The organism is Candidatus Methylopumilus planktonicus, assembly GCF_000981505.1.
In the GTDB taxonomy this organism is placed as follows: Bacteria; Pseudomonadota; Gammaproteobacteria; order Burkholderiales; family Methylophilaceae; genus Methylopumilus; species Methylopumilus planktonicus.
Map to the genome: position 1 here is coordinate 57,672 of NZ_LN827929.1, position 55,106 is coordinate 112,777.

The window sequence follows — 55,106 nt, forward strand, 5'->3', positions numbered from 1 at the left end:
TCCAACACATACGCTGATTCTTAAAGCAAAAGGCTATTGTTACGTTGGCACTTCTGCAGCCTGCGGAGATACCGGTAATATAAGAAAAGCACTAGAGCCAAGTTCAGGTTTAGCAAGCGCAACTGTTCTTTTTAATTCTTGGAAACCACTCGTCAACGTTCTCACTGACAATATCACTATGTTGTTTCCAAGTGCGACATATAATCCGTTAACTTTTAATATCAATGCACTCTCAATTCCTCGCGGAGTAAATGATGGCTCAAGAAGTACGACCGAATCAAGTACGATTGCTAATAAAGCGACAGTTAATTATCAGGCTTCATTAAGACCAAGAGCAGGGCCTGAAGATGTGAGAAGTCTAGCAGCTGTAGGCAGAACGACTGCAATTGCTAGAGGCATGGGGGGTATCGCTGTAAGAGGCGTTCTAGGAAATGAAGTACGTAACTCAGGCCCTTCGAAAGACTTTGCAGTGTTTACCCCTGTTAAAATTAACTTGAATGGCAACGTGGTAATTGGTAATGTACAATCAAGCTTTTCAGACAATGGCCCCGCTATTTCATCTTCACCAAAAATTGAGTCGAACGTGAATGCAAGGCCCGGAACTTCAGCCAATCCGAAACCAGTGGATCAGGCTAAATCAAATAGCTCAAAAGAATCTCAACAAATAAAAAATAACTCCGCAGCGTGTGCGCAAGAAAATAAAACAGGTTGCCAATAAACTTTTAGTTGCTTATGAAAACTATTAAAATCTTTTTAAATGAATTTGATCTGTCACGTGCAATTTTTTTGTCACTATTAATACACCTCATGCTTTTGGTGAATGTGAATGGATTATTTAAAAAACCTCTAACACCACCACCCGAATTACAAATTACTTTTCAAAAATTAGATAATCAACTGAGCGAGCCTACGCCTAAGCCGGCAGAAGTGCCAAAGCCTATTAAGGAAGTTCCAAAGCCCGTGATCAAAAAAATTACACCGTTACCTGAAAAAGTTACTGAAATCCCAATACCGCAACTGCAAAAACCAATCCCTGAGGCTTCAAGTCAACCTGAGGAAAAGACAGAGCAGTCTCCAATTACAAAACCTAATGCTGACTTTAAAAATGCGGGGGAAGTCGCACTTAATGACTTTAGTAATCTCCTTGCAAGACACATTGCTAAATTTAAAATGTATCCAAAAATTGCGCAAATGCGAGGATGGCAAGGAGAAGTTGTTCTAGAGCTTCAGCTATCGCAAGATGGACAACTTACCTCTTCAAAAGTTATTAAGAGTAGTGGATTTGACGTGCTTGATAATGAGTCGCTCGAAATGGTGAAGCGCGCCTCACCCTTTCCTGTCCCTCCCGAAATTTTAAAAAATCGATCGTTTAATATCCTAGTTCCCATTCGATTCAAGTTAGACTAATCTCAACTTTAAATTTTTCGAGTTAACTTTTCATGTTTGCGATAAAACAATTCATTCGCTTAATGCGTCTTGATAAGCCGATTGGAATTTTTTTATTACTGTGGCCAACCTTATGGGCGCTTTTTATAGCAAGTCATGGCTTGCCAACCATGCAACATCTCACCATTTTTATTTTAGGTACAGTACTCATGCGCTCAGCTGGTTGTGTGGCGAATGATATGCTTGATCGCAAATTTGATTCTTTTGTTACACGCACAAAGTTACGCCCACTGGCGAATCAATCTATCTCAGTGAAGAATGCATTTTTTTTATTAATCACTTTGTTATTGGGTGCGTTCATATGTGTTCTATTTTTAAATGAAAATGCATTTTACTTTTCATTAGTCGCTCTATTTTTGGCGCTCACTTATCCATTAACAAAAAGATTCTTTGTCATGCCGCAGGCTTATTTAGGTTTAAGTTTTGGTATGGGCATTCCTATGGCTTTTGTTGCAAATAATATTTCCCTATCCATGACAACATGGTTGCTATTTTTAGCGAATATATTTTGGGTGATTGCTTACGATACACTTTATGCAGTGACGGATAAAAATGACGATTTAAAAATTGGCATTCGTTCTTCAGCCATTTGGTTTGGGGCTTATGTCAAAGAAGCCATCATGATCTGTTATACCTGTATGATGGGATGCTTGATTTGGGTAGGACAGTTAGAAAATTTTGGCTGGCCTTTTTATGGGTTTATAGGGTTAAGCCTCATTTTTATTGGGTTTCTTTACCGTCAAATTCGGACACTTAACCCAAAAGCCTGTTTTGCTGCTTTTTTAAGCAACAATTACTTAGGCGGACTTGTCTTTTTAGGAGTGTTTTTTCACTATCTTCATGTGAACTAAATCATTAATAAAATTGACAAAACAGGGAGTTTTGGCATAGAATTCACCTCTTTTTTTAAATTTATAGCGCAAAAGTTGGTATTGAAATGAAAACATTTTCAGCAAAATCCCATGAAGTAAAACACGATTGGTTCGTTGTAGACGGAACTGACGCAGTATTGGGTAGGTTAGCAAGTGCGATTGCACATCGATTACGTGGCAAACATAAGGCCATTTTTACACCGCACGTAGATACGGGTGATTACATTGTTGTGATCAACGCGGAAAAGATTAAAGTAACGGGTAACAAAGGCGACGGAAAACTTTACCATAGCCACTCAGGCTATCCAGGCGGTATTTCAACAACGAACTTCTCTAAGATGCAAGACCGTTTTCCAGGCCGTGCTTTAGAAAAGGCAGTGAAGGGAATGTTACCAAAAGGACCTTTGGGTTATGCCATGATTAAAAAGATGAAAGTTTATACAGGCCCAACACATGATCATGCGGCACAACAACCACAACCATTAAGCATATAGTTAAGGAAACAATATGATAGGTAAATACAATTACGGAACAGGTCGCAGAAAGAGCTCAGTAGCTCGTGTGTTCATGAAGCCAGGTAAAGGCGTAATCACTGTGAACGACAAACCTGCGGATGAATATTTTTCACGTTATACCTCCCGTATGATTTTTCGCCAACCACTCGACTTAACCAACACGTTAAGCACATTTGATATCAATGTGAACGTTATCGGTGGCGGTGAATCTGGTCAAGCAGGTGCTGTGCGTCATGGCATTACACGTGCATTGATTGACTATGATACAAATTTAAAAAGCACGCTTTCACAAGCTGGTTTTGTAACACGTGATGCACGCGAAGTTGAGCGTAAAAAAGTGGGTCTTCGAAAAGCTCGTAGACGTAAACAATTCTCGAAACGTTAATTGTTTCAAGTTCCAAAGAGCAAAAAGGCCGCTTTCAAGCGGCTTTTTTGTTATATAGAGTTAAATAAATTTTGTTAGTATGGTTTTTAAGGATCAAAACTTCTTTTAAATTAAAGGTGCCAAGTGATGAGTAATATGTCCAAGATTAAAGTAGGCGTGGTCGGTGCGACTGGTTATACCGGCGTTGAGCTATTAAGAATCCTAGTCAAGCATCCTCATGTGACGATCCAGGCTGTAACGTCCAGAGCAGAGGCTGGCTTATCGATTGCGAGCTTATTTCCAAGCTTAAGAGGCCTCATTGAGCTTAAATTTGAAGACCCTAAGACAGCTAATTTAACCAATTGTGACCTCGTGTTTTTTGCAACGCCCAATGGTATTGCCATGCAAGAAGTACCAGCACTTCTTAAAGCTGGGGTAAAAGTGATTGATTTGGCAGCTGATTTTAGGCTAAAAGACGCTAACGTCTGGGAAAAGTGGTACAACATGCCGCATTCATGTAGCGATCTACTAAAAGATGCTATTTATGGCCTACCGGAGATGAATAGAGAAAAGATTAAAAAGGCATCACTTGTGGCTAATCCGGGCTGTTATCCCACAGCTATTCAATTGGGATTTATTCCATTGATCGAATCAGGCGTGATTGATCTTGATGATTTAATCGCAGATGCGAAATCAGGTGTATCTGGAGCCGGCAGGAAAGCTGAAGTAAATGCATTGATGGCGGAAGCTTCCGATAACTTTAAAGCATACGGAGTCGAAGGGCATAGACATTTACCCGAAATCACGCAAGGGCTTAGTAGTCTTGCGAATCAGGCAGTGCATTTAACTTTTGTGCCTCATTTAACGCCTATGATTAGAGGCATACACGCAACACTTTATGCAACGCTTACTAAAAAAACAGATATACAAGCACTTTTTGAATCAAGATATAGAGATGAGTCTTTTGTAGACGTCATGCCAAAAGGGTCTCATCCAGAAACAAGATCTGTAAGAGGCTCAAATCAATGTCGCATCAGTATCCATCAGCCGCAAGGAAGCCATAAGGTTGTGATTTTATCTGTCATTGATAATCTCGTGAAAGGTGCGGCAGGACAGGCTGTTCAGAATATGAATCTTATGTTTGATTTTCCAGAGATTTCTGGGCTTGATCTTGTGCCCTTGATGCCATAAAGTGTTGTTTCTATGAGAAAAGTTAAGCGAACCTATAGAAAATATTTTGGCGTCACCCGCCGAAGAATGCGTATTAAAACAGGCGCTTCTTGGCACACCTATTTGATGATTGCAGTCTTCTCATTTATAGGCGGCGCAGGCTTGACTTATTGGGAATTAAACGGTGGCTCAGTGATTGGCTTTATTTCAAAAATTGAAGCATTAGAATCGGAGAATCAATCCATACAAGGCCAGTTATTACAACAAAAAATTGAGATCCAGCTCAAATCGATTTCAGGTGATAAAGTTTCAGGCGATATTTCTAAGCTTCAAGAAGAAAATAATAAGCTAAAAGAAGACATTCTTTTTTACGAAAAAATTGTAGGCAAGAAACGATAAAGGATATTTCATGTTTTTTAATAAAAAAAATAAAGCGCGTACGATCGATACGCTGATTGATAAAGACATTTCGGTGCGTGGCAATGTGACTTATTCAGGGGGGATTCGTGTGGATGGTTCAATTCAAGGCAACCTCACTGAACTTCCAGGCACAGCAGGCACTCTTATTATGGGTAATAAGAGTCGTATTAAGGGAAATATTTCCGCACATACGGCTATTATTGGCGGAGATGTGAATGGTAATATCATATGTGCTGAATATTTAGAGCTTCATGCAAATGCCAAAATCATGGGCGATATCGAATATAAGGTGATAGAAATTCATGCAGGTGCTAAAGTGTATGGACGGCTTAAAGAAGTAGCTAAAGATTATCAGATACAAAAAAAGAAAGAATGAGGAGTAAATATTATGAATCAAATCGTTGAATCAAAAGAAATGGAAATGCCAACCCCGCTTATTTTTACAGATAATGCTGTAAAAAAGGTCAAGGCATTGATTGAAGAAGAAGGTCAGCCAGAGTTAAAACTTCGTGTATTTGTAAGTGGTGGCGGATGTTCAGGATTTCAATATGGATTTACATTTGAAGAAACTACGAATGAAGATGATACGCAAGTCACAAAAGATTCAGTGACTTTGCTCATTGACCCTATGAGTTTGCAGTATTTAATGGGCGCTGAAATTGATTACCAAGACAGTGTTCAAGGCTCGCAATTTGTTATTAAGAATCCAAACGCACAAACAACATGCGGTTGTGGTTCTTCCTTCTCAGCTTAACGCTAATTATTTTTAGGAACGTCGCGTCGAGGTTTACCTGTGTAAACTTGGCGTGGCCTGCCAATTTTATTGCCAGGCTGACCTACCATTTCATTCCATTGAGCGACCCAGCCAGCTGTTCTTGCAAGTGCAAATACGGCAGTAAACATTGAATTAGGAATCCCCATAGCTCGCATCACAATGCCAGAATAGAAATCCACATTGGGATAAAGTTTTTTCTCAATGAAGTATTCATCCTCGAGTGCAATTTGTTCTAACTTCATCGCAAGTTTAAAAATAGGATCATCTTTTAAACCAAGTTCATTGAGAACTTCATGGCAGGTCTTGCGCATAATTTCTGCACGTGGATCTTTGTTGCGATAAATACGATGACCAAAGCCCATCATACGGAATGAATCATCTTTATCTTTTGCGCGTTTGATAAATGCACCAATACGACTTTCATCTTCAATTTCTTCGAGCATTTTCAAAGTAGCTTCGTTTGCACCGCCGTGCGCTGGACCCCAAAGAGATGCAATGCCTGCAGCGATACATGCAAAAGGGTTTGCCCCTGAAGAGCCCGCGAGTCTTACTGTAGAAGTTGATGCATTTTGTTCATGGTCTGCATGAAGAATTAAAATACGCTCAAAAGCTTTAGCGAGTACAGGGTTAATTTTGTATTCTTCACATGGCGTTGCAAACATCATATGCATAAAATTCTCAGCATAATTTAAATGATTTTGTGGGTAGGTAAATGGTTGCCCTGATCGATATTTGAAACTCCAAGCTGCTATCGTAGGAACCTTTGCTAATAATTGGTGTGCTGCGATTAAACGATGTTGGGCGTCTGAGACATCCATACTATCGTTATAGAACGCAGACATAGAGCCTACGACACCTACCATAACAGCCATAGGGTGAGCATCACGTCTAAACCCACGAAAAATATTATTGAGCTGATCGTGGAGCATTGTATGGCGAGTAATGGTAGTCGAAAATGTTTCTTTTTCTTGTGGTTTTGGTAATTCACCATGCATCAAGAGATAGGCCACATCTAAGAAGTCATAATGTTCTGCAAGCTGTTCAATAGGGTAGCCACGATAAAGTAAAAGACCTTTGTCGCCATCAATAAAAGTGATTTCAGAGCTACACGAAGCCGTCGACATAAAACCAGGGTCATAACTAAAGATTTGATGAGTCCCTAATTGGCGAATATCAATCGCATCATTACCCATGGTACTTTTTACCAAAGGCAATTCTATGGATGTTGATTCTTGATCGAAGTTTAATGTGACTTTAGTTGATTTCATTTTTGAAAAATAAAATTAATTATTAAATGAATTATAACTTCTCATAACACTTTTGCTAGCGCTATCTTTAGGCGGGATATATTGCACCTAAAATACGCAAGCCTTTAGCGCCAGTGACTTGAGGTAAGTTACCCGCTTTTAAAAATAGTGTTTGTTTTGCAAGCCATGCAAATGCAGCAGCTTCCACATGTTGTGTCGGCATGCCAAGGGCATCGGTGAGCTGGATTTTTATTTGAGGCATTAATGATTTTAATCGCTCAACTAAAAAACTATTTAAAGCGCCACCACCACACAAATAAATTTCTATGATATTTGCGTTATGAGTACCTATCGCTTTTGAAATACTTAATGCGGTGAGTTCCAATAGCGTTCTTTGGATATCATGAGTGGGGTAAGATTTTTGTAAGTGTTTGTTGAGCCAAGCTTCATTAAAGTGATCGCGACCTGTGCTTTTGGGCGCAGTTTTTTCAAAATAAGAATCTTTAAAAAATGCATCAAGAAGCGTTTGAATAAGCTCGCCTTCCTTAGCCCAAGAACCATCCTCATCGAATGCTTTACGAAGGTGCTTTTGACTCCAGTGATCTAATAAAAGATTGCCAGGCCCACTATCAAAGCCTGATACTGAAGTTTCGGGATTTAATAGGGTGATGTTGGCAATCCCACCAATATTTACAATCGCACGATGCGTTGTTGGGTGTGAAAAAATTTCTTTATGAAATGCAGGCACTAAGGGAGCGCCTTGTCCGCCAGCTGCAACATCACGACTGCGAAAATCAGCAATCACATTGATATAAGAAAGCTCAGCTAAGAGCGCAGGATTTCCAATTTGCAAGGTGAAGCCTTTTTGTGGCTGATGTCGAATGGTTTGTCCATGAAACCCAATCGCTTTGACGTCTTTGGGTGTAGTGCCTGTTTTTTTAAGTAAAGCTTCAATAGCTTGATAGGCTTTTTGGCTCAATATATTACCTGCGATGAGGCTATCTTCGAGCTCATTGGTATACGGTAAATGAAGTCCTAAAAGACTTTTTTTCAATGTATCTTCGTAGGGGACATAACTATGACCCATAATTTTGATGTCTTGAGGCGAATCACCAAAATTAACAAGCACAGCATCCATCCCATCAAGGCTGGTGCCAGACATAAGACCTATAAATAATTCATTCATGTGTAGGATTGTAAATGGTTTATTTCCGCTATTTTCCATATTGGTAAAATAATTTAGGCTAAAATGATTGCAATTATTAAACTTCAATAAAACCATCGGAAATATTTGTGGCTACTGAAATCAATCAAGCGTTAGCACTCATCAAACGAGGCGCCGAAGAAATTCTTCTAGAAGAAGAGCTTCTCGAAAAACTTAAAAAAGGTAAGCCTTTAAGAGTTAAGGCCGGCTTTGATCCTACAGCACCTGATCTTCATTTAGGCCATACTGTTTTATTAAATAAACTAAGACAGTTTCAGGACTTAGGCCATCATGTTTTATTTTTAATTGGCGACTTTACGGGCATGATTGGCGACCCCACTGGCAAAAGTGCAACACGCCCCCCTTTATCTCAAGATGAAGTGAAAAAAAATGCTGAGAGCTATGCCGATCAAGTTTTTAAAATATTAAAGCGCGACCAAACCGAGGTTGTTTTTAATTCAAAATGGCTGACTGATTTAGGTGCGGCAGGCATGCTTAAATTAGCTGCAAGCCATACAGTAGCTCGTATGTTAGAGCGCGATGATTTTAGTAAAAGATATAAAGCCAATCAGCCCATCGCTATTCATGAATTTCTATATCCCCTTCTTCAGGGTTATGACTCGGTGGCATTGAAAGCAGACGTGGAATTAGGTGGTACTGATCAAAAATTTAATTTATTAATGGGTCGCGAGTTACAAAAGCAATCAGGTCAATCTCCCCAGTGTGTCATTACCATGCCGCTTCTCGAAGGTTTGGATGGGGTACAAAAAATGTCTAAATCCTTGGGCAATTACATAGGGATTAATGAAGCACCTGAAATCATATTTGCAAAAATTATGTCAGTTTCAGATGAATTAATGTGGCGATATATTGAGCTACTTTCTTTTGCATCCATGGATGAGATTGCAGGCTGGAAAGCGCAGGTCAAAGCAGGTCAAAATCCTCGCGACATTAAAGTCATTTTTGCCCAAGAAATTGTGGCGCGCTTTCATTCAAAAGAGGCTGCTATTGAGGCGTTAGAAAATTTTGAGACGCGCTCTAAAGGAGGTATTCCAGACAATATCCCTGAAGTAAATATCACGATTCAAGCTGATACAATTGGCATTTTGCAGCTTCTTAAAGAAGCCTCGCTTGTGGCGAGCACATCTGAAGCCATGCGCCTCATCGAGGGCGGCGGCATAAAAATTGATGGAGAGCGTCTTGAAGATGGTAAAAAAATGATTTCTAAAAATAGTGAATTTGTGGCCCAGGTGGGCAAGCGAAAATTCGCAAAGATTAAAGTTCTTTAATGTGAAGGATCATATTGATTTTGAATGAACTTTTGATTTCAATTATCTGAATTTATTGGTATAATTCGGCGTGAAAATATTGATGGGCTTTAAGCCCATTTTTTGTTTCTGCAACTTGGGGAATTTTAGGAAATCAGCCTTGTAAGATGGAAAAGCTTGAAACATTAATTGAAAAAACCGTACAGCAACTCGGCTATGAGTTGGCAGATTTGGAGATTTCAAATCGAGGAAAGCTTTTGCGTGTTTATATTGATAAGCCTGATTCAGTGACGATTGATGATTGCACTTTAGTGAGCAACCATTTAGGCCACGTTCTTACCGTAGAGCAGGATTTAGATTACGACCGACTAGAGGTTTCATCCCCTGGTATGGATCGCGTGTTAAAGAAATTAGCTGATTTTGAACGCTTTAAAGGTGAGCGGGCTTCTGTGAAGTTAAGAATGCCTTTAGATGCGCGTAAAAATTTTTTAGGCACGATTGATGGGACAGAAAAAGATACTGTCCTTTTGTTGTGCGAGGGTGAGCTCTATCGCTTCGCTTTATCAAATATTGATAAAGCTCGATTGAGCCCAGAATTTAAACGTTAGAAAATGAGTTGCGGAGATTGAGATGAGTCGCGAGATTTTATTGTTAGTAGATGCTTTAGCCCATGAAAAAAATGTGAACAAAGATGTGGTCTTTGAGGCTCTTGAGTCAGCCTTGGCTTCAGCTACAAAGAAAAAAAATACAGAAGATATTGATGTGCGCGTTGAAATTGATCGTGACACAGGTGAATATAAATCTTTTAGACGTTGGACTTTTTTAAATGATGAGCTCATTGAGAATGAACACGCTCAAATTTCTCTTCTAGATCCTCGCGCTGAAGGCAAGGTTGAAAACGATACGATTGAAGTGCCTTTGGAGTCGATTGAATTTGGACGTATCGGCGCACAAGCTGCAAAACAAGTCATCTTACAAAAAGTACGCGAAGCTGAAAGAGAACAAATTTTAGAAGATTTCTTGGGCCGCAATGAAAAATTAGTCACCGGTGTAATCAAACGCATGGATCGCGGCAATGGGATCATTGAAGTGGGTCGTATTGAAGCGGTCCTTCCCCGCGATCAAATGATTCCTAAAGAAAATTTACGTATTGGCGATCGTGTAAGAGCCTATCTGACAAACGTTGAAAGAAGTCATCGCGGACCACAGCTTATTTTATCTAGAACAGCACCTGAATTTCTTGTGCGTTTATTTGAACTTGAAGTACCAGAAATTGAAGAAGGCCTGCTAGAAATTAAATCGGCATCACGTGACCCAGGGTTGCGTTCAAAAATTGCTGTGAAAGCAAACGATCAAAGAATTGATCCAGTAGGCACATGTGTAGGTATGCGAGGATCAAGGGTTCAAGCAGTGACAGGTGAACTTGCAGGAGAGCGTGTCGATATTGTTTTATGGTCCATGGAGCCAGCACAGTTTGTGATCAATGCGATGGCACCGGCTGAAGTTTCAAGCATTGTGGTCGATGAAGAAAAACACAGTATGGATGTTGTAGTGAATGAAGAAAATTTAGCGCAAGCAATTGGGCGAAATGGACAAAACGTTCGCCTTGCCTCCGAGCTCACAGGTTGGAATATTAATATTCTGACAGAAGAAGAGTCCTCTAAGAAAAATGAAGAAGAATATGCAAGTACGAGCCAATTATTCATGGCGAAACTTGATGTGGACGAAGATGTGGCCGACATTCTTGTGCAAGAAGGATTTAGCACGCTAGAAGAAATTGCTTATGTGCCATTGCAAGAGATGTTAGAGATCGAAGCGTTCGATGAAGACACGGTGAATGAACTTCGTTCGCGCGCACGTGCAGCTCTTCTCACTGAAGCGATTGCAAAAGAAGAAAAAGTTGAAGAAGCGGCAGAAGACCTTCTCACAATGGAAGGCATGGATGACGCTACGGCTAACCTTCTTGCTTCAAAAGGTATTTCGAAAATGGATGATCTTGCAGATCTTGCTGTAGATGAATTGGTTGAAATGACTTCAATGGATGAAGAGCGTGCGAAACAGTTAATCATGACTGCTAGAGCGCCTTGGTTTGTTTAAAGGTACATTCACCCTACGATGAATATTATGAGGTACTAAATGGGACAATCAACCGTCACTAAATTTGCTGAAGAATTAGGATTGCCTGTTGATTTATTAATCGAACAGCTTAAAAGCGCTGGCGTGAATAAATCAGTAGCAGAAGATTCTTTAAGCGAAATAGATAAATCAGCACTTCTCGAATATCTTCGTAAAGAGCATGGCCAAACTCAAGTACCAAAAAACAAAATCACTTTAACGCACAAACAAAATAAAGAGATTAAAAAAACGGATAGCACAGGACGTGCTCGCACCATTCAAGTTGAGGTGCGCAAAAAACGTGTACTCGTAAGACGAGAAGATGGACAACCGGTCGATACCCCTATTGTGGAATCTAAACCTGTTGAAACAGTTGCTAAAACTCAATCAAAAACACACGTGCTTGGCGAAGATCAATTATCAATTAGAGAAGACGAAGCTAAGCGACATGCAGCACTTGCAGCAGTTCAAGCCGAAGATGTTAGAAAAAAACAAGAAGTAGTTGCGAAAGTAAATGAAGCGCCGGCAGCTAAATTAAGTGAAGGCACACTTCATCGTCCTGCTTCTAAAGCAGGTGTTAAAGTTGAAACTAAAGAAAAGCAAGTAGATAAGAGTGAAAAAGATTGGTCCGATCGTGAATTTAAAAAACGTACACTCAAAGGACGTGGCGACTCCAGTGCTTCTTCAGGATGGCGCTCACCTAAATCAAGATCAAAATCTCGCGAAGAGAATGAAGAGTCAACTTTTGTAGCACCTACTGAACTGATTATTCGAGACATTCATGTGCCTGAAACAATTTCGGTTGCTGACTTAGCACATAAGATGTCAGTGAAGGCCACTGAGGTCATTAAAGTGCTTATGAATATGGGCATGATGGTCACCATTAATCAAATTTTAGATCAAGACACTGGAATGATTGTAGTAGGTGAAATGGGACATACGCCCGTTGCGGCTTTAGATGATGATCCTGACGCGCTAATCGAGCAAGATTCAAGCATAGAAGCTATATTAGAAACACGACCGCCAGTGGTCACTGTAATGGGTCACGTGGATCACGGTAAAACTTCATTGCTTGATTATATTAGAACCACACGCGTGGCCTCTGGTGAAGCAGGCGGCATTACACAACATATTGGTGCATACCATGTAGAAACACCGCGCGGCATGGTGACTTTTTTAGATACTCCAGGCCATGAGGCTTTCACTGCAATGCGAGCTCGCGGCGCTAAGGCTACTGATATTGTGATTTTAGTAGTGGCAGCAGATGACGGTGTGATGCCACAAACGATTGAAGCAATTCATCATGCAAAAGCAGCCAATGTGCCTCTTGTGGTTGCGATTAATAAAATTGATAAACCTGACGCCTCTCCTGAGCGCGTAAAAATGGAGCTTGTAGCGCAAGAAGTGGTGCCTGAAGATTTTGGTGGTGACACCATGTTTGTGGAAGTTTCAGCAAAATCAGGACAAGGTATCGATAAACTCCTTGAATCAGTGCTGCTTCAAGCCGAAGTGCTTGAATTAAAAGCGCCTAAAAATACGCCTGCCAAGGGTATTGTTATTGAAGGCCGTCTAGATAAAGGCCGAGGTCCTGTAGCCACTGTTCTTATTCAGTCAGGTACTTTAAAACGCGGCGATACATTATTAGCGGGATCAGCTTTTGGTCGCATTCGTGCGATGCTTGATGAAACCGGCAAAGAAATTAAAGAAGCAGGACCTTCTATGCCTGTTGAAGTATTAGGTTTAGCAGATGTGCCGAACGCAGGCGAAGAAGTCGTTGTATTAAATGACGAACGTAAAGCCCGTGAAATTGCTCTATTCCGTCAAGGTAAATTTAGAGATGTGAAATTAGCAAAACAACAAGCTGCAAAACTTGCAAATATATTTGATCAAATGGCTGAGGGTAACGTAAAAGTTTTACCACTCATAATTAAATCTGATGTTCAAGGTTCTTGTGAAGCGTTATCTACATCATTACAAAAATTATCTACCGACGAAGTTAAAGTGAATGTCATTCATATAGGCGTTGGTGCTGTGACTGAATCTGATGTGAACTTAGCGAGCGCCTCGAAAGCCATTCTCATTGCATTTAATGTAAGAGCGGAAGCAGGTGCGCGTAAATTGATAGATTCACTTGAAGTCGATGTGCACTATTACAGTATTATTTACGAAGCTGTTGATCAAGTGAAAGCAGCCCTTGGTGGATTGTTATCACCTGAGCAAAAAGAAAGCATCATCGGCATGGTTGAAATTCGTGAAGTATTTAAAATTTCTAAAATAGGCTCCATTGCGGGTTGTTATGTTCAAGACGGTGTGATTAGAAGAAGTTCAATGGTGCGAATCTTAAGAGACAATGTCGTCATTCATTCAGGCGAACTTGATTCATTAAAACGCTTCAAAGATGATGTGAAAGAAGTTAAAAATAATTTCGAGTGCGGACTCTCTATTAAAAACTTCAATGAAATTGAAGTGGGCGACATGCTCGAAGTGTTTGAAGTCGTTGAGATCGCGCGTAAGCTTTAACCATGGTGAATCGCTCTTATGCGAGAAGTGATCGCATTTCAGAACAAATAAAGCGAGAACTCGCAGAGCTTATTCAATCAGAACTCAAAGATCCTGCTGTGGGAATGTTAACGATCACTGAAGTTCAAGTCACCCCTGACTTACTCCACGCTAAAATATATTTTACTTCTCCTACAAATGACCCTTTAATCATGCAAGGCCTAGATCGCTCGACAGGATATTTACGTGCGCAATTATCAAAACGTATGGCGACACGCGGCATCCCACAACTTCATTTTGTGTATGATACGTCGATTGATGAGGGGATGAAGATTTCACAACTCATTAAAGACGCACTACCTCCTCAGTAATTTATTTTCATGCAAAAGAAGTCTACGAAGCGCGAGATTGATGGCGTTTTTTTACTCAATAAGCCACTTGGATTTTCATCCAATCAAGCCTTAAAAAAAATCCAATGGTTATTTAATGCAAAAAAAGCAGGACACACAGGCACGCTTGACCCTATGGCCTCAGGGCTTCTTCCTATTTGCTTAGGTGAGGCTACAAAATTTTCACACCGTCTTCTTAATGCTAACAAAACTTATATCGCAACAATTCAATTCGGCGTGACCACTACGACAGGCGATCAAGAAGGTGAGGTGATTTCAGAAAAAGAGGTTGTTTTCAATGAAGTCCAATTAAAAGAAACGCTGCAAAAATTTATAGGCGATATTACACAAATACCCCCGATGTATTCCGCATTGAAATTTGAAGGCAAGCCCCTCTATGAATATGCAAGAAAAGGGATTGAAATTGAACGCAAATCTAGACAAATTACCATCTATGACATCAAGCTTATAAAAGTTGAAGGCAGTGTCACGACAATTGAAGTTTTCTGCAGCAAGGGGACTTATATTCGTACTTTGGCAGAAGATATTGGGGAAGCACTAGGGTGTGGCGCTTACTTAAAGGGCTTAGAAAGAACCCAAACGGGCAATTTTCAGTTGTCAGATGCCCTCTCAATCGAAGCTCTCGAAGCTATAGCCGTCGCATCTCGAGAAAAAATACTTTTGCCTATCGATGCATTATTAGAAGGGCTATCCTCGATTGAGCTGACTTCGACTGAAACAGAAGCGATTAAAAAAGGGCAAAGCATTGATTTTATTAGTAAAAATGAAGAAGAATTACGCTTATATAGCGCTTCAGGTAAGTTTTTAGGGGTGGGCCAGCCCGACCTTCAAGGACACCTGCTTCCTAAGCGCTTAATAGCAAATATATTATAAAAAACATATTGTTAAATCAAAAGAATACAATTAAAATACGCGGACTGAATGAGGAGAGAAGATTAAATGGCATCAACAGCAGCTGAAAGAGCCAAAGTTGTAAGTGAATATCAACAGGCAAAGAACGATACAGGATCCCCAGAAGTGCAAGTTGCACTTATCACAAGTCGTATTGGTTATTTAACAGATCATTTCAAAACCAATGCAAAAGACCATCACTCACGTCGTGGACTTTTAGCACTTGTAAGTCAACGCAGAAAATTATTGGATTACCTTAAAGGTAAGAGTTTAGGTCGCTATCAATCATTGATTGAGCGTCTAGGTTTACGTAAATAATTTTTTTAACTATTTAAATTAATTAGTTTAAGAAATTTTTGATTCGTAAGTTTTGAAGCCGATTGCAACCCTTCTTAAAAAGGAAGATGCCTCGGCTTTTTTATTGGATGTTAAATGTTAGTTAATGTATTCGTTATTAAGAAGTGAATAACGGATGAAAAAAGAAAAGGGTAAATTATGTTTAAAGCAATTAAGAAGAGTATTCAATTTGGTGCACACACCTTAACACTGGAAACAGGCGAGATAGCAAGACAAGCAGATGGTGCAGTATTGGTAAGTTATGGTGATACAGCGGTATTAGTAACAGTCGTAGGCAGACATGATGTTAAAGCAGGACAAGATTTTTTCCCCCTCACAGTTGATTATCAGGAAAAAACATATGCTGCAGGTAAAATTCCTGGCGGTTTTTTCAAACGAGAAGCACGTCCAAGCGAAAAAGAGACACTGACTTCACGTTTAATTGATCGTCCATTACGTCCTTTATTCCCAGAAAGTTTTTACAACGAAATTCAAATCGTGGCAATGGTCGTGTCATCTGATAGTGAAATTGATTCTGATATTCCAGCAATCATTGGCGCTTCAGCAGCATTAGCTATTTCAGGTATCCCTTTCTATGGACCAATTGGTGCTGCGCGCGTGGGATATATTAACGAAGAGTATGTGACTAATCCAACAGCATCACAATTAAAAGAAAGTGAACTTGATCTTGTTGTTGCGGCAACAGACTCGGCTGTATTAATGGTTGAATCAGAAGCAAAGGAATTACCTGAAAGCGTTATGTTAGGCGCTGTGCTTCATGGCCATAAAGAAATGCAAGCTGTGATCAAAATGATTAATGAATTAGCTAAAGAAGTTGGCAAAGAGCCATGGGATTGGGTTGCCCCTGAACCTGATAAAGCACTCATTAAAAAGATTCATGATTTAGCAGCAAAAGATGTTCACGCTGCATTTCAAATTAAATCAAAAGGCGAGCGCTCAGCTAAGCTAGATGAAATTAAAAATAAAGTATTCGCAGAGCTTATTACTGAAGATACAGATACTACCGAAACTAATAAAATTAAAAATGAATTTTTTAATTTAGAAGCAAAAACAGTGCGTACACAAATTTTAGATGGAGAGCCACGTATCGACGGACGAGATACTCGCACAGTCAGACCGATTGCGATTAGATCAAGTGTTCTTCCTAGAACTCACGGTTCAGCACTTTTCACACGTGGTGAAACGCAAGCACTTGTAGTTGCTACATTAGGCACAGGTCGCGATGAGCAAACGATTGATGCACTTCAAGGTGAGTATTCAGACCGCTTCATGCTTCATTACAATATGCCTCCTTATGCAACAGGTGAAACAGGACGTGTGGGCACACCTAAGCGTCGTGAAATTGGTCATGGTCGATTAGCAAAGCGTGCATTGCTTGCTGTCCTACCTTCTAAAGAAGATTTTAGCTATACGATGCGTTTAGTTTCTGAAATTACAGAATCAAATGGTTCAAGCTCTATGGCATCTGTATGTGGCGGTTGTTTAGCATTGATGGACGCTGGTGTCCCAATCAAAGCTCACGTGGCAGGTATTGCGATGGGTCTTATTAAAGAAGGCAATCGTGTTGCTGTTTTGACAGATATCTTAGGTGATGAAGATCATTTAGGTGATATGGATTTTAAAGTGGCAGGTACTGAAGATGGTATTACAGCGCTTCAAATGGATATTAAAATTACAGGTATCACCACTGAAATTATGCAAGTGGCATTGAGCCAAGCTAAAGAGGGACGTGAACATATTTTAGCAATCATGAAAAAAGAAATGAAAGGTAGCCGTCAAGAGCTATCTACATTTGCACCAAGAATTATTACTGTGAAAATTCACCCAGATAAAATTCGCGAGGTGATCGGTAAAGGTGGATCGGTGATAAAAGCCTTAACTGAAGAAACCGGTGCTACGATTGATATCGAAGATGACGGTACTATTAAGATTGCTTGTGTGGATGGTCTTCAAGGTGAAGAAGCGAAGCGTCGTATTTTAGAAATCACAGCAGAAATTGAAGTAGGTCAAATCTACGAAGGTACTGTGATTAAGATGTTAGATTTTGGCGCAATTGTATCTCTTCTTCCTGGTAAAGATGGCTTACTTCATATTTCACAAATTGCTCATCAACGTGTGAATGCGGTGACTGACTTCTTGTCTGAAGGACAAAAAGTTAAAGTACAAGTAATTGAAGTGGATGACAAGGGTCGTGTTCGTGTAAGTGCAAAAGCACTGATTGAGCCTCCGGCTGCTGAAGAAAAAGTAGAAAGCAAGAAAGCAGACTAATTGTTTTAGATTAATTTAAGACAACAAAAAACCCGGGAGATCCCGGGTTTTTTTATTTAAAAAAATCAATTAACCTGCCATTTGTTTTTCGCGGATCTCATCAAGTGTTTTGCAATCAATACATAGTGTTGCAGTGGGACGAGCCTCTAAACGTTTTAGACCAATTTCTTCGCCACAGCCTGTGCAGTATCCATAATCTTGGCTTTCGATATTTCTTAAAGTCTCATCTATTTTTTTGATAAGTTTGCGTTCACGGTCACGATTTCTAAGTTCAAGCGCCATATCCGATTCCTGGCTTGCACGATCGTTAGGATCTGCATGTGAGGTCAGCTCATCTTGCATGGTATGTACTGTGCGATCCATATCATGACTTAATTCTGTTTTCCATTCATTAAGAATGCTGCGGAAATGATTAAGCTGGCTTTTACTCATGTAGCCCTCACCTTTTTTAGCTTCATAAGATCTAAATTGTTTTAGACCCTTTTGAGATGAGCTTTTAACTTTAAGAGGGACAATTTTTGCAGGGACAGGTTTCTTAGATGCAACTTTTTTAACTACAACCATTTTAGGCGCTGGTTTTTTCTTAGCTACAACTTTTTTAACCGGAGCTTTTTTCTTTGCCACGACTTTTTTAGCGACAACCTTTTTAGGAGTCGGCTTTTTCTTTGCCACAACTTTTTTAGGCGCTGGTTTTTTCTTAGCTACAACTTTTTTAACTGGAGCTTTTTTCTTTGCCACGACTTTTTTAGGCGCTGGTTTTTTCTTAGCTACAACTTTTTTAACTGGAGCTTTTTTCTTTGCCACGACTTTTTTAGCTACTTTTTTAACTGCCATTTTTTAATCCTAAAGTAAAAACAAATGCAAATAATCGCGAAAGTTTACACTGATCGACTATGAAAGCAAGATGTAATTGACGTAATTTACGACTATTTATTGGGTGGATAGCTTTTGTGCGAGAAGCGTATTTTCCATTAATGTTGCAACCGTCATAGGTCCCACGCCCCCTGGCACAGGAGTAATAAAACCAGCCCTTGTTTTTGCGATATCAAATTCAATATCACCTATTATTTTTCCGCTCTCAAGCCTGTTGATACCAATATCAATTGCAATGGCTCCAGGTTTAATCCAGCTTCCTTTAATCATATCTGGTATGCCAGCCGCTGCCACAACAATGTCCGCCAATTCAATTTTTTGTTGGAGTTTTTGGGTATAGCGATTACATATAGTGACAGTGCAGCCCCCTAAAAGAAGCTCTAAGGCCATAGGGCGGCCAACATGATTTGATGAACCAACCACGATTGCATCAAGCCCTTGGATTGCAAGCTGGGTGGCTTTAATAAGCTTCATGACACCATAGGGAGTGCAAGACCTTAATTGGGGCTGCTTTATTGCTAAAAGGCCAATATTTTTAGGATGAAATCCATCGACATCTTTAAGTGGTGAAATATTTTCAAAAATGACGTCATTATTAATGTGTGAAGGTAAAGGCGACTGAACTAAGATGCCATCAATACTTGTATCATTATTTAATGTTTCAATAAGTGTTAAAAGTTCTTTTTCAGAAGTTTCATTAGGTAAGTCATAAGCAATCGACTTGACGCCAATTTTTTCACAGGCCAAACGTTTATTTTTGACATAGATGGACGACGCAGGATTAGAGCCTGTAAGAACGACCGCTAAACTGGGATTGCGAATACCTTTTTTTGATCTCACATCAATTTCTTTTTTGAGATCTTGAAGAAGATTTTCAGCAATCGCTTTACCATCAATTATCTTGGCTGACATGAATTGATCCATCAATAAAAAATTATCTTAACATATTGAATTTTAAATTTGTTCCATACTTGGTGAATCTTTTGTAAGAAGAAGCATCAAAGAGTATGATTAATATAAATTATTTTTTTAAGAGGAGCTTTAAGATCATGAAGAAAAGTGTTTGGGTAATAATTTCACTAGGATTAATTTTTGGTTTAAATCCACCTATTTTTGCAGACCATCATGATAAGGGTGAGCATTGTAAAATGCATACAAAAAAATCATTTGAAGAAGCCGATAAAGATCGTGATGGAACCCTTGATCGTGAAGAAGCAAAGGTTGTTTGCAAAGAGGATTTTGATCTTATGGATAAAGACCGTGATGGTACATTGTCTAAAGAAGAGCTTAATGCATGTAAGGGTAAAAAAGGTAAATTAGGCCATAAAAAAGCCGCTAAACCAGCGTAAATAGAAGAAATGCCGAGGTCTAAGATGGCGGCTTCATTTGACCTCAGCCCTTAATTAGGCTATATTCTCGCCCTCGGGGTGTAGCGTAGTCTGGTAGCGCGCCTGCTTTGGGAGCAGGATGTCGGGAGTTCGAATCTCTCCACCCCGACCAGATTTAGCATCTTACTTATTATAGAAAAAAAGGATTTTCTGTAACACGCTTTGTGTTGTTAAGCTGCCCGTAGCTCAACTGGATAGAGCACCAACCTTCTAAGTTGGGGGTTACAGGTTCAATTCCTGTCGGGCAGGCCAATTTCTAGTTCATTGGTGGCTGTAGCTCAGTTGGTAGAGTCCAGGATTGTGATTCCTGTTGTCGTGGGTTCGAGCCCCATCAGCCACCCCAGTTTTAAATGCATTGAATCAAGAGTTAATTGACGATATAGTCATTTCAACTTTAATTAATGTTTAATGCATTCATGGACGATCAGCAACTTCTTCGATATAGCCGTCATATCTTATTGCCTGATATTGAATATCAGGGACAAGAAAAACTTCTTAATAGTCATATTCTCATTGTAGGTGCAGGTGGTTTAGGCTCACCCATTGCAATCTATTGTGCAGCTGCGGGTGTTGGAAAAATGACGATATGTGATTTTGATGATGTAGATTTAAGTAATCTACAAAGACAAATCATTCATGACACACAATCAGTTAGCATTAATAAAGCCTCTTCTGCAAAACAGTTTATTCAATTACTTAATCCAGATGTAGAAGTGATTGCTGTGACAGAAAAACAAACTGAAGCAAGCATGAAAGTCATTGCAAAAGATGTAGATGTCATTATTGATGGCTCAGATAATTTTACGACGCGCTATGCGCTTAATCGAATCGCAGTGTCATTAAAGAAGCCACTAGTTTCAGGTGCTGCCGTGGGTTATGAAGGTCAGATTAGTGTTTTTGATATGAGACATGATAAGAGTCCTTGTTATCACTGTCTATTTCCAGATACAGGCGACCGCAGTGAAACGCGCTGTGCTGATAATGGTGTTTTTTCACCCACAGTCGGCATGATAGGCACTGCTCAAGCTGCCGAAGTCATGAAGATTATTTTAGGCATAGGCGAGTCTTTAGAGGGGCGCTTATTATTGCTTGATGTGAAATCGATGCAATGGAAAAATATTCAACTTAAAAAAGATCCATCTTGCGCTGTTTGTTCTAAGTGATTTTTTATGGCAGACATCTGCCCTGAGGCCTGATATCACTTATCCCTATGTTAAAATGAATCTTTAACAAATCCTCTATGTGCTTTATTCATGGAAAATAATCTCTCTAAACCTTTTAGCCCAAAAGATATTGAAAGTCATTGGTATGATTTTTGGGAATCAAAAGGCTTTTACCAAGCAGGCTTAGACACTAAGCAAAAAAACTCATTTTGTATTTTATTGCCGCCACCCAACGTCACAGGAACCTTGCATATGGGGCATGGATTCAATCAAACACTTATGGATGCATTAACACGCTATCACCGTATGAAGGGCGACAACACGTTATGGCAGCCCGGTACCGATCATGCAGGCATTGCAACACAAATCGTTGTTGAAAGACAGCTGGATAAAGAAGGTATTTCAAGACATAACCTTGGACGAGAAAAGTTTTTAGAAAAAGTATGGGAGTGGAAAGCCTTCTCAGGCGGCACGATCACAGAGCAGATGCGCAGACTTGGCACTTCACCTGATTGGTCTCGCGAACGTTTCACGATGGATGAAGGTTTATCAAAAACGGTGACAGAAACATTTGTCAGTTTATTTAAAGAAGGACTGATTTATCGCGGTAAACGTTTAGTAAATTGGGACATTCAATTACAGACAGCTGTATCTGATTTAGAAGTAGTGCAAGAAGAAGAGGATGGATTCTTGTGGCATATTCAATACCCACTCGCATCTGGTGATGACCATTTAACTGTTGCTACCACTCGACCTGAAACAATGCTGGGTGACGTTGCGATTATGGTTCATCCTGAAGATGCACGATATTTAAAACTTGTTGGCCAAATGGTAAAACTTCCTTTATGTGATCGTGAAATTCCAATCATCGCAGATGATTATGTTGATCAAACATTTGGGACAGGTGTTGTAAAAGTAACGCCCGCACATGACTTCAATGACTATGCTGTAGGGTTGCGACATAAGCTACCTATGATAAGTGTGTTGACGCTCGATGGACATATTAACGAGGCAGCACCTAAGGCCTATCAAGGGCTAGATCGATTTGCTGCACGTAAAAAAATTTTAGAAGATTTAGAGCTCCAAGGATTTCTTGTAAAAACTGAAAAACACAAACTTAAAATTCCACGAGGGGATCGAACAGATGTGGTGATAGAACCAATGCTCACTGATCAGTGGTTTGTGGCCATGACTAAAAAAGGCCATGATGGAAAAAGTATTACAGAAAAAGCCCTTGATGTTGTGAAGACGGGTGAAATTAAATTCTTTCCAGATAACTGGGTGAATACTTATAACCAGTGGCTGAACAACATTCAAGATTGGTGTATTTCAAGGCAGCTTTGGTGGGGCCATCAAATCCCAGCTTGGTATGGTGATGAAGGTCAGGTCTGGGTTGCGCACAGTGAGGAAGAAGTAAAAGCCTTAGCCTTAAAAGATGGCTATCAGGGAAGTTTAAAGCGTGATCCAGATGTTCTAGATACTTGGTACTCATCAGCGCTATGGCCTTTCTCAACCCTTGATTGGACCCCTGATTATCCAAAGGTGTCTAACCCAGCTCTCGATCTCTATTTACCCTCGACGGTATTAGTGACAGGTTTTGATATTATCTTTTTCTGGGTCGCTCGAATGGTCATGATGACTAAACACATTACTGGAAAGATTCCATTTAAGCATGTTTATGTGCATGGACTCATTCGTGATGCAGAAGGCCAGAAGATGAGTAAGTCAAAAGGAAATGTCTTAGATCCTATCGATTTGATCGAAGGCATTTCTCTTGAAGCGCTTATTGAAAAAAGAACAACCGGACTTATGAATCCAAAACAAGCCGAATCAATCACTAAAAAAACACGCAAAGAATTTCCAGAAGGTATCGCCGCTTTTGGCACAGACGCCTTACGCTTTACTTATTCAAGCTTAGCGAGTCCTGGACGTGACATCAAATTTGATCTTCAACGTTGCGAAGGCTATCGAAATTTCTGCAATAAATTATGGAATGCGACACGTTTTGTTCTTATGAACTGCGAAGGTAAAGAAAATGGTTTTGGAGAATGCGTAGAAGGTTATCTTGAATTTTCAAAAGCTGATCGTTGGATTGTGAGCGAATTGCAAGAGAGAGAAGTGGCTATTGAAAAAGCATTTTTAGATTACCGATTTGATTTATTGTCACAAGAACTTTACCAATTTGTTTGGGATGAATTTTGTGATTGGTATCTTGAAGTTGCTAAAGTTCAATTGCAAATGGGAAGTGAAGGAGAGCAAAGGGCGACACGGCGAACACTTTTACGCGTTCTCGAGATTATTTTGCGATTAATACATCCAGTGATGCCTTTTATTACCGAAGAAATTTGGCAAACGATCGGCCCTATGAATGGAAAAAAAGGCCCTTCGATTATGCTAGAGCCCTATCCTCAAAGTGACAGCAAAAAAATTGACCGAGAAAGTATTCAATGGATGTCTACTTTGAAAGAGATGGTAGATGTGTGCCGAAAACTTCGCGGCGAAATGAATATTTCCTCAGCACAAAAAATTCCACTTGTGATCGCAGGAAACAAAAAGTCACTTGAGCTCTATGCCCCCTATCTTAAAGCACTTGCTAAATTAACTGATGTTGAAATTGTGGAAGAACTTCCAGCAATCGATGCGCCAGTGATGTTAGTGAAAGACTTTAAATTAATGCTTAAGGTTGAAGTAGATGCTGCAGAAGAAAAAGAAAGAATTACAAAAGAACTTAATCGCATTCAAATTGAAATCCAAAAAGCTAAAGGTAAGCTAGAAAATGCCAGCTTTATAGATAGAGCCCCTGAGGCAGTGGTAGCACTAGAAAAAAAACGCTTAGAAGAGTTCTTAGAGAGCTTTGAAAAGCTTTATGAACAACTAAAAAAGTTAGCTTAAACGGCGTTTCTTGATAAAGAAAGTAATGACGCCATTTTCGTCTTGAAGAGATAAAAGTTCATGTCCTGTCTGGCGACAAAATGCATCAAAATCTTTTTTGCTTCCAGGGTCTGTGGCAATAATTTTTAAGACCTCATCAGATTTAATTTCATTCAAACCTTTTTTACATCGCAAGATCGGAAGTGGACATTTAAGTCCTGTTGCGTCAACTTCATAATCATAATGCATATTATTTAAGTGCTGAGAAAGTGAAGCCGGCATTTGCCCAAGCAATAATACCGCCCGCTAAGTTATACACGTCATGATAATCATGTTCAGCTAAATAAGATGCTGCGTGGGCTGAGCGAATGCCGCTATGGCAATAAAAAACAATACTAGATTTTTTGGAAAGTTTACCGAAAGCTTGAGGAAGGCTTGAAAGCGGGATATGTTGCGCACCTTGAATAACGCCTCTTGCAACTTCATCATCATTTCTTACATCAATTAAAACTAAATCATCTTGCTTGAACATGCTGTGTAAGGTTGCGGCATCAATGGTCATAAAAGCACTCATGAGGATAACAGCTGAAATATTAAAGAATTTTTTGAATGATCAGCGCAATTACATTTGTTGCAGCTAGCGCTTGAAGTCCCCAGAGCGTGAATTTCATCCCTTTCACTCTAAGTTCCATATTAGGCGTTGCTTCCAGAAAAGCTTTTGCATAGTAAAGTCGGCCCGCAGTAAATAAACCACCTAAAAGTAAAACAATCGTCCAATGAATATGGTTGGCTTCAAGGCATCCTAAGAGAATAAGACCTAAAGGAACATATTCCGCAAAGTTTCCGTGCGAACGAATCGCTTGTTGCAAGTCTTCTCGACCACCATCACCTAAAGACACTTCATTTTGGCGTCTTAGGTTAATGACGTTTAATGCTAATTTAACGTATACAAAGGTAAGAATAGCGGCGTAAATAGCAGTGAGTTTTAACATGATGTTTAAATTGAATAATCTAAGATGCACTCATTATAACATCGAGATGAGAGCGATATAAAAGGGTGCTTAGTTTATTTTGAGTGCAATAGCTTCTTGAAGTTTTAGCGACAGGTCTTTTCTTGATTGTGAAGGCTTGACCGGATGCCCAATATGTAAAATGACCTCAATCTGATTGGATTTAGCCACTCGCTTAAAGGATTGAAGTAAAGTCGTTGAACCATGAAAGCTCGTGCGGTTTGTAAGAACTTTATTTTCCTTATATTTGATTGAGAGAGGTAAAAGTAATTTGTCAGACTCAAAGGCTGATTGAAATAAGCTGCTCTTAAAAGGAAGCACTTGGTATCCGTTTGACGTAATACCTTCAGGGAAAATACATATTGACTGTTTTTCATTTAAAAAGTGATGGTTCATCGCTTGGATGACATCAGGTAAATTTGATTTACGATTACGGTCAACAAAAATGGCACCTGAAATTTTAGCCAGCATCCCAATAATAGGCCATGTTTTGACATCCGATGCTGATACGAATGTGACAGGCTTTAATGAAAAGATCACAGGAATATCTAGCCATGAAATATGATTTGAAACGATAAGATAACTATCTTTACTTAGAAGCTTTAAAGCTTCGCCATTGAGTGTAATTTTAATCTTTAAAATACGTAGGAGACGTTTCGCCCAGTATTGAATAAGAAGATGATGGATATTTTTTGGAAGAACAATCATCGCGATACAAAGAATTAGTGCGAGAAGTAAATGAAACGCCATGAAAACAGATTTAAAAATAAAGTTCATAGTGAATTATAAGAGTTCGATGCCATAAGGCTTTAGAATTTTTGCAAAAATATAAAATGTAACTAAAGTAATGACAACAGATATGCCAAGTGTTGGCCAAAAACCAAATCGTTTAAGTAAAAAAGGAAATACTAGGAACATGGGTAACGTAGGTATGACATACCAAAAAGTATACCAAGCATGATTTGCAATTTTAGATTCCGGCTGTTTTTCTAAATATAGCCAAATTAAAGTTAGCACTGTCACAAGAGGGAGCGCTGCGATGAGCCCACCTAAACGATCACTTTTCTTAGCCACTTCAGAAATAAAAACAACCATACCTGACGTGATTAAAAGTTTAAATAAAATCCACATTAAATTTCTCCTTCTTTTATTAATTGAATACCAGGCTTTTCTTCAGGATAGGCCTTTAAATAAACTGCCAAGTCTGGATCAAGCGTATCCCAATTGACCAATCTCGATACTTTTTTATATATTTCATGCATAAAGCGATTTCGGTGCTTACAGTAATTTGTAAGATGAATGAGTTCATGACCCGTTTCGATTTTAGCAGGATAAGCTGTTTGGCCACTTTGAATTGTTTTAGCGCCAATTTTATATGACCAATTAACAGCTTCAATCCATAAGCGAAAATAGATAAACCAATCTCTAGGGGCATCATAATCAATGCCAATAAATTTATTAATCACATGTCCTTTAAGATCAAAACAAAGCATAAAAGCTACAATTTCATGAGAAGACTGGTGTCTTAAGACAATAAAGTGCGCTTCTTTTTCGCGAGAAATAAATTCAAAGAATTCGGGTGTTAGCTCTTCAAATTTAGTTTTACCTTTTGAATAAGTTCTTGAGAATAGTCGGTAAAGCTGATGAAGGGTTTGATTGTCAGGCAGATGAACTATGCTGACATCCAAAGGAGCTGGAAGTGCTTTCTTTAACTTTTTTAGAAATTGGTCTCTTCTAGACGATTTGAGAGAGTTTATATAATCTTCAGTATTTCCCCCTTCTAGTTTTACAAGTGCCGACGGAAAACTTATAAGCGGGAATAATTTTTTAGATTTGGAAATGGTGGCAAGTGTTTGGTGGTATATATTTGGAAAGTCTTTCCAAACTAACATAGCTGCTTTGTATTTTTGCGCTTGTTTTTCAGCAGCCTCCTGGACACAGAGAAAAATATCATCCTGTGTCACTTTCTGAGCTTTTAAAATTTTTGGATCAATCCCGATATGCCCCTCATCAGAGCCGACGCTGCCAATAAAAAAAGTACGTTGATATAAGAAAGACGGGAGGATTTTGCTGATTAGCTTTGCGATTAGCAAAATCATCGGAGGCATCACAAGCTCAATGGGCACATCCTTGACGAAAGCAGGGGCGATGGCAACTGGCTCTCCATTCAAAGAAATTAGACCATAGGTAAAAGTGAATTGCTCTTCTAGGTGTGCACACTCGAGTGATCTATACCACCACTGACCTTCGTTCGGTGCTGGAAAACAACTATCCCAGAGCGCCTGTGGTATTTGCGATTCAGAATTAAGCCATTCAAGAGAGAGCTGTTGTATCATCTATCAGAATTATACTTAAAACGTCGTGATTCTAGACTTATGCAGAAATTTTTATTTTTTTTAATTACACTTTTCTTTAGCGGGTTACTTTTTGCAGTTCATTCAGATTACTGTGTGAACTGTGAACGAGATAAACATGGGCGCATCAAAAGAAGTCTAGAAGGCAAGAAAGCTTTTAAAAAAATGCAACCATGTCCATCAACAGGTAAACCTTTTGGGGCTTGTCCCGGTTATATTATTGATCACGTCATTCCTTTAAAGCGAGGTGGCATAGATGCTCCATCAAATATGCAATGGCAGACTGTCGAAGAATCAAAAGAAAAAGATAAATGGGAATAACTTATTATATGAAACGCAATTTCAAGTAATATAATCTATATTATGGGACGACAAATATTTTATATTGATTATCCGCAAGAGCATCAAGGTGATGCATTACATGCTTATCAATGTAAGTTTTGCAAAATAGATACGGTAAAAATTAATGGATTACTTGAAAATCATTTGCCAAATTGTAACTATAGAGTTGAAAAAGAAAAAACGATTACTGAGTAAGTCCTCGACCAATTAAAGCAGCACCAATGACACCGGCTGAATCACCCAGCATGTTTTTAACAATCGGCGTTGAAGGCGTGTCATTAAAAATACGTGAATAAACTTCATCAATACCTTCCTTGTATAAACTTTTTTCATTAGAAAGACCGCCACCTAATACAACAATATCAGGGTCTAAGATATTAATAAGATTAGCCAAGGCCTGACCAAAGCGCGCATAAAAATCTTGTTTAATATTTTTTAGGGCTTCGTCTTTCGATGGTGCATTAAAAAAATCAATCGCTGAGAGTGTCTTACCTGTTTTATCTTGAATTCTTTTTTCTAAACCACCCCCCGAGATAAAACTTTCTACACAGCCATTTGCCCCGCAATAACAAGGGTAGCCTTGAGGATCGATCACCATATGACCCCATTCACCTGCGATATTTTGTGGCCCCTGTCTAATTTTTCCATCAAATACAATGCCACCGCCACAGCCTGTTCCCATAATGACGCCAAACACAGAGGGATATCCTTTACCTGCTCCCATTAATGCTTCTGCAAGAGCAAAACAATTAGCATCATTTTCAATCACGATGTCATGTACTAGCTTGTCTTCAAGAAGAGATTGAAGTGGTAAGCTGTTTAAGCAAAGCGTATTAGAATTTTTAAGTAGATGAGTTTTCTTTGAGATCGAGCCAGGCGTTCCTAAGCCTAGTGAATGTGTTTTATTCTGAATAGATATGAGCGCTTTTTTATAGAGCGAATGAATTTGATTAAAGATATGCTCGCTTCCTAAATGGGCTTCTGTAAGTAATCGCTCCCGAAAAACAATCTTGTCCTGACTGTCTAAAACAGCTACTTCAATTTTAGTGCCACCTAAGTCAATACCGATATGATAATTAGATGTCATTTAATTATTTTGAAAATGACGTCTGATATACCAAATGATGAAAATGATTGCACCACCTGCAATCACATAATGAAATTCGTGAAAGTAAACTTTTAATGAGTCCCAGTGCTCACCAAATACCATGCCTGTGTAAGCGAGTGCCCAGCACCAAATAAATGAGCCGACAAATGTGTAGATAATAAACTTAGTCATATTCATGCGCGCAATCCCTGCAGGAAGTGCAATAAAAGTTCTTACCGCTGGAAGGAGGCGACCTAAAAAAATAATGATTTCACCATAATTTTTAAACCAATCATCTGCCATCTTTAAATCTTTTTTAGAGATGAGTACGAAACGGCCATATTTTTCAGCAAGCTGTCTGCCACCTGTTTTTCCTACATAGTAAGCAGGTATAGAGCCCAATACACAGCCTAGCGCACCCATTAAGGCGACTATCCAGAGTACCATCTCACCTTTAAAAACAAGATATCCTGCGAAAGGCATAATAATTTCGGAGGGTAATGGAATGCAGGCTGACTCAATCGCCATCAGTAATACGATACCCCCATATCCCATAGTGGATATAACACTCATAATCCAAACAGCTAATAATCCAATTAATTTTTCTAGCAACACACATAACCTAATATAACTTGATATCGAATTCTATCTTATGTTTCATAAACCTTTAGGGAATCTGCAAATTTTTACTATAATGAATTACACAATTTTTAAAAAAACATATATGAAACATATCACGCTATTATTTTTATTTGTCTTACTCTCAAGCTGCAGCATGATGACCTATACGAATCAGAGTAAGCTATCTAATACGAGCAAAACTTATATTATTAACTGTGCTTTTTGGGATGCATGTTATGCAAAAGCAGAAAAGCTATGTTCAAATGGGTATAGCCTTGTAGATAAATCAGCAAGCTTGCCTTACAGTTTAGAAATTTCATGTAAGTAACTGTAAGCTAATAACCTGTTAAATCTATCGTGCATGCAATGAATATCCAAAAGACAAATAAGGTAGCTTGGCACTTTAATCATAGCTATACAAAATTACCCAAAGACTTTTTTGTCGAACAACTCCCAGTAAAAGTATCAAATCCAAAACTTATTTTATTAAACGAGCCTTTATTAAAGACTTTAGGTTTAGATAAAGAAGCCTTAAGTCCAGATGCCTGGGGCAATATTTTTTCTGGTAACACACTTCCTGAGGAAGCAAAGCCCATTGCAGAAGCATATGCAGGACATCAGTTTGGACACTTTGCGTTATTAGGCGATGGGCGGGCTGTTCTCTTAGGCGAACACATTAACCCGGAGGGGAATCATTTTGATATTCAATTTAAAGGATCTGGGCAAACACCTTACTCTAGACGTGGTGATGGTCGCGCCGCATTAGGACCTATGTTAAGGGAGTTCATTATAAGTGAGGCGATGAGTGCACTGAATATTCCCACCACAAGAAGTTTGGCAGTAGTGACGACAGGGGAGAGTGTTATGCGGGATGAAGTGTTGCCTGGTGCAATACTTACGCGTGTAGCAAAAAGTCACATTCGTGTAGGTACTTTTCAATTCGCATCCACATTAAATGATATTAATAAATTAAAAGCACTCGCTGATTACACGATTGATCGCCACTATCCTGAGTGTAAAGCAAAGGACAATCCCTACCTTGCTTTTTTAAATGCAGTGATTGAAAGACAAGCGTTGCTTATTAGTCAATGGATGCATGTAGGTTTTATTCATGGCGTAATGAATACAGATAATATGTCCATCAGTGGCGAAACGATTGATTATGGGCCTTGCGCGTTTATGGATCGTTATCATCCTGAGACTGTATTCAGCTCCATTGATCGTCAAGGTCGTTATGCATATTCGAATCAACCACCTATAGCGCAGTGGAATCTAGCAAGATTTGCTGAGACTTTAATTCCGCTTATAGATCATAATGCTGATAAGTCAATTGAATTAGCTTCTCAGTCTGTTAATAACTTTTCAGACCAATTTCAAATAGCATGGTTAAAAGGTATGCGACAAAAGCTAGGTTTATTTAATGAAGAGGCAAGCGACATTGAATTGATCAATGAATTATTAGTGCTTATGCAAAAAAATAAAGCTGACTATACGCTTACATTTAGACATCTTTCATCCGATGCAATTTTAAAGGATACTATTTTTAAAGATGCATCATTTAAAGTATGGTATAAAAATTGGCTCCATTGCATTCAAAAACAAAAAGAAGGTGAAGAGACATCAAGACTCAAGATGTTAAAACATAATCCTGCGGTCATTCCGCGTAATTATTTAGTAGAGAAAGCTTTGTCGTTGGCAGTGGCTGATCAGGACTACAAGTTTTTAAATGATTTGATTGCAGCACTTTTGAAACCTTACGAGGACTCAAAAGTATTTAGCGAGCCACCTATAGAGGAAGAAAAGTCTTATAAAACATTTTGTGGCACTTAAAAAATCACACATAAGGCACTAAGCCTTAAGTGTGACGATCGAAACTATTTCTTTTTCGTAGCTTTAGGTGCTTCTTTTACTTTTGAAGGTTTAACAGACTTTACAAGAAGCGCTTTAAGATCTTCAAGGTCTTGACTTTGAGCCGCTACTTTTGCTTCCAATTCAGACATAACAGCTTTCTTTTGTGCGTCAGCTTCTTCATAGTCAGTTACTTTTTGGTTAAGCGTTGCAATTTGACCATTTAAATTTTTAATTTCTGCAGTTTGTGAGCTCAATTGATCTTCCGCGTTATAAGCGCTATATGAAAAGTAACCCGCTACTGCGATTAAGATTGCAATGATGATGTTTTTAAAAGTGCCAGAGTTTTCCATCTATGATTCCTTCTTGATTATGTTAAATTTAAAAAGTATTCGTTTACATACATACTCCCTTAGGTAGGCATGATATAAGAAAGTTCAGCAATCTCAAAGCGACTGAAAGCTTTTGGGAAAATAGAAAACCCGCTTTTAAGCGGGTTTTCTATTAAACAAGCAATCAATTATTTTGAAGCGATCACTTTTGCAGCCTTTGAACAGATTTCATCGCTTGATTTATTTACCATGCCTACCACATCTTCTGAGCGAAGATTAGCGTGCGAAAGGGCTTTCTCAGCTTCTGTCTGAGCTTTGCAAGCAAGTGCAAAATCGTTATTTTTAATAGCAATGACGCTTAAATTTTGTAAGCGTGCTGCGCGTTCTAATTCGTGGAGTTTTTCATTGCTTTGAATGAATGTGGACGCAGCCACCGTAGTTGATATTGCTGCAACAGCAGCGACAATAATAAGACTTAAACGTACTGACTTTTTCATTTCTTTATCCTTTTGGGTTGTATTGATTATGTGCACTTTTGATGCACATAAGTATCTTAGTCGATAATTGTTAACAAATTATGACATTGGCATAGCTCTAGCATTGCAAGCGAAGTGGAGAGTCTTAAATCTATAATGGACCCTTAAGGCCGCACCCTAGATTATTTTTTAGAAAAATTACTATGCTATAAATAAAAAAAGCCAGCGAGCGCTGGCTTTTAAATTTGATCTAAATTATTTAGATTGTGTTTTTAGTGCCTTGCTACAAAGCTCTTGATTACTCTTATGAATCATGCCAAGTAAGTCTTCAGACTTGGAGTGAACTTTACCTAAATATTCCTCTGCCTCAGTTTGTGATTTGCAAGCAAGGACATAATCCTTGTTACCAATAGCGATTAAAGTTAAATTTTGTAAGCGTGAAACAGCCTCTAATTCTTTAATCTTTGTTCTGGCGTTAACATATTTAAATGCGACAGCTGCTGTAGCAACTAATCCAATAAGTGCCACTGCTATTGTTACTTTTGTATTTTTTTTCATTACTTCCCTTAGTTAATGCTTTTTTAAATTTGAATGGTGGCCAGGGGCAGAATCGAACTGCCGACACGCGGATTTTCAATCCGCTGCTCTACCGACTGAGCTACCTGGCCATATAGAACTTCACGATAAAACCGTGAAGAAGCGGAATTATAGCAAAAATGCTGACTTTTACCGAGTTTTAGGGATCAATTTATCCAATAAACGAGACCAATAGAGCGAGCCACTTTGCTGGATGGAAAGGGCAGTAAAGAAAATTTATTTTCTTAAAGATTATCTAAATTTAGGACTAAAATATACTTTGAAAAATCTTTTTACTTACTAGGATTAATATCATGAGTGTATTAGAAAATTTCAAAAAGTTAAAAGCAGAAGGAAAGAAAATTGTAGTTGTTACTTCATACGACTACTGGAGCGCAAAGATTCTTAACGAAACCGATGTAAGCGGTATTTTAATTGGTGACTGTTCGTCTATGGTCATGCATGGCCATGGTGACACATTGAGCTCTGATGTTGAAACTATTGCGATGCACACCCGAGCGGTAAGAAAGGGAGCCAAAGACAAATTCCTTATTGCTGCCATGCCTTTCATGAGTAATCGAAAGGGGATGAAGGAGACAATGGATAACGTTGAAATCTTAATCAAGGCTGGAGCCAATGCACTTAAGATAGAAGGGGTTGATGGAAACGAAGAGCTCTATGCACATCTTTCTCAATCAGGTATTCCAACAATCGGACACATTGGACTTACACCATCTCACCACAATGCAATCGGTGGATTTAAAGCTCAAGGTAAAACTATTGAAAGTGAGCTTAGTCTCATTGAAGAAGCCAAAAAACTTGATAAGCTTGGATGCATAGCCATCGTATTAGAGGCTGTTCCACAACACGTAGGTGCCTCGGTTAGAGACGCAGTTTCTATCCCAGTCGTCGGTGTCGGCGCAGGACTAGATGTAGATGGACAAGCACTGGTTTTTCAAGATGTCCTAGGATTCTCTACAGACTTTAAGCCTAAATTTGTAAGAACATATCTGAATGGAGCCGATCTTATCAAAAATGCCATAAATCAGTTTGCAGCAGATGTCCATACAGGCGCATTTCCATCAGCAATAGAAACCTACGCACCTTCAAAGGAACAGCTACTTAAGAAATAAACAGTTTATTTAAGATCAAAGCTTACAGCAATAAATACTTAACACTTTTTAACATTCTAAAAGGTGTAGGTTTTATTGGGAGTAACGCAATGTGTCAAAGGTATATCTAGTTCAGTTATATTTTCTATGTCACTACACGGCCCAAAAAGGCTGATTCCAATTCTTTTTGCATCATTGTGTAAAGAAGAAAAAAAACGATCGTAAAATCCTTTACCGTAACCTACTCGATAACCTTTAAGATCAAAAGCCAGAAGAGGCGTGATGACAACATCAATAGCATTATTTTTTTTCCAAATAGGATCAATTGGTTCGGTAATGTTATTTTTTATTTGTTTTGTTTTGGTATCAGGTCCAAATTCTGCATTTTTTAATGTGCCCTCTTCAAAGTTACTAACAGGCACCACAACATTGATTTTATTTTCCCAGCAATACTGAATGATCAGCATAGTGTTTATCTCACCCTTTGAGACGATGGGTAAAAAACAATGAATACACGCAGGCTTAAATTTTTTAATAAGCCCAATAGTATTTTGGATAAGATGAGATTCTTCTTCTTCAAATACGGCAGCAGGAAGTTCTTGGCGCTTTTTTAAATATGTTTTTCTAACTATATCTTTTTTCATAATATAAGTTGTCGGGGTAATAAAAAAGTGGTGGTCAGATGGAGCCTCACAATAAAATCATGAAGAAGAGCGAGTATAGCAAAAATAGCCTTTTTTATCTTACCCCAAGCAGGGATTGGTTAATCCTCGCATCCATAGTGTCTGGTCTAGGAACGTTTTGGTTGTAGTTGCCATAAGTTTTGACACATATTTGTCTTTATTTTTAGTTATATTTCCATTATTATGGAAATATGAAAAACACAGATGCCATTAAATCATTTATCGCTTTAGGCCAAGAGTCTCGTCTTAATGTTTTTAGATTGATTGTACAAAAAGGCGATAAAGGTATAACTCCAACACAGGTTAAAGAATTATTAGGGATTCCATCTGCAACACTCTCGTTTCATCTAAAAGAACTCATTCAAGCTAACTTAATTAAGGTTGAGCGACAAAGCCGTAATCTTATTTACAAACCACAAGCTGATGTTGTTCAAGAATTAAAGGATTTCTTACTAATGAATTGCTGTGGTGGGAAATCTTGTGAAACAAAACCTAAAAAGAAAGTGAAGTCCTAATGAAAAGAATGCATATACACGTTGCTGTTGAAAACATCCCATCCAGCATCCCTTTTTATACCAAGATGTTTGGTGTAGATCCCACTATATTAAAGTCTGATTATGCGAAATGGCAATTAGAAGATCCTAAAGTCAATTTTGCGATTTCAGCACGCGGAGCTGCTGTCGGTATTAATCATCTAGGTATACAAGTGGATGAATCATCAGAGCTAGGTGAGATGAAATCTCGTTTAGATCAAATTCAAGGCGAAGTGATTGAAGAGGTAGGCACAGCTTGCTGCTACTCTGAATCAGATAAGTATTGGGTTAATGATCCTGCAGGCATTCCTTGGGAAACTTTTCATACACTTAATTCAATCCCAGTATTTAATAATCAACCGCCCGAATCCAATGCTTGTTGTGTTCCAGCACCTGTCGCTATTTCTATTAACTCTATAAAGAAGTCTTCTTGTAAATAAAGGATAGCCATGAAAACTTATAATATTTTATTTTTATGCACACATAATTCTGCTCGTTCTATTTTAGGTGAAGCCATTGCTTCAACAGATGCGAGCGGTAAATTAATTGGTTATTCAGCAGGTTCAACACCAGGGACATCGGTAAATCCGATTGCTAAAAAAATAGCAATTAAACTTGGATATGACGCTAAAAAATTATATTCAAAAAGCTGGGATGAGTTTGCTAAATCTAACTCACCTCAAATGGACTTCATTATTACAGTATGCGATAACGCAGCGAAAGAAGTTTGTCCTGTGTGGGTTGGGCATCCTGCCACAGCGCATTGGGGATTTCCTGATCCTTCAGAATCTTACGGATCTGAAGCTGATAAAGAAAAAGCTTTCAATGAAGTAGCGATGGGTTTAACGAGACGTATTCAATTATTGACATCACTTCCTATTGATAAATTAGATCATTTATCGCTTACAAGCAAATTAAAAGAAATTCACACTAATGCTTAATAAAAAATATTTAACCGAATTCTTTGGCACTGCAGCATTATTGTCTGTCATTACAGGCTCAGGTTTTATGGGGCAAGCACTTTCCTCTGGCAATGATGCTGTGATACTTCTTGGGAATAGTATCGCTACAGGCGCTGGTCTTTATGTATTGATTATGATTTTAGGGCCCATTTCAGGGGCGCACCTTAATCCATTAGTCAGTGTGATGGCTTACACCCAAAAACAATTAAAACGAAAAGACTTAGTACCTTATATTGCCGCGCAAATTTCAGGCGCAATCTCAGGCGTTTGGATGACACATTTGATGTTTAACTTACCTATCATTCAAACATCAACAAAAATCAGAACTGGATTAGGTATTTGGGTAAGTGAAGTGATAGCAACACTGATATTACTTACAGTGATTTATCTAGGATTGAAATATGCCAAGCAACATATTGCGATGCTTGTGGCTTTAACAGTGACCGCAGGCTATTGGTTTACTTCATCGACTTTCTTTTGTAATCCAGCTGTGACATTTGCCCGAAGTTTAACAGACACATTTGTAGGTATTGCCCCACAAAATATTTTAGGATTTGTTATTCCTCAAGTTATTGCACTCATTCTCATACTTCAAATCACTAAAAAATAGTTTTATAAACTACTTCCGCATATAAATTAGATCTGAAGAGAGGTGAGATGAGCATTATTTTTTGAAAGAGCATTCTAGAACACCTACTACCTCTTCCCCAAGATATACCAGCATCGCCCCATTGGTTCTATTAAAAGTATAAGCGTATTTATCATTCCAAAAGCGCATACTTTTCTCGTCAATAGATACTTTAGATTGGGGGGTTTTATTGACTATAACAATTTGCTTTACTTCATCAAATTGCACTGATAAAGCTCCCCCATCAATTGCATTACAAAAACTAGTCTGCATTTCAGCATATAGATTAGATGCAAATAGAAGTGATAGAAGTAAAGTTAAAAATTTCATTTCTTACCTTTCAAGAAGCCTCACGGAGTTTCAGTTGTGGCTGAACAAAAAAGCGAATGGATTAAATTAAAAAGAACCGAAAATGCAATTGTCCAAAAATTTACAAAGCAGTAGCTTTTTGCGAAAAAAATTGTCTTTTAAATAGAGATTGAATGCCCCAGTAAGCCAAAAGGTAGCTCATCGTACAAATGAAGCTTTGCGGTAGATATTCCCATCCTGTTTGAATACTTTCTGAGATAGTGATATCAGGGAAATTGCCAGAGAGTAGATTATAAGTTTGGGTTGAAATTACAAATGCTATTAGCGTTGCAATAACACCAAACGCCGCAAACTTTAAGAAACTTCTAGTGTTTGCAATACTCAAACCAAAAAACCACATTATTCCGTAAGAAGGCAATAGCCCCAAATAACCTAAGTTAATAGGAATATGATGATGATTACTCAATGACAAGGTTATAAGATCAAACACAACACTAAAAACAAAGAGAGAAATAAACCACCTAGGTTTTTTTATAAGCATGCCTCCAATTAAAAAAAGTGCAAAACTTGCATCGGGAAGTGAGACCGAATTTAAGAGGTGCTCCCCTCTTGTTAAAAGCATTGCAAGTCCCAAGAGAGTAAGGATATGAAGTTTTTTATTTTTTAAGTAAGCAATAAGTGACATTTAAGATTCCTTTTGATGAACAATAATACTTTAACTGATCTAAAAATCATAGCGTAAATTTGCAAATAGACTTCTTCCAGGCGTTTGATATCTAAAGCCACTTGCCCCTTCGGCAGCCAAACTATAATCCTTATCAAAAACATTATTTAACCTAAAGTTAAGATTTAAATTTTCATTAAATTTATAGTCTGCGACCATATTTGTAATGGAATAGCCACTCAGTTTTACCGTATTAGCTTTGTCATCAAATCTGCTATTAGAAAATATTTCTTCAATACCAACATTCCAATACCCGATGTAATAATTAAGATTTATATTGCCAAATGTTTTTGCCCTGCGTGGTAAGTACAAATCAGTGTCTTCATTTTTTGCTGACTGAGTCGTTATGCTTCCTTTGATTTGAAAATGCCCTAAAAATTGATCGCCCGAAATAGTTAAGCCCTGAATTTCTGCCTTATTTAAATTTTGAGTGGTTGTCCGTGAGCCAGTAATGAAATCTGGATTAGAGTAAATAATAAAGTCGTCAATTTTATTTTGAAAAATTGTTAGACTTAGAGTACTACTATCATCTCTATATCGGGCACTTGCTTCAATATTTTTAGATTTCTCTGGTTTTAAATTTGGATTACCTAGAGCATAAGAATCAGCTAATGAATAAAGATAGTTGAACGAAGGAGAAACAAAAGCAGTTCCATATGAAGAGGAAACTGTCCAGTTAGAATTTAAGGCATATGCGTAACCAATATTACCAGTGATTGCATCTTCGTATGCACTATTAAAGTCTTTTCTGAGGGTTGATTGAAAATTATGATTATTTTCTAAGAGATTATAGCCAACCATAAAGCCATGATTTGTTCTTTGTGTTTTTTCATAAAGATCTGTTGTTTTAATTCTTTGATTTAAGAGATCGTATATCAAATTAATTGATCCTTTGGGTAGGGTAAAATTATTCTGCCAGCTGAATTGATCTTGAGTAGTTTTGTATAAATCAGTAACACCATCTTCGTCTACGTAGGTATCTTTATTATTTTTTTGTAAATCTAGATATTTGTCAGTACTCTGACTTAATTTAATATTAGACTGCCATGACTTATTTATTTGGCCTCTCAGATTCATCGCATAAGTTTCTAGCTTGATCTCATTTCTGTAGTTACCATGAAAAGAAGGAGAAGAACTTGCAAAGCGATTATCAAACTGATTCTTACCCTTGCTTGAAAAATATTGCAAATCTATTTCATAATCTTGATTAATCTTATGATTCAGCGATGAAGAGAGACTGTAATTTTTGTATCCATCTTTATCTAGATTGATTGAATTTGAAGAATTGGCAGAATTAGGTACAAATGCAGAAAAGCCATCCGAATTTATAGTAGAAAAATTAATGGCATACCTAGTTTGATCGTTACCCCCTCGAATACCACTTTGAAAATTTGATGTATTGTAACTTCCATATCCGATACCAACGTATGGTTTAAAACCGTTCAGACCTTTTTTTGTAAATATTTGAATGACACCACCAATTGCATCTTGCCCATATAAGCTAGAGGCAGGGCCCCTTACTATTTCAATTTTTTCAATTTGTGACAAGGGAATGTGCTCAATAGCAGTGAAGCCTGTTGTTGCTGCACTCAATCTAATGCCATCGACAAGAATTACTGAGTGAGTCGAACTAGTCCCTCGAATACCAATGGTTGAAACTTTTCCTGCACCACCTAAATTTGCTATTTCAATGCCAGGTTGTTTTTGAAGAAGTTCTTGAAGTGAAGCCGCCCCTGCTCGTTTAATTTCATCTTCAGAAATGAGAGTTACATCTGCGATTACATTTTTTATTGGGGTAGGAGTTCGAGTGGCTGTTACAAAAATATCTGTGGTTTTAAGGGGAGTGTCTGCAAAAACATTTACTGTTAAGAGTTGAGTCATTAATAGACTCGGTAGAATAATTTTTTTCATAGTATTTCCAAATAATCATGCAACCCCGCATGAGATTAAAAAATAGAAATACCTTAAGGAGAAAAATAAGTGTGAAAAAGTACTCACAAATCCAATACCACTCCCCGTAGTATTTCTGTGTGAGTTACTAGGCCGGTCTCCGGACTCGTAAGATTTGATTCATGGCCTTCCCGAAATAAATTCAGTGGCATGTATTATGAATCCACGCTTACTTACCGTTGCGGGGGCAGTATAGGAATTGCTGTTACACTCACCTATTTCCCAGTTTCAATGTTTTCTTAAATGAAGATAAACCTTAAGAAGACATCACCTAACAACTTGAAAACATCGTAGCACATCTTTGGTATACTCAAACCTAACGATTTATAAATTTATTGATTGCAATGCAAAGGATATTTAGTTATGGCAAGAACAGTGAAATGCGTCAAATTAGATAAAGAATTAGATGGTTTAGATTTTCCACCTTATCCAGGGCCTTTAGGCAAACGTATTTTTGAGAGTGTATCTAAAGAGGCGTGGGCAGGTTGGCTTAAGCACCAAACGATGTTAGTGAACGAGAACCGATTGAGTTTTGTGGATCCTGCGGCACGTAAATATTTGACCGAACAAACTGAAGCTTATTTTTTTGGTGATGGTGCGGATAATGCGTCGGGATATGTACCACCTAAAAGCTAATTAAAAATGAAGACGTAAAAAAACACTTCCGAGGAAGTGTTTTTTTATTTTGTAAATGAATTATTCAGCAATCGTCTTTTGCATCTCTTTGATTGTTGAGTGTCTAATGTCAGCACCCTTCACAGCATACACAATGTGTTCTGAGATATTTTTGCAATGATCACCAATGCGCTCAAGGGCTTTGACGACCACGAGTAACTCTAAAGACACTGAAATAGCTTTTGAGTCTTCGAGCATGTAAGTGAGAAGCTCTCTAATAGTTGCGCGATACTGATCATCTACCGCCTCATCTTTTTTTGCGATCTCAATTGTTTTACTAATATCTAGTCGTGCGAATGAGTCTAATACGGTTTTAAGCATCGAATGAACAGCTTCTACCATCAGTTTAATTTCACCGATTTTGATTTTTTTAATATTTGGATTTTCGTTAACGCGAATAGCTGTGCGTGCAATCTTTGTTGCTTCATCACCAATGCGCTCTAAGTCTGTGATGGATTTAAGGATCGAAATGATCATACGAAGGTCGCCTGCTGCAGGCTGCCTTTTCGCAATAATGCGAGATGCATCTTCGTCAATTTCCATTTCAAGGCCGTTGACTTTTTCGTCGATTTTAATCACTTTATTCGCTAAGTCGACATCGTCTTTTTTAAGAGACTCAATAGCAGAAAGAATATTCTCTTCGACTAAGCCGCCCATTTTTAAGACCTTCGCTCTTACCGCTTCTAATTCTAGGTCGTACTCTTTATAACTATGTTCTGAAGCCATTTTTAGTAATCCTTATAAACACTTACAATTTCACACCATATATATTATTACTTATATATGACATTTTTAAGACTTATAAGCTTATTTTGTGATAGTTTTAACCCCATCTTTTGTAGCCAATAATAAGATATTAGCTGGACGTGCGGCAAATAAACCGTTAGTGACGACCCCCACCATTTGATTGATGGTAGCCTCCATCGCGATAGGGTCTTTAATCACAAGACCATGAACGTCCAAGATGACGTTACCATTATCGGTCGTAAAATTTCGTAACTGAGGCTGCCCACCTAATTTGGTCAGTTCTCGAGCCACATAACTTTTAGCCATCGGGAGCACTTCCACAGGCAAAGGAAACTTGCCTAAGACGGGCACATATTTTGTTTCATCACATATACAAATGAAGGTTTTAGCAACTGCCGCAACTATTTTCTCTCGCGTTAAAGCACCACCGCCGCCTTTGAGCATATGCATATGCTCTGTGATTTCATCCGCACCATCGACATAAATATCCATGCTATTCACACTATTTAAGTCAAAAACTTCAATGCCATGTTTGCGTAAACGATCTGCTGATGCCTCACTACTTGCAACCGCACCATCAATTTTATGTTTTACTTTTGCTAATTCATCTATGAAGTAATTTGCAGTAGAACCAGTCCCTACACCAATGATGCCAGACTTTACATATTCAATAGCAGCCTTTGCAACTTGTTGTTTTAATTCGTCTTGCGTGAATGCCATTTTTACTTAAACCCTTATATTTTATTTATAATGATGCTTTAACATCTACTATACACGCCTAGGCGAATCTTGAAAATTAGCATATGAAGAATGGCTACGTAAAACGTATTAATGAGGCGCGCGTATATGACGTGGCAAAGAAAACACCACTTGAATTTCAGACACATCTCTCAAGTCGTTTTCATAATCAGATTTTCTTAAAGCGGGAAGATTTGCAACCTGTCTTTTCATTTAAATTACGCGGCGCCTATAACAAGATGGCAGGCTTATCTAAACCGCAGCTAGACAAGGGTGTCATCACAGCCTCTGCGGGCAATCATGCACAAGGCGTTGCGTTAAGTGCACAAAAACTAGGATGTCGCGCTGTGATTGTCATGCCGACTACAACCCCCCTCATTAAAATTGATGCTGTAAAACATCGTGGCGCTGAAGTGGTGCTATGGGGCGATTCTTATTCAGATGCTTACCAATATGCGCTTGAGATTGAGAAAAAAGAGGGCCTCACTTTTGTGCATCCTTACGATGATCCAGACGTAATTGCAGGGCAGGGAACGATCGCTAAAGAAATTTTAGATGACTTTAAAAAACCGATTCATGCGATTTTTTGCTGTGTTGGCGGCGGCGGCCTTCTTGCAGGCATGGCAACTTATATCAAAGCGATGCGACCTGAAATTAAAGTGATCGGTGTTGAGGCCAAAGATGCAGAAGCTATGAGCTTATCTTTAAAAGCAGGCAAGCGTGTGGTGCTGGATCAAGTAGGGCTTTTTGCTGATGGCGCAGCTGTGAAAGAAGTAGGCCAAGTGACCTTCCCACTTTGTCAGGCTTACGTCGATGAAATGATTGTGGTGGATAACGATGCCATTTGCGCTGCCATTAAAGACGTTTTTGAGGATACGCGTTCTATTTTAGAACCAGCAGGCGCTTTATCGGTTGCAGGTATGAAAGTTTATATGAAGAAACATAATTTAAAAGATGAGACTTTGGTAGGCATTGCATCGGGCGCTAATATGAATTTTGATCGTTTACGTTTTGTGTCCGAGCGAGCTGAGATTGGTGAAAAAAGAGAAGCTGTGCTTGCAGTCACCATACCTGAAACTCCAGGAGCCTTTAAAAACTTTTGTAGGTTATTAGGCCAGCGCAATATTACTGAATTTAATTATCGTTTCTCAGATCCTAAGCAAGCACATATTTATGTAGGTCTTGCAACCAATGACAAAGACGAGCCATCACAGATTAAAGCTATGCTCGATAAGGAAGGCTTGCCTACCATTGATCTCACAAATAATGAGGTGGCAAAACTTCACTTAAGACACCTGGTAGGCGGACACTCACCCCAGGCTAAGAATGAAATGGTTTTTAGATTTGAATTTCCAGAAAAGCCAGGCGCTCTCATGAAATTTTTAGAGACGATGGGACACAATTGGAATATCAGCTTATTTCATTACCGCAATCATGGTGCTGACTTCGGTCGTGTTTTAGTTGGCATGCAAGTGCCGCCAGAAGATGAGATTAATTTTGAAGTCTTTTTGAATCAATTGGGCTATCCCTTCTGGGATGAAACAGATAATCCAGCCTATAAACTTTTCTTAGGTTAATGCTTCGTTATTTTCATGAGGCGTTACAGGGAGAAAACCCCTGGAAGATTATGAATAAGTATTTAATAATAAAAAGTAAAATATTTTAGGAGAAACGAATGCAGGTTATAAAATCAGTTGTCGTATTGGGATTACTTATTTCATCTTTGATAGCCAATGCTGAAGATCGAGGTAAGGCTTATGTATCCAATCAAGAAGGCGGTGTGAGTGTTATTAATTTAAACACTATGGAAACAGAAGACTCAATCGATATTCAGGCAAAAAATCCACGCGGTATTGGTATCACGGAAGACGGCCATTATTTAATTACTGCAAATAAAGATGATGAAAATTTGTCTGTGTTCGATTTAAAAACGAATCAATTTGTGAAACATATTTCAGTCGGTAAAAATCCAGAATTTGTTCGTATATTTAAAGGGCAAGTTTTTGTGTCAACCGAGCCAGCGTCGACCGGTAAACCACCTGTGGCGGGCAAAGAAGATGATGATAAAGATGAACCAAAAATCCCTGCGCGAATTGCAGTGGTTGATTTAGTAAAGGGTAAAAAAGTTAGAGATATTATCGGTGGCCCTGAAACAGAAGGTATTGAATTTAGTAAAAGTGGAAAAGAAATTATTGTGACCAACGAGGCTGACAATACAATCACAGTGCATAACTTCAGTAATGGTAAATTATTAAAAACGATTTCAACTAAAAAATACGGAGATCGTCCACGAGGCATTAAAGTGTCGCCGAATGGAAAGTATTATGTGGCAACTCTGGAGTATGGAAATAACTTCATTGTCCTAGACAGTCAATTTAAACATCTTAAAACTGTGGCGACAGGAGAATCGCCATATGGCGTTAGTTTTGATCGAGAAGGTAAGCGTTTATTTGTCGCAACTTCAAAAGCAAAAACATTAGAAGTGTATGACACCGCTAACTTTGAGAAAATTAAAGATATTCCAACGGGTCGACGCTGTTGGCATTTTAGTTTTTCACCAGATGACCAAGATATTTTACTTGCTTGCGGAAAATCTGATGAAGTGCTTGTCATTGATGCAGATAAATTAGAAGTGACTAAGCGGATTCCAAATAAAGAAATTCCGTGGGGTATTGTTGTTTATCCAAAAGCTATGGGTAGTTTAGACACCGTTAAATAAAAAATAGTTTTTTCATTTTTAAAAGCCCAATATGTATTGGGCTTTTTTTATTTCAAATATTTCTCAATAAATTTCCACTCATCTTCTGAAACCGGCGTAATGGAGAGACGATTTCCTTTTTGTAATATGCGCATATTTTCTAGCGCTTTAAACTCCCTTAGTTCTTTTAGACTTAATAAATTTGTTTTTTTAACAAGGGTTACATCTACATTGAGCCAGCGTGGATTTTCAGGTGTGGATTTGGGGTCAAAATACTTATGACCTTTTTGAAATTGAAAACGATCCGGATAAGCTAACTGACTTACCTTAACAACACCGGCAATCCCAGGAACATCACAATTTGAGTGATAAAAAAATGCAAGATCACCCACTTTCATTAAATCTCGCATAAAGTTTCTTGCTTGATAATTTCTAACGCCGTACCAATCAATGGTTTGTTTAGGAAGCTTTGCCAAATCATCTATAGACACATCAGATGGTTCAGATTTCATGAGCCAATAACGCATAGTTTTTTTAAGTCAAATATAAAGTGAATAAAAGAGCTGTGTTGATTTTCTTAAGTGTTGCCTAGACCAGCATCCTGAACCAAAGGTTCAAGGGGTAAAAGCCTAAGGTGCATTAGGTGCAATCGCCAAGGGTGTCTTAAAAGAGCACCCAATTTAGATCGCTCACACCGCAACCTGATGAGCTAAAACCGATGCTATAGACTAGTTCAAGGAATTATTAGCCTAAGCAACACTTAAAAAAACAAACATGCTCATCGCAATATTTAGTAGAAGAATAGGCAGATCTTTAGTTTTGTGCAAGCACTTCGTCGATTTGATGTTCAATCGATGAAATTTTATGGCGGAATTGAGATAAGCTTAAATCATCAGAAGGGCTTTGATTAATAAGTTCATTGGTGATATTAAGTGCTGCCATGATGATAATGCGATCGATCCCTACAATAGAGCCTTGAGATTCGATGAGATCAATTTTCTGATTTAAATATTGCACGGAATCTAATAAACTTTTTTCTTGGCCTTCTGGACAAGCAACGATAAATTCACGCGCCATGATAGTGACAGTAATATTTTTTGAGCTCATCGATTATTCTCAGGAAGTTGCTTCATCATTTTTTCGAGACGAATACTTGCCTCTTTCATATTGGATTGAAGTTTTGTAAGTGTTGCTTCGGTCGATGCGAGTCGGGTTTCAAGCCCCTTATTTTTCCCCTGAGCAGATTCAATTAAGCTAATGAGCTGCTTAATTTTTTTTTCTAATGCGATGAGTTGTGCTTCCATACCTTCACTATAGTTTAAAGAATTGAAGTGCGTCAATAGCGGACAAATAAATTAAATGCATCACTATTTCTTTTTGGCTCTTGGATGTGCTTTATCGTAAATACTTGCAAGATGCTGAAAGTCTAGATGGGTATAAACTTGTGTGGTACTGATATTGGCATGACCTAACATTTCTTGAACAGCCCTTAAATCTTGACTGGATTGCAACATGTGTGAGGCAAAACTATGCCTTAATAAATGAGGGTGGACGGTGCTATCAATACCTTGCTTGATAGCCCACATTTGAATGCGATACTGAATAGCTCGGGCTGACATACGTTTTCCTCGTTCGGTAATAAATAAAGCATCCACCGATTTATCTTCTGTTTTGATAGCCGCGCGTTTTTCAATCCAGCATTGAATGGCATGGATAGCTTTTTGGCCTATGGGGACCATACGCGTTTTATTGCCTTTACCTATGACAGTGATGATGCCTTCTTGAAGATCGAGATCGTTGATATTGACATTCACTACTTCACTTAAACGTAATCCGGATGAATAAAATAATTCTAAAAAGGCTTTATCTCTTAGGCCTAATAATGAGGTGTCATCAATCGAAACGAGTTTAACTATCTGCTCAATCGATAAAGTTTGCGGCAATGTCTTAGCGCTCTTAGGTGCATGAACATCTTTGACGGGGTTTTCTTTAAACTGGTGGCGCTCAATTAGGTAATTAAAAAATCCTCGCCATGCGGATAACATACGTGCGATTGATTTGCCATGGAGTCCTCGGCTATTCAGTTTAGCACTTGCACGTCTGATGTCTTGGATAGTGAAGGATTCAAAACGATCATGTTCAATAAGGACTACAAGCTGGGCAAGATCATGCACGTAACTTTTAATTGAGTTGCTGCTAAGACCTTTTTCAAAGGTAAGGTAATCGATATAGCTTTTTTGGAAGTGATTATGTTCCATAAGTTTTAAGTGATCTCAATATCTCCCTCATAGAGACTGACGGCCGGGCCTTTCATCATTACAGGAGATGAAGACCCTTTCCAATCGATGGATAACGACCCGCCAGGCATATCAACCTTCACTGGTGATATAAGTAAATGACGTTTGATCCCTGATACTGCTGCAGCGCATGCTCCTGTTCCGCAGGAAAGTGTTTCACCTACACCTCTTTCAAAAACACGCAAACGAATATGATGGGGCGATACAATTTCCATAAATCCAACGTTAACGCGTTTTGGAAAAAGTGCATGTGATTCCAAATAAGCACCTAATGTTTCAACATGAGCTTGAAGGGTGTCTTTTACAGTGATCACTGCGTGGGGATTGCCCATGGATAATACTGCCATATTTATGGTTTCTTTTTGATGAGGTAAATCTATTGAAATGGGATATTCATCCTTTTCGAAATCTGAAATAAATGGAATAAGTTTAGTATTAAAAATAGGTTCACCCATATTTACTTCAATCATATGCTCATTATCTTCAGTGAGTTCAATGACCCCCGATTTTGTTTCTACGCGAATGGATTGCTTATGGGTTAAGTGCTTATCTTTTACAAATCGATAAAAACAACGTGCACCATTGCCACATTGCTCAACTTCGCCGCCATCTTGATTAAAAATACGATATTTGAAATCAACGTTTTCGAGTAATGTATTCTCAACAACGAGAAGCTGATCAAACCCAATGCCGAGTTGTCGATGAGACAAGGATCGAATCGCATCTTTAGATAGCTTGAAAGGTGACTTTGTATGATCGAGCACTATAAAGTCATTACCAATTCCATGCATTTTTGTAAAATGAAGTTTCATACAATGATTGTCTCTTATTTGTTTGGTTTTTTAAATCGCTGATAATTCCAAAGATACTGTGTTGGATATTTTCGAATGAGCATCTCGAGTCGATCATTAATGCCTTGGGGGGAGTGATCTTGACCTAAGGGCTCAATATAGACGTCATATCCCCGGCCACGCGAAAGTCTATGGCCAAAACCAATGAGAACAGTTGCGTTCGAAGATTCTGCAAGTTTAGAAACAAGCGTCATGGTATAGGCGGGCGTATTAAAAAATTGAGCCCATACGCCCTGGCCTTCATTGGGAACTTGATCAGGTAATACGCCAATTGCTTCGCCCTTTTTTAATGCTTGCATTAATTGCTTAACGCCATGGAGGTTAGCTTCAGCAAGATGAACTTGGGAATGACGTCTTCCAGATAAAACAATACTTGCAAGCCAGTTTAGTTTTGGACGCTTGAATAGAACAGTGATGGGGTGAAAGTGCGCGTAGTACTGAGCAGTAATTTCAAAACAGCCTAAATGAGGCGTTAAAAAAATAATACCCTTTTTCTTTTTGAGAGCAGTTTCAACATGCTGCCATCCGTAACATTGTTTGATCCAGCGAAAATTCTTTTGAGGTGAGCTAAACCAGATTGCAGGTGCCTCCATAAGACACTTTCCAATTTCTCGGACCGATAATTGTGTAAGTTCTTTTAAATTATTTTCATCGGATGAAATAAAAGCATGTTTTAAATTAGCATCTATTCGCTCTTTAAACCGACGATCAAATTGATAAGCAACAAGACCTAGCAACTCTCCTAATCCATGCAAGATAAAGAGAGGTAACTGAAAGAATATAGCAATGAAAAATAAGGATAGTCTTGAAAGCATAATTGTCTTTAAACGCGATATTTTGCTATTCTAAACGCTTTACGTAATTTAGAACTTGGAAAAAACTATGAGCGAGCATCTATTTACTTCGGAATCTGTTTCCGAAGGTCATCCAGATAAAGTAGCTGATCAGATATCCGATGCGATTCTTGATGCTATTTTAGAGCAAGACCCTACTGCTCGTGTTGCAGCTGAAACACTAACAAATACAGGGCTTGTTGTATTAGCAGGTGAGATCACCACGACAGCTAATGTGGATTACATCAAAGTTGCCCGCGATACGATTCGTTACATTGGATATGACAATACGGATTACGGCATTGATTATAAAGGCTGTGCTGTTCTTGTTGCCTATGACAAGCAGTCACCTGATATTGCTCATGGTGTGGATGTCGCTTTAGATGACCCATTAAATCAGGGCGCAGGTGATCAAGGTTTAATGTTTGGTTATGCCTGTGATGAAACAGCACAGTTGATGCCTATGCCTATTTGGCTATCTCACCGTTTAATGGAAAGACAGTCTTATTTAAGAAAAGACGGCAGACTTCCTTGGCTGCGTCCGGATGCTAAGGCACAAGTTACTTTAAAGTATAAAGACCATAAGCCTCAATCGATTGATACAGTTGTGCTATCAACGCAGCATGACCCAGAGGTGTCACTCGAGACCATTCGCGAATCAGTGATTGAAGAAATTATTAAGCCTATTTTGCCTAAAGAGCTTATGAAAGGCGACATCAAGTATCTTGTAAATCCTACTGGCCGATTTGTTATTGGAGGACCCCAAGGCGATTGTGGGCTTACTGGGCGTAAAATTATTGTAGATACCTACGGCGGTTCTGCACCTCATGGTGGCGGGGCTTTCTCAGGAAAAGATCCGAGCAAAGTTGATCGTTCAGCAGCATACGCTGCGCGCTATGTGGCTAAAAATATTGTGGCAGCAGGCTTAGCCTCTCGCTGCTTAGTTCAAATTTCATATGCGATTGGCGTTGCAAGACCGACCTCAGTTATGGTGGAAACTTACGGCACAGGCAAGATTGCAGACGACAAATTGACCACATTAGTTCTTGAGCATTTTGATTTAAGACCTAAAGGCATTGTGCAAATGCTTGATTTATTACGTCCCATTTATAAGAAAACAGCGGCTTATGGGCATTTTGGCCGTGACGAGCCAGAATTTTCATGGGAAGCAGCAGATAAAGCTCAAATCCTGAAATCAGCAAGTTAATTTCTAGATTTTTTAAGTATTTGAACCATTCGTACTTTTAATTTATAATGCATTCCTTCTGAGGAACGCTGCGAGATTTTTTCATAAAATCCCAGGCTCAGATTACAAGTTTACTTGTAAACGGCGTTCACCAATTTATAACCGTGCCAGTCACGGGATGTTGGTGGATACCGAAACATCCCAGCTGGTCACTTAGCATTCAAAAGGAATTTAAAATGAATACAGTGACTAACCAAAATTTAAATACACAAGACTATCTTATTGCCGATATTAATCAGGCTGACTTTGGCCGAAAAGAAATCGCCATTGCAGAGACTGAAATGCCAGGCCTCATGGCTATTCGTGAAGAATATTCAAAAGTAAAACCATTAAAAGGTGCGCGCATTAGCGGCTCACTCCATATGACGATTCAAACAGCAGTGCTTATTGAAACCCTCAAGGATTTGGGGGCTGAGGTGAGATGGGCATCTTGCAACATCTATTCAACTCAAGACCATGCAGCAGCAGCGATAGCTAAAAATGGGACGCCTGTTTTTGCTTTTAAAGGTGAAACGCTTGATCAATATTGGGAATATACGCATCGTATTTTTGAATGGAGCGATGGCGGCTATACCAATATGATTCTAGATGATGGTGGCGATGCAACTTTACTTCTTCACTTAGGTACGCGCGCTGAAAAAGATGCTGCATTGATTTCTAAGCCATCAAGCGAAGAGGAAGTTTCACTTTTTAATTCAATCAAGCAACAGTTAGCAATAGACCCTCATTGGTATTCTGAAAGGCTTAAACACATTAAAGGGGTGACTGAAGAGACGACAACAGGCGTTCATCGTTTATATCAAATGCACAAAGAAGGTAAATTGGCCTTCCCTGCAATTAATGTCAATGATTCAGTGACTAAATCTAAATTTGATAATCTTTATGGCTGCCGCGAATCTCTAGTAGACGCTATTAAACGTGCAACGGACGTGATGATTGCAGGTAAGGTAGCTGTTGTGGCTGGATACGGTGATGTAGGCAAAGGTTCAGCACAAGCGCTTCGCGCTTTGTCTGCACAAGTATGGGTCACAGAAATTGATCCTATTTGCGCACTTCAAGCTGCAATGGAAGGGTACCGAGTCGTGACCATGGATTATGCTGCTGAACATGCTGACATTTTTGTAACCGCCACTGGCAATTATCATGTAATTACTCGTGACCATATGTCGCGTATGAAGCATCAAGCGATCGTTTGTAATATCGGCCACTTTGACAATGAAATTGATGTTGCATCTTTAAACGATTGCACATGGGAAGAAATTAAACCGCAAGTTGACCACGTGATTTTTAAAGATGGTAAAAGAATTATCTTGCTTGCAAAAGGTAGGCTCGTGAATTTAGGATGTGGCACAGGGCATCCAAGTTATGTGATGAGCTCATCTTTCGCGAATCAAACGATTGCTCAGATTGAATTATTTGCGCACTCTGAGAAATATCCAGTCGGTGTATATACCTTACCAAAACATTTGGATGAGAAAGTTGCTCGCTTGCAATTGAAAAAATTAAATGCTCAACTTACGAACTTGTCAGAAGTACAGGCTAAGTATATTGGCGTTAAAGAAGAAGGACCTTACAAGCCTGAGCAGTATCGTTATTAATCATGCCTAAGAAAATTTCTTACAGTTTTGAGTTTTTTCCTCCCAGTTCACCGGAAGGTATTAAAAACTCAAAAGATACGCGTCAGCAACTTTCTGCATTTAAGCCAGAATTTTACTCGGTGACATTCGGTGCAGGGGGTTCTACGCGAGATCTGACTCTTGAAACAGTATTAGAAATAAAACAAGAAGGCTTTAATGCGGTACCTCATATTTCAGGTATTTCATCGACAAAAGCAGAAATTAAAACTTTACTCGATCTCTATCAGCAACATAATATTAAGCACCTTGTAGTCTTAAGAGGTGATGTGCCACATGGTGCAGTGTCCAGAGGAGAGTTTAAACATGCTAATGAATTGGTAAGTTTTATTCGACAAGAAACCAATGATTATTTTCATATTGAAGTAGGGGCCTACCCTGAATATCATCCTGAAGCAGTCTCATCACAAACGGACATTCAAAACTTTAAAAATAAAGTGGATGCAGGAGCTAACTCGGCTATCACACAATTCTTTTTCAATGCTGACGCATATTTTAGATTTATGGATGAATGCTTGATTGCAGATATCAACATCCCAATTGTGCCAGGCGTTATGCCAATATACAACATTAAGCAATTGGCTCGCTTCGCGTCTAATTGCGGCGCAGAAATTCCTCGTTGGCTAAGAATTAAATTAGAGAGCTACGGGGACGACCTACTTTCATTAAGATCATACGGCGTAGATGTGGTATCTGAACTTTGTGAAACGTTGATTGAATGGGACGTGCCGAGCTTACATTTTTACACGTTAAATCAAGCAGGCATTATTACCCGCATCATTCAAAATATAGAAGGTACTTAGTGTAAAACTAAGTTGTGATCTTGGTAGATTGCATCTTCTATAAATAAAAAGTCTTTTTCTCGACCTTCATTCCAAAGCGCCATCATTACAATCCAGCGCATTTCCTCGATATTAATATGCTCTTGTTTGAGAGCCATAGCGCGATCAAGGATAATTTCTCGTTCATTTGGGTCAAGCACCTTGGCTTGCTCTAGAAATAATACAAAACCTAAGCTTTCAGCACTGATCTTTTTTTGTTCATTTTCTGAGTACATGCGATAACCTAATGAAGAACAAGCATTATTTTTTACAGGGATAGCATTAGTCATCGCTTTTAGCTGATTAAACCAAGTAAAGGCATTTTCAATATCTTGATTATCAAATCCAGCAGCTTCGAGCTCTGCAGTTATGCTTTTGAAGTCAGGCAAATTTTGGGTGCTCAGATAATTTTCAAACATATAGATAAGCAGTTCTAGCATAAAGATTCCTTTACGATAGTGAATGAAAAATTACTTAGAAGTAAGTGAAGGCTAAATGAACTTGAGTCAGGTAATTGAGCTATTAGCAAAGTATAATATTCTTAATATGTCTAATAAATTTAAGGCGTTTATGCCTTTAAGACAAGTTATCAGCAATAAATAAAATAATCAACATTTATGGCAATTTTAAATATATTAAATTATCCTGACCCAAAACTGCATACTATTGCAAAACCAATCGAGGTTGTGGATAACTCCATTCGGAAGCTTATCGATGATATGGCGGAAACCATGTATTCTGCCCCCGGCATAGGATTGGCCGCAACTCAAGTTGATCGTCATCTTCAATTAATTTTGGTGGATATTTCTGAAACAAAAGATAATTTAAAGGTTTTTATTAATCCTAAAATTATTGAATCATCAGGACAGCAAGTATATGAAGAAGGCTGTTTATCAGTGCCTGATGTATTTGAATCAGTGAAGCGTGCCGAACATATTAAAGTTCAAGCGCTTGATCGAGAGGGAAAATCTTTTGAGCTTGAAGCAGACGGTTTGCTGGCTGTCTGTATACAGCATGAAATGGACCATCTTCTAGGTAAGGTATTTGTAGAGTACTTGTCACCATTAAAACGTAATCGCATTAAAATAAAAATGAAAAAACGTGCCAAAGAGCATTTGGTTAATGTTTAATTTAGCGACATCTGTATCGTGAATCACTTGAAAATTATTTTTGCTGGTACACCTGACTTTGCTGTTCCAGCCTTGCAGGCTCTATATGATAAAGATTATAAGGTGGTTGGTGTTTTAACTCAGCCCGACAGGCCATCAGGCCGAGGCTTGAAGCTTCAGCCGAGCCCTGTCAAGCTTAAAGCAAATGAATTAAGCATCCCTGTTTATCAGCCTTCAGAATTAAAAAGTAAACAATCATATGAAGCTTTAGAAGCAATTGATTTCAATGTAATGATTGTGGCAGCTTATGGACTTATTATTCCCCAAGCCATTCTAGACCTGCCTTCTTTAGGTTGTTTTAATATACATGCGTCACTATTACCAAGATGGCGAGGTGCCGCTCCAATTCATCGTGCTATTTTGATAGGCGATAAGACAACCGGAGTCACTATTATGCGCGTAGTTCAAAAATTGGACGCGGGCGACATGGTAAAAAAAGCTGAAATTCAAATCAGCGAAAAAGATACAACTGAGCAATTAACAAAAACACTTTCAATATTAGGCGCTAATCTAATGACAGAAGTCATGGATGAATTAATTAAGCAAGGCGAGCTTCAATCTTCACCTCAAAATGAAGTCAATGTAACTTATGCTGAAAAAGTAACTAAAGAAGAGTCAAAAATTAATTGGCATGACTCCGCTTTAGTAATTGCTAGAAAAGTCAGAGCATTTAATTCGTTTCCAGTCGCACAAACAGAATATCGTGAAGCTGTTTGCAAAATTTGGGAAGCTCAAGTTGCTATAGATGCTAATGAAGATGCCAATATAGGCCAAATTATAAAGCTTGATGAATTTATTCATGTGAAATGTGGTGAAGGTGTCTTATCAATTAAAGAGCTTCAAATGCCTGGAGGCAAAAGACTTAAAGCCAAAGAGTTCATTTTAGGTCACCGGCCTATACTGGGAGACGTCTTTAAGTCGTAACTATTTTGCATCACTCCCAACTTATTGCAGCAGATTGTGTGTCTGAAGTTATAAAAGGACATAATTTAAATCAAGTTTTTGAAAGACGTTTCGATCATCATCAGAATATTACACCCCAACAAAAATCAGTTGCAATTTTTTTGGCATATGGCGCCATTCGGTTCTTAGGTGAAAATCAATTTTTTATTCAGCAACTTATTAATAAAAAAATAACAAATAAAAAAATTGAAGCTTTACTTTGTGTTGCTTTGTTTCAATTGAATCATGACCAATCCACAGATTTTACAGTGGTTAATGAGGCTGTAGAGGCAGCTAAATTCATTAATAAATCCTGGGCAGGTTCTTTTGTAAATGGAGTGCTAAGAAACTTTATTCGTCAGAAAGAAAAATTACAAACAGAATTAAAAAATGATGAAGCGGCTTTTTATTCATACCCCTCATGGTGGATTAATCTTATTAAAGAAAATTACACCAAGGACTGGGAAAGTATATTGTTGAATGGAAACAAGCATCCACCATTAACATTGAGAATTAACGAACGAAAAACTAACCTTAAGCAATATGAAGAAAAACTTAAGTGCGAAGCGATTTCGTATCGAGTGCTGGGAAATATTGCATTAGAGCTGACTCAGCCTACTGCCGTAGAAAAAATACCCGGATTTATGGATGGCGAAGTTTCTGTCCAAGACTTTGGCGCGCAACTTGCCGCAAAACTTTTAGATTTGCAGGATGGCCAGATTTGTCTGGACGCATGCAGTGCGCCCGGAGGGAAAACTGGCCATATGCTAGAAATAGCAGATATTGAATTAG

General features: G+C 38.5%; 66 protein-coding genes, 4 tRNA genes and 2 riboswitches (2 of these 72 cut by a window edge). Of the genes, 41 read left to right on the plus strand and 29 right to left on the minus strand.

The features are described 5' to 3' along the window. From BN1208_RS07410 to erpA, 9 genes are all read left to right on the plus strand, one after another. On the plus strand, positions 1-718 hold the 3' portion of the coding sequence (locus tag BN1208_RS07410) for an autotransporter-associated beta strand repeat-containing protein (protein WP_046486641.1). Its footprint begins 8,198 nt before the window's first position; the window shows 718 of its 8,916 coding nt (coding positions 8,199-8,916); its start codon lies off the left edge, out of view; it ends in the stop codon at positions 716-718. Positions 719-732: 14 nt separating this feature from the next. After that, positions 733-1,407, plus strand: a complete 675-nt coding sequence (locus tag BN1208_RS00245; RefSeq protein WP_046486643.1) for an energy transducer TonB — start codon at positions 733-735, stop codon at positions 1,405-1,407. A gap of 32 nt (positions 1,408-1,439) precedes the next feature. Then, complete coding sequence (gene ubiA / locus BN1208_RS00250) at positions 1,440-2,297, plus strand: 4-hydroxybenzoate octaprenyltransferase (RefSeq protein ID WP_046486645.1); 858 nt, start codon at positions 1,440-1,442, stop codon at positions 2,295-2,297. An 86-nt stretch (positions 2,298-2,383) separates the two neighbouring features. Continuing rightward, positions 2,384-2,812, plus strand: coding sequence for a 50S ribosomal protein L13 (gene rplM / locus BN1208_RS00255; RefSeq protein ID WP_046486647.1), 429 nt, complete (start codon positions 2,384-2,386; stop codon positions 2,810-2,812). A 13-nt stretch (positions 2,813-2,825) separates the two neighbouring features. Next, positions 2,826-3,218, plus strand: a complete 393-nt coding sequence (gene rpsI / locus BN1208_RS00260) for a 30S ribosomal protein S9 (protein WP_046486649.1) — start codon at positions 2,826-2,828, stop codon at positions 3,216-3,218. Positions 3,219-3,353: 135 nt separating this feature from the next. Next, positions 3,354-4,388, plus strand: coding sequence for an N-acetyl-gamma-glutamyl-phosphate reductase (gene argC / locus BN1208_RS00265; RefSeq protein WP_046489130.1), 1,035 nt, complete (start codon positions 3,354-3,356; stop codon positions 4,386-4,388). Positions 4,389-4,400: 12 nt separating this feature from the next. Continuing rightward, a complete protein-coding gene (locus BN1208_RS00270; protein ID WP_046486650.1) occupies positions 4,401-4,766 on the plus strand; it encodes a hypothetical protein in 366 nt (121 codons plus the stop codon). A gap of 10 nt (positions 4,767-4,776) precedes the next feature. Further along, a complete protein-coding gene (locus BN1208_RS00275; protein WP_046486653.1) occupies positions 4,777-5,163 on the plus strand; it encodes a bactofilin family protein in 387 nt (128 codons plus the stop codon). A 12-nt stretch (positions 5,164-5,175) separates the two neighbouring features. Next, positions 5,176-5,541: an iron-sulfur cluster insertion protein ErpA gene (gene erpA, locus BN1208_RS00280; RefSeq protein ID WP_046486655.1), complete on the plus strand. Its 366-nt coding sequence runs from the start codon at positions 5,176-5,178 to the stop codon at positions 5,539-5,541. A gap of 2 nt (positions 5,542-5,543) precedes the next feature. Here the strand turns inward: erpA and gltA are convergent, their stop codons facing one another. Together gltA and BN1208_RS00290 are read right to left on the minus strand one after the other, a co-directional pair. Next, on the minus strand, positions 5,544-6,830 hold the full coding sequence (gene gltA, locus BN1208_RS00285; protein ID WP_046486657.1) for a citrate synthase: 1,287 nt from the start codon (positions 6,828-6,830) through the stop codon (positions 5,544-5,546). Positions 6,831-6,897: 67 nt separating this feature from the next. Beyond that, positions 6,898-7,995, minus strand: coding sequence for an anhydro-N-acetylmuramic acid kinase (locus tag BN1208_RS00290; RefSeq protein ID WP_046489131.1), 1,098 nt, complete (start codon positions 7,993-7,995; stop codon positions 6,898-6,900). A 107-nt stretch (positions 7,996-8,102) separates the two neighbouring features. Here BN1208_RS00290 and tyrS point away from each other — a divergent pair, with 107 nt between their 5' ends. From tyrS to pnp, 8 genes are all read left to right on the plus strand, one after another. Then, the gene (gene tyrS, locus BN1208_RS00295) at positions 8,103-9,302 is read left to right on the plus strand and encodes a tyrosine--tRNA ligase (RefSeq protein WP_156157755.1); all 1,200 of its coding nucleotides are present in this window, start codon (positions 8,103-8,105) and stop codon (positions 9,300-9,302) included. A gap of 146 nt (positions 9,303-9,448) precedes the next feature. Then, positions 9,449-9,889: a ribosome maturation factor RimP gene (rimP, locus tag BN1208_RS00300; RefSeq protein ID WP_046486659.1), complete on the plus strand. Its 441-nt coding sequence runs from the start codon at positions 9,449-9,451 to the stop codon at positions 9,887-9,889. Positions 9,890-9,911: 22 nt separating this feature from the next. Next, positions 9,912-11,378 (plus strand): transcription termination factor NusA, encoded by a 1,467-nt coding sequence (gene nusA / locus BN1208_RS00305; RefSeq protein ID WP_046486660.1) that lies wholly within the window; start codon positions 9,912-9,914, stop codon positions 11,376-11,378. 39 nt (positions 11,379-11,417) lie between these two features. Beyond that, positions 11,418-13,916 carry a translation initiation factor IF-2 gene (infB, locus tag BN1208_RS00310; RefSeq protein ID WP_046486662.1) on the plus strand — a complete coding sequence of 833 codons (2,499 nt, stop codon included), beginning with the start codon at positions 11,418-11,420 and terminating at the stop codon, positions 13,914-13,916. Positions 13,917-13,918: 2 nt separating this feature from the next. Further along, positions 13,919-14,266, plus strand: coding sequence for a 30S ribosome-binding factor RbfA (rbfA, locus tag BN1208_RS00315; protein WP_317615392.1), 348 nt, complete (start codon positions 13,919-13,921; stop codon positions 14,264-14,266). Positions 14,267-14,275: 9 nt separating this feature from the next. After that, positions 14,276-15,178 (plus strand): tRNA pseudouridine(55) synthase TruB, encoded by a 903-nt coding sequence (truB, locus tag BN1208_RS00320; RefSeq protein WP_046486663.1) that lies wholly within the window; start codon positions 14,276-14,278, stop codon positions 15,176-15,178. 66 nt (positions 15,179-15,244) lie between these two features. Further along, a complete protein-coding gene (gene rpsO / locus BN1208_RS00325; protein WP_046486665.1) occupies positions 15,245-15,514 on the plus strand; it encodes a 30S ribosomal protein S15 in 270 nt (89 codons plus the stop codon). Positions 15,515-15,691: 177 nt separating this feature from the next. Then, positions 15,692-17,821, plus strand: coding sequence for a polyribonucleotide nucleotidyltransferase (gene pnp / locus BN1208_RS00330; RefSeq protein WP_046486666.1), 2,130 nt, complete (start codon positions 15,692-15,694; stop codon positions 17,819-17,821). Between the two features lie 69 nt (positions 17,822-17,890). On the opposite strand, the gene dksA is transcribed toward pnp, so the two are convergent. Next, positions 17,891-18,253, minus strand: coding sequence for an RNA polymerase-binding protein DksA (dksA, locus tag BN1208_RS07435; RefSeq protein ID WP_046489132.1), 363 nt, complete (start codon positions 18,251-18,253; stop codon positions 17,891-17,893). 498 nt (positions 18,254-18,751) lie between these two features. Beyond that, positions 18,752-19,606: a bifunctional methylenetetrahydrofolate dehydrogenase/methenyltetrahydrofolate cyclohydrolase FolD gene (folD, locus tag BN1208_RS00340; RefSeq protein ID WP_046489133.1), complete on the minus strand. Its 855-nt coding sequence runs from the start codon at positions 19,604-19,606 to the stop codon at positions 18,752-18,754. A 137-nt stretch (positions 19,607-19,743) separates the two neighbouring features. Between folD and BN1208_RS00345 the strand changes: the two genes are divergently transcribed. The 6 genes from BN1208_RS00345 to BN1208_RS00370 all read left to right on the plus strand — a co-directional run bounded on the left by BN1208_RS00345 (position 19,744) and on the right by BN1208_RS00370 (position 24,137). Next, entirely contained in the window at positions 19,744-20,043 is a 300-nt protein-coding gene (locus tag BN1208_RS00345) for an EF-hand domain-containing protein (protein ID WP_046486667.1), read from the plus strand. 74 nt (positions 20,044-20,117) lie between these two features. Further along, positions 20,118-20,194, plus strand: a tRNA-Pro gene (locus BN1208_RS00350). Between the two features lie 63 nt (positions 20,195-20,257). Continuing rightward, positions 20,258-20,334: transfer RNA gene (locus BN1208_RS00355), tRNA-Arg, on the plus strand. A gap of 15 nt (positions 20,335-20,349) precedes the next feature. Next, positions 20,350-20,425, plus strand: a tRNA-His gene (locus BN1208_RS00360). 73 nt (positions 20,426-20,498) lie between these two features. Beyond that, on the plus strand, positions 20,499-21,245 hold the full coding sequence (locus BN1208_RS00365; RefSeq protein WP_046489134.1) for a HesA/MoeB/ThiF family protein: 747 nt from the start codon (positions 20,499-20,501) through the stop codon (positions 21,243-21,245). Between the two features lie 90 nt (positions 21,246-21,335). Next, positions 21,336-24,137, plus strand: coding sequence for a valine--tRNA ligase (locus BN1208_RS00370; protein ID WP_046486669.1), 2,802 nt, complete (start codon positions 21,336-21,338; stop codon positions 24,135-24,137). On the opposite strand, the gene BN1208_RS00375 is transcribed toward BN1208_RS00370, so the two are convergent. The 6 genes from BN1208_RS00375 to BN1208_RS00400 all read right to left on the minus strand — a co-directional run bounded on the left by BN1208_RS00375 (position 24,129) and on the right by BN1208_RS00400 (position 27,462). Then, positions 24,129-24,365, minus strand: coding sequence for a sulfurtransferase TusA family protein (locus tag BN1208_RS00375; RefSeq protein ID WP_046486671.1), 237 nt, complete (start codon positions 24,363-24,365; stop codon positions 24,129-24,131). The genes BN1208_RS00370 and BN1208_RS00375 overlap by 9 nt on opposite strands. A 1-nt stretch (position 24,366) precedes the next feature. Beyond that, a complete protein-coding gene (locus BN1208_RS00380; RefSeq protein ID WP_046486673.1) occupies positions 24,367-24,690 on the minus strand; it encodes a rhodanese-like domain-containing protein in 324 nt (107 codons plus the stop codon). Positions 24,691-24,709: 19 nt separating this feature from the next. Further along, a complete protein-coding gene (locus BN1208_RS00385; RefSeq protein WP_046486674.1) occupies positions 24,710-25,108 on the minus strand; it encodes an MAPEG family protein in 399 nt (132 codons plus the stop codon). Positions 25,109-25,177: 69 nt separating this feature from the next. Then, a complete protein-coding gene (locus BN1208_RS00390) occupies positions 25,178-25,903 on the minus strand; it encodes a lysophospholipid acyltransferase family protein (RefSeq protein WP_046486676.1) in 726 nt (241 codons plus the stop codon). A gap of 6 nt (positions 25,904-25,909) precedes the next feature. Next, complete coding sequence (locus BN1208_RS00395; protein ID WP_046486678.1) at positions 25,910-26,257, minus strand: DUF3147 family protein; 348 nt, start codon at positions 26,255-26,257, stop codon at positions 25,910-25,912. Continuing rightward, a complete protein-coding gene (locus tag BN1208_RS00400) occupies positions 26,257-27,462 on the minus strand; it encodes a GNAT family N-acetyltransferase (RefSeq protein WP_046486681.1) in 1,206 nt (401 codons plus the stop codon). The genes BN1208_RS00395 and BN1208_RS00400 overlap by 1 nt, the downstream gene beginning before the upstream one ends. Before the next feature lie 39 nt (positions 27,463-27,501). Between BN1208_RS00400 and BN1208_RS07340 the strand changes: the two genes are divergently transcribed. Together BN1208_RS07340 and BN1208_RS07255 are read left to right on the plus strand one after the other, a co-directional pair. Continuing rightward, positions 27,502-27,801, plus strand: coding sequence for an HNH endonuclease signature motif containing protein (locus BN1208_RS07340; protein ID WP_156157757.1), 300 nt, complete (start codon positions 27,502-27,504; stop codon positions 27,799-27,801). Between the two features lie 42 nt (positions 27,802-27,843). Continuing rightward, complete coding sequence (locus tag BN1208_RS07255; RefSeq protein ID WP_156157758.1) at positions 27,844-28,017, plus strand: hypothetical protein; 174 nt, start codon at positions 27,844-27,846, stop codon at positions 28,015-28,017. Here BN1208_RS07255 and BN1208_RS00410 read toward each other — a convergent pair. Together BN1208_RS00410 and BN1208_RS00415 are read right to left on the minus strand one after the other, a co-directional pair. Then, complete coding sequence (locus BN1208_RS00410) at positions 28,007-28,909, minus strand: ROK family protein (protein ID WP_046486683.1); 903 nt, start codon at positions 28,907-28,909, stop codon at positions 28,007-28,009. The genes BN1208_RS07255 and BN1208_RS00410 overlap by 11 nt on opposite strands. Continuing rightward, positions 28,910-29,521: a DedA family protein gene (locus tag BN1208_RS00415; protein ID WP_046486684.1), complete on the minus strand. Its 612-nt coding sequence runs from the start codon at positions 29,519-29,521 to the stop codon at positions 28,910-28,912. Between the two features lie 82 nt (positions 29,522-29,603). Here BN1208_RS00415 and BN1208_RS00420 point away from each other — a divergent pair, with 82 nt between their 5' ends. Beyond that, entirely contained in the window at positions 29,604-29,858 is a 255-nt protein-coding gene (locus BN1208_RS00420; RefSeq protein ID WP_046486685.1) for a hypothetical protein, read from the plus strand. A 38-nt stretch (positions 29,859-29,896) separates the two neighbouring features. Further along, complete coding sequence (locus BN1208_RS00425) at positions 29,897-31,360, plus strand: protein adenylyltransferase SelO (RefSeq protein ID WP_046486687.1); 1,464 nt, start codon at positions 29,897-29,899, stop codon at positions 31,358-31,360. Positions 31,361-31,404: 44 nt separating this feature from the next. On the opposite strand, the gene BN1208_RS00430 is transcribed toward BN1208_RS00425, so the two are convergent. From BN1208_RS00430 to BN1208_RS00445, 4 genes are all read right to left on the minus strand, one after another. Then, positions 31,405-31,731, minus strand: coding sequence for a hypothetical protein (locus BN1208_RS00430; protein ID WP_046486688.1), 327 nt, complete (start codon positions 31,729-31,731; stop codon positions 31,405-31,407). Between the two features lie 167 nt (positions 31,732-31,898). Then, a complete protein-coding gene (locus tag BN1208_RS00435; RefSeq protein ID WP_046486689.1) occupies positions 31,899-32,207 on the minus strand; it encodes a hypothetical protein in 309 nt (102 codons plus the stop codon). A 234-nt stretch (positions 32,208-32,441) separates the two neighbouring features. Then, complete coding sequence (locus BN1208_RS00440; protein ID WP_046486691.1) at positions 32,442-32,744, minus strand: hypothetical protein; 303 nt, start codon at positions 32,742-32,744, stop codon at positions 32,442-32,444. A 34-nt stretch (positions 32,745-32,778) separates the two neighbouring features. Then, a tRNA-Phe gene (locus tag BN1208_RS00445) sits at positions 32,779-32,854 on the minus strand. Positions 32,855-33,076: 222 nt separating this feature from the next. On the opposite strand from BN1208_RS00445, the gene panB reads away from it, so the two are divergent. Then, positions 33,077-33,895 (plus strand): 3-methyl-2-oxobutanoate hydroxymethyltransferase, encoded by an 819-nt coding sequence (gene panB / locus BN1208_RS00450; RefSeq protein ID WP_046486692.1) that lies wholly within the window; start codon positions 33,077-33,079, stop codon positions 33,893-33,895. 56 nt (positions 33,896-33,951) lie between these two features. Here panB and BN1208_RS00455 read toward each other — a convergent pair whose 3' ends face one another. Beyond that, entirely contained in the window at positions 33,952-34,518 is a 567-nt protein-coding gene (locus tag BN1208_RS00455) for a 5-formyltetrahydrofolate cyclo-ligase (protein ID WP_046486694.1), read from the minus strand. A 230-nt stretch (positions 34,519-34,748) separates the two neighbouring features. Between BN1208_RS00455 and BN1208_RS00460 the strand changes: the two genes are divergently transcribed. From BN1208_RS00460 to BN1208_RS00475, 4 genes are read left to right on the plus strand one after another with little or no spacing between them, the layout of a single operon-like run. Further along, positions 34,749-35,072: an ArsR/SmtB family transcription factor gene (locus BN1208_RS00460; protein ID WP_046486695.1), complete on the plus strand. Its 324-nt coding sequence runs from the start codon at positions 34,749-34,751 to the stop codon at positions 35,070-35,072. Then, entirely contained in the window at positions 35,072-35,530 is a 459-nt protein-coding gene (locus BN1208_RS00465) for an ArsI/CadI family heavy metal resistance metalloenzyme (RefSeq protein ID WP_046486697.1), read from the plus strand. Before BN1208_RS00460 ends, BN1208_RS00465 begins: the two co-directional genes overlap by 1 nt. Before the next feature lie 9 nt (positions 35,531-35,539). Further along, positions 35,540-36,031 (plus strand): arsenate reductase ArsC, encoded by a 492-nt coding sequence (locus BN1208_RS00470; RefSeq protein WP_046486699.1) that lies wholly within the window; start codon positions 35,540-35,542, stop codon positions 36,029-36,031. Then, positions 36,024-36,662, plus strand: a complete 639-nt coding sequence (locus BN1208_RS00475) for an aquaporin (RefSeq protein ID WP_046486700.1) — start codon at positions 36,024-36,026, stop codon at positions 36,660-36,662. Before BN1208_RS00470 ends, BN1208_RS00475 begins: the two co-directional genes overlap by 8 nt. A gap of 54 nt (positions 36,663-36,716) precedes the next feature. On the opposite strand, the gene BN1208_RS00480 is transcribed toward BN1208_RS00475, so the two are convergent. From BN1208_RS00480 to BN1208_RS00490, 3 genes are all read right to left on the minus strand, one after another. Next, on the minus strand, positions 36,717-37,010 hold the full coding sequence (locus BN1208_RS00480) for a hypothetical protein (RefSeq protein WP_046486703.1): 294 nt from the start codon (positions 37,008-37,010) through the stop codon (positions 36,717-36,719). Positions 37,011-37,110: 100 nt separating this feature from the next. Further along, a complete protein-coding gene (locus tag BN1208_RS00485) occupies positions 37,111-37,674 on the minus strand; it encodes a hypothetical protein (protein ID WP_046486704.1) in 564 nt (187 codons plus the stop codon). Positions 37,675-37,713: 39 nt separating this feature from the next. After that, complete coding sequence (locus BN1208_RS00490) at positions 37,714-39,624, minus strand: TonB-dependent receptor domain-containing protein (protein ID WP_046486706.1); 1,911 nt, start codon at positions 39,622-39,624, stop codon at positions 37,714-37,716. 113 nt (positions 39,625-39,737) lie between these two features. Further along, positions 39,738-39,948: riboswitch (cobalamin riboswitch) on the minus strand. Positions 39,949-40,026: 78 nt separating this feature from the next. Between BN1208_RS00490 and BN1208_RS00495 the strand changes: the two genes are divergently transcribed. Then, entirely contained in the window at positions 40,027-40,299 is a 273-nt protein-coding gene (locus BN1208_RS00495) for an oxidative damage protection protein (RefSeq protein WP_046486708.1), read from the plus strand. Between the two features lie 60 nt (positions 40,300-40,359). Here the strand turns inward: BN1208_RS00495 and phoU are convergent, their stop codons facing one another. Further along, a complete protein-coding gene (phoU, locus tag BN1208_RS00500) occupies positions 40,360-41,064 on the minus strand; it encodes a phosphate signaling complex protein PhoU (RefSeq protein ID WP_046486710.1) in 705 nt (234 codons plus the stop codon). 81 nt (positions 41,065-41,145) lie between these two features. After that, positions 41,146-41,805 (minus strand): ribose-5-phosphate isomerase RpiA, encoded by a 660-nt coding sequence (gene rpiA, locus BN1208_RS00505; RefSeq protein WP_046486712.1) that lies wholly within the window; start codon positions 41,803-41,805, stop codon positions 41,146-41,148. A gap of 83 nt (positions 41,806-41,888) precedes the next feature. On the opposite strand from rpiA, the gene ilvA reads away from it, so the two are divergent. Together ilvA and BN1208_RS00515 are read left to right on the plus strand one after the other, a co-directional pair. Continuing rightward, on the plus strand, positions 41,889-43,400 hold the full coding sequence (gene ilvA, locus BN1208_RS00510; RefSeq protein ID WP_046486713.1) for a threonine ammonia-lyase, biosynthetic: 1,512 nt from the start codon (positions 41,889-41,891) through the stop codon (positions 43,398-43,400). 98 nt (positions 43,401-43,498) lie between these two features. Further along, on the plus strand, positions 43,499-44,542 hold the full coding sequence (locus tag BN1208_RS00515) for a beta-propeller fold lactonase family protein (RefSeq protein WP_046486715.1): 1,044 nt from the start codon (positions 43,499-43,501) through the stop codon (positions 44,540-44,542). A gap of 47 nt (positions 44,543-44,589) precedes the next feature. On the opposite strand, the gene BN1208_RS00520 is transcribed toward BN1208_RS00515, so the two are convergent. From BN1208_RS00520 to BN1208_RS00545, 6 genes are all read right to left on the minus strand, one after another. Next, the gene (locus tag BN1208_RS00520) at positions 44,590-45,048 is read right to left on the minus strand and encodes an EVE domain-containing protein (protein WP_046486718.1); all 459 of its coding nucleotides are present in this window, start codon (positions 45,046-45,048) and stop codon (positions 44,590-44,592) included. A 286-nt stretch (positions 45,049-45,334) separates the two neighbouring features. Continuing rightward, positions 45,335-45,628 (minus strand): cell division protein ZapA, encoded by a 294-nt coding sequence (locus tag BN1208_RS00525; RefSeq protein ID WP_046486720.1) that lies wholly within the window; start codon positions 45,626-45,628, stop codon positions 45,335-45,337. Next, a complete protein-coding gene (locus BN1208_RS00530; RefSeq protein WP_046486721.1) occupies positions 45,625-45,825 on the minus strand; it encodes a hypothetical protein in 201 nt (66 codons plus the stop codon). Before BN1208_RS00530 ends, BN1208_RS00525 begins: the two co-directional genes overlap by 4 nt. 63 nt (positions 45,826-45,888) lie before the next feature. Then, complete coding sequence (gene xerC, locus BN1208_RS00535; protein WP_046486723.1) at positions 45,889-46,779, minus strand: tyrosine recombinase XerC; 891 nt, start codon at positions 46,777-46,779, stop codon at positions 45,889-45,891. A 5-nt stretch (positions 46,780-46,784) separates the two neighbouring features. After that, positions 46,785-47,630 carry a diaminopimelate epimerase gene (gene dapF, locus BN1208_RS00540; protein WP_046486725.1) on the minus strand — a complete coding sequence of 282 codons (846 nt, stop codon included), beginning with the start codon at positions 47,628-47,630 and terminating at the stop codon, positions 46,785-46,787. A 14-nt stretch (positions 47,631-47,644) separates the two neighbouring features. Further along, positions 47,645-48,484: a lysophospholipid acyltransferase family protein gene (locus BN1208_RS00545; RefSeq protein ID WP_046486726.1), complete on the minus strand. Its 840-nt coding sequence runs from the start codon at positions 48,482-48,484 to the stop codon at positions 47,645-47,647. 67 nt (positions 48,485-48,551) lie between these two features. Here BN1208_RS00545 and metK point away from each other — a divergent pair, with 67 nt between their 5' ends. From metK to metF, 3 genes are all read left to right on the plus strand, one after another. Continuing rightward, positions 48,552-49,709: a methionine adenosyltransferase gene (metK, locus tag BN1208_RS00550; protein WP_046486728.1), complete on the plus strand. Its 1,158-nt coding sequence runs from the start codon at positions 48,552-48,554 to the stop codon at positions 49,707-49,709. Between the two features lie 54 nt (positions 49,710-49,763). Then, positions 49,764-49,845: riboswitch (S-adenosyl-L-homocysteine riboswitch) on the plus strand. A gap of 79 nt (positions 49,846-49,924) precedes the next feature. Next, positions 49,925-51,346, plus strand: coding sequence for an adenosylhomocysteinase (gene ahcY, locus BN1208_RS00555; protein ID WP_046486730.1), 1,422 nt, complete (start codon positions 49,925-49,927; stop codon positions 51,344-51,346). Positions 51,347-51,348: 2 nt separating this feature from the next. Further along, positions 51,349-52,185 carry a methylenetetrahydrofolate reductase [NAD(P)H] gene (gene metF, locus BN1208_RS00560; protein ID WP_046486732.1) on the plus strand — a complete coding sequence of 279 codons (837 nt, stop codon included), beginning with the start codon at positions 51,349-51,351 and terminating at the stop codon, positions 52,183-52,185. On the opposite strand, the gene BN1208_RS00565 is transcribed toward metF, so the two are convergent. Continuing rightward, complete coding sequence (locus BN1208_RS00565; RefSeq protein ID WP_046486734.1) at positions 52,182-52,643, minus strand: Smg family protein; 462 nt, start codon at positions 52,641-52,643, stop codon at positions 52,182-52,184. The two genes, metF and BN1208_RS00565, sit on opposite strands and share 4 nt — an antisense overlap. A 177-nt stretch (positions 52,644-52,820) precedes the next feature. Here BN1208_RS00565 and def point away from each other — a divergent pair, with 177 nt between their 5' ends. The 3 genes in view from def to rsmB are tightly spaced (at most 18 nt apart) and all read left to right on the plus strand, a layout consistent with a single transcriptional unit that may run on beyond the window. Then, entirely contained in the window at positions 52,821-53,333 is a 513-nt protein-coding gene (gene def / locus BN1208_RS00570; protein WP_046486736.1) for a peptide deformylase, read from the plus strand. Between the two features lie 18 nt (positions 53,334-53,351). Then, positions 53,352-54,296: a methionyl-tRNA formyltransferase gene (gene fmt / locus BN1208_RS00575; protein ID WP_140016688.1), complete on the plus strand. Its 945-nt coding sequence runs from the start codon at positions 53,352-53,354 to the stop codon at positions 54,294-54,296. Positions 54,297-54,301: 5 nt separating this feature from the next. Then, positions 54,302-55,106, plus strand: the 5' portion of a protein-coding gene (gene rsmB / locus BN1208_RS00580; protein WP_046486738.1) for a 16S rRNA (cytosine(967)-C(5))-methyltransferase RsmB. It continues 476 nt past the right edge of the window; the window shows 805 of its 1,281 coding nt (coding positions 1-805); its start codon is at positions 54,302-54,304; its stop codon lies beyond the right edge, outside the window.

Excerpts from the sequence above, each read along its gene's own strand:
- BN1208_RS00460 (WP_046486695.1), top strand. The coding sequence starts at position 34,749 with ATGAAAAACACAGATGCCATTAAATCATTTATCGCTTTAGGCCAAGAG.
- ahcY (WP_046486730.1), top strand. The coding sequence starts at position 49,925 with ATGAATACAGTGACTAACCAAAATTTAAATACACAAGACTATCTTATT.
- BN1208_RS00345 (WP_046486667.1), top strand. The coding sequence starts at position 19,744 with ATGAAGAAAAGTGTTTGGGTAATAATTTCACTAGGATTAATTTTTGGT.
- folD (WP_046489133.1), bottom strand. The coding sequence starts at position 19,606 with ATGTCAGCCAAGATAATTGATGGTAAAGCGATTGCTGAAAATCTTCTT.
- panB (WP_046486692.1), top strand. The coding sequence starts at position 33,077 with ATGAGTGTATTAGAAAATTTCAAAAAGTTAAAAGCAGAAGGAAAGAAA.
- metK (WP_046486728.1), top strand. The coding sequence starts at position 48,552 with ATGAGCGAGCATCTATTTACTTCGGAATCTGTTTCCGAAGGTCATCCA.
- BN1208_RS00370 (WP_046486669.1), top strand. The coding sequence starts at position 21,336 with ATGGAAAATAATCTCTCTAAACCTTTTAGCCCAAAAGATATTGAAAGT.
- BN1208_RS00430 (WP_046486688.1), bottom strand. The coding sequence starts at position 31,731 with ATGGAAAACTCTGGCACTTTTAAAAACATCATCATTGCAATCTTAATC.
- BN1208_RS00270 (WP_046486650.1), top strand. The coding sequence starts at position 4,401 with ATGAGAAAAGTTAAGCGAACCTATAGAAAATATTTTGGCGTCACCCGC.
- BN1208_RS00435 (WP_046486689.1), bottom strand. The coding sequence starts at position 32,207 with ATGAAAAAGTCAGTACGTTTAAGTCTTATTATTGTCGCTGCTGTTGCA.
- BN1208_RS00410 (WP_046486683.1), bottom strand. The coding sequence starts at position 28,909 with ATGACATCTAATTATCATATCGGTATTGACTTAGGTGGCACTAAAATT.
- BN1208_RS00480 (WP_046486703.1), bottom strand. The coding sequence starts at position 37,010 with ATGAAATTTTTAACTTTACTTCTATCACTTCTATTTGCATCTAATCTA.
- truB (WP_046486663.1), top strand. The coding sequence starts at position 14,276 with ATGCAAAAGAAGTCTACGAAGCGCGAGATTGATGGCGTTTTTTTACTC.
- BN1208_RS00380 (WP_046486673.1), bottom strand. The coding sequence starts at position 24,690 with ATGAGTGCTTTTATGACCATTGATGCCGCAACCTTACACAGCATGTTC.
- BN1208_RS00520 (WP_046486718.1), bottom strand. The coding sequence starts at position 45,048 with ATGCGTTATTGGCTCATGAAATCTGAACCATCTGATGTGTCTATAGAT.
- BN1208_RS07255 (WP_156157758.1), top strand. The coding sequence starts at position 27,844 with ATGGGACGACAAATATTTTATATTGATTATCCGCAAGAGCATCAAGGT.
- BN1208_RS00475 (WP_046486700.1), top strand. The coding sequence starts at position 36,024 with ATGCTTAATAAAAAATATTTAACCGAATTCTTTGGCACTGCAGCATTA.
- BN1208_RS00490 (WP_046486706.1), bottom strand. The coding sequence starts at position 39,624 with ATGAAAAAAATTATTCTACCGAGTCTATTAATGACTCAACTCTTAACA.
- dksA (WP_046489132.1), bottom strand. The coding sequence starts at position 18,253 with ATGAGTAAAAGCCAGCTTAATCATTTCCGCAGCATTCTTAATGAATGG.
- BN1208_RS00470 (WP_046486699.1), top strand. The coding sequence starts at position 35,540 with ATGAAAACTTATAATATTTTATTTTTATGCACACATAATTCTGCTCGT.
- rpsI (WP_046486649.1), top strand. The coding sequence starts at position 2,826 with ATGATAGGTAAATACAATTACGGAACAGGTCGCAGAAAGAGCTCAGTA.
- BN1208_RS00565 (WP_046486734.1), bottom strand. The coding sequence starts at position 52,643 with ATGCTAGAACTGCTTATCTATATGTTTGAAAATTATCTGAGCACCCAA.
- BN1208_RS00245 (WP_046486643.1), top strand. The coding sequence starts at position 733 with ATGAAAACTATTAAAATCTTTTTAAATGAATTTGATCTGTCACGTGCA.
- BN1208_RS00375 (WP_046486671.1), bottom strand. The coding sequence starts at position 24,365 with ATGCATTATGATTATGAAGTTGACGCAACAGGACTTAAATGTCCACTT.
- BN1208_RS00365 (WP_046489134.1), top strand. The coding sequence starts at position 20,499 with ATGGACGATCAGCAACTTCTTCGATATAGCCGTCATATCTTATTGCCT.
- BN1208_RS00395 (WP_046486678.1), bottom strand. The coding sequence starts at position 26,257 with ATGTGGATTTTATTTAAACTTTTAATCACGTCAGGTATGGTTGTTTTT.
- ilvA (WP_046486713.1), top strand. The coding sequence starts at position 41,889 with ATGAAGAATGGCTACGTAAAACGTATTAATGAGGCGCGCGTATATGAC.
- BN1208_RS00465 (WP_046486697.1), top strand. The coding sequence starts at position 35,072 with ATGAAAAGAATGCATATACACGTTGCTGTTGAAAACATCCCATCCAGC.
- BN1208_RS00440 (WP_046486691.1), bottom strand. The coding sequence starts at position 32,744 with ATGAAAAAAAATACAAAAGTAACAATAGCAGTGGCACTTATTGGATTA.
- BN1208_RS00290 (WP_046489131.1), bottom strand. The coding sequence starts at position 7,995 with ATGAATGAATTATTTATAGGTCTTATGTCTGGCACCAGCCTTGATGGG.
- BN1208_RS00525 (WP_046486720.1), bottom strand. The coding sequence starts at position 45,628 with ATGAGCTCAAAAAATATTACTGTCACTATCATGGCGCGTGAATTTATC.
- rplM (WP_046486647.1), top strand. The coding sequence starts at position 2,384 with ATGAAAACATTTTCAGCAAAATCCCATGAAGTAAAACACGATTGGTTC.
- BN1208_RS00545 (WP_046486726.1), bottom strand. The coding sequence starts at position 48,484 with ATGCTTTCAAGACTATCCTTATTTTTCATTGCTATATTCTTTCAGTTA.
- BN1208_RS00485 (WP_046486704.1), bottom strand. The coding sequence starts at position 37,674 with ATGTCACTTATTGCTTACTTAAAAAATAAAAAACTTCATATCCTTACT.
- BN1208_RS00385 (WP_046486674.1), bottom strand. The coding sequence starts at position 25,108 with ATGTTAAAACTCACTGCTATTTACGCCGCTATTCTTACCTTTGTATAC.
- def (WP_046486736.1), top strand. The coding sequence starts at position 52,821 with ATGGCAATTTTAAATATATTAAATTATCCTGACCCAAAACTGCATACT.
- BN1208_RS00390 (WP_046486676.1), bottom strand. The coding sequence starts at position 25,903 with ATGAACTTTATTTTTAAATCTGTTTTCATGGCGTTTCATTTACTTCTC.
- rpiA (WP_046486712.1), bottom strand. The coding sequence starts at position 41,805 with ATGGCATTCACGCAAGACGAATTAAAACAACAAGTTGCAAAGGCTGCT.
- infB (WP_046486662.1), top strand. The coding sequence starts at position 11,418 with ATGGGACAATCAACCGTCACTAAATTTGCTGAAGAATTAGGATTGCCT.
- rimP (WP_046486659.1), top strand. The coding sequence starts at position 9,449 with ATGGAAAAGCTTGAAACATTAATTGAAAAAACCGTACAGCAACTCGGC.
- BN1208_RS00515 (WP_046486715.1), top strand. The coding sequence starts at position 43,499 with ATGCAGGTTATAAAATCAGTTGTCGTATTGGGATTACTTATTTCATCT.
- gltA (WP_046486657.1), bottom strand. The coding sequence starts at position 6,830 with ATGAAATCAACTAAAGTCACATTAAACTTCGATCAAGAATCAACATCC.
- argC (WP_046489130.1), top strand. The coding sequence starts at position 3,354 with ATGTCCAAGATTAAAGTAGGCGTGGTCGGTGCGACTGGTTATACCGGC.
- BN1208_RS00495 (WP_046486708.1), top strand. The coding sequence starts at position 40,027 with ATGGCAAGAACAGTGAAATGCGTCAAATTAGATAAAGAATTAGATGGT.
- BN1208_RS00530 (WP_046486721.1), bottom strand. The coding sequence starts at position 45,825 with ATGGAAGCACAACTCATCGCATTAGAAAAAAAAATTAAGCAGCTCATT.
- rbfA (WP_317615392.1), top strand. The coding sequence starts at position 13,919 with ATGGTGAATCGCTCTTATGCGAGAAGTGATCGCATTTCAGAACAAATA.
- ubiA (WP_046486645.1), top strand. The coding sequence starts at position 1,440 with ATGTTTGCGATAAAACAATTCATTCGCTTAATGCGTCTTGATAAGCCG.
- metF (WP_046486732.1), top strand. The coding sequence starts at position 51,349 with ATGCCTAAGAAAATTTCTTACAGTTTTGAGTTTTTTCCTCCCAGTTCA.
- pnp (WP_046486666.1), top strand. The coding sequence starts at position 15,692 with ATGTTTAAAGCAATTAAGAAGAGTATTCAATTTGGTGCACACACCTTA.
- BN1208_RS00455 (WP_046486694.1), bottom strand. The coding sequence starts at position 34,518 with ATGAAAAAAGATATAGTTAGAAAAACATATTTAAAAAAGCGCCAAGAA.
- nusA (WP_046486660.1), top strand. The coding sequence starts at position 9,912 with ATGAGTCGCGAGATTTTATTGTTAGTAGATGCTTTAGCCCATGAAAAA.
- rpsO (WP_046486665.1), top strand. The coding sequence starts at position 15,245 with ATGGCATCAACAGCAGCTGAAAGAGCCAAAGTTGTAAGTGAATATCAA.
- BN1208_RS07340 (WP_156157757.1), top strand. The coding sequence starts at position 27,502 with ATGCAGAAATTTTTATTTTTTTTAATTACACTTTTCTTTAGCGGGTTA.
- BN1208_RS00275 (WP_046486653.1), top strand. The coding sequence starts at position 4,777 with ATGTTTTTTAATAAAAAAAATAAAGCGCGTACGATCGATACGCTGATT.
- BN1208_RS00400 (WP_046486681.1), bottom strand. The coding sequence starts at position 27,462 with ATGATACAACAGCTCTCTCTTGAATGGCTTAATTCTGAATCGCAAATA.
- erpA (WP_046486655.1), top strand. The coding sequence starts at position 5,176 with ATGAATCAAATCGTTGAATCAAAAGAAATGGAAATGCCAACCCCGCTT.
- xerC (WP_046486723.1), bottom strand. The coding sequence starts at position 46,779 with ATGGAACATAATCACTTCCAAAAAAGCTATATCGATTACCTTACCTTT.
- dapF (WP_046486725.1), bottom strand. The coding sequence starts at position 47,630 with ATGAAACTTCATTTTACAAAAATGCATGGAATTGGTAATGACTTTATA.
- phoU (WP_046486710.1), bottom strand. The coding sequence starts at position 41,064 with ATGGCTTCAGAACATAGTTATAAAGAGTACGACCTAGAATTAGAAGCG.
- BN1208_RS00425 (WP_046486687.1), top strand. The coding sequence starts at position 29,897 with ATGAATATCCAAAAGACAAATAAGGTAGCTTGGCACTTTAATCATAGC.
- BN1208_RS00420 (WP_046486685.1), top strand. The coding sequence starts at position 29,604 with ATGAATTACACAATTTTTAAAAAAACATATATGAAACATATCACGCTA.